Here is a 57,671-nt window from a genome sequence, read left to right on the forward strand (position 1 = left end):
ATCCTTAGGGAGAAGCTCTTGATCGAAGCCCCGGTAAACGGCGGCCGTAACTATAACGGTCCTAAGGTAGCGAAATTCCTTGTCGGGTAAGTTCCGACCTGCACGAATGGTGTAACCATGGCCACGCTGTCTCCACCCGAGACTCAGTGAAATTGAAATCGCAGTGAAGATGCTGTGTACCCGCGGCTAGACGGAAAGACCCCGTGAACCTTTACTACAGCTTGGCACTGAACATTGAACCTACATGTGTAGGATAGGTGGGAGACTTTGAAGATGAGACGCTAGTTTTGTTGGAGTCAACCTTGAAATACCACCCTTGTAGTTTTGATGTTCTAACGTTGGTCCCTGAATCGGGATTACGGACAGTGTCTGGTGGGTAGTTTGACTGGGGCGGTCTCCTCCTAAAGAGTAACGGAGGAGCACGAAGGTTGGCTAAGTACGGTCGGACATCGTACGGTTAGTGTAATGGTAGAAGCCAGCTTAACTGCGAGACAGACACGTCGAGCAGGTACGAAAGTAGGTCATAGTGATCCGGTGGTTCTGAATGGAAGGGCCATCGCTCAACGGATAAAAGGTACTCCGGGGATAACAGGCTGATACCGCCCAAGAGTTCATATCGACGGCGGTGTTTGGCACCTCGATGTCGGCTCATCACATCCTGGGGCTGAAGTCGGTCCCAAGGGTATGGCTGTTCGCCATTTAAAGTGGTACGCGAGCTGGGTTTAGAACGTCGTGAGACAGTTCGGTCCCTATCTGCCGTGGGCGTTTGAGAATTGAGAGGGGTTGCTCCTAGTACGAGAGGACCGGAGTGAACGAACCGCTGGTGTTCGGGTTGTCATGCCAATGGCATTGCCCGGTAGCTACGTTCGGAACTGATAAGCGCTGAAAGCATCTAAGCGCGAAGCAGGCCTCGAGATGATTTCTCACTAGACTTTTAAAGTCTCTGAAGGGCCGTTGAAGACTACAACGTTGATAGGCAAGATGTGGAAGCATGGTGACATGTTAAGCTAACTTGTACTAATTACCCGTGAGGCTTAACCATACAACGCCAAACGCGTTTTATGCGACAGTTTATACAGAAGTTAATATGACTAAAGTAGATAATTACTGAAAGACTTAAAAAATATTATTAGCTATTTCCAAATTTAGTTAGTTTGTAGCGATACGAATTAACGCCCAAATTTGCTTGGTGACAATAGCGTTTTGGACCCACCTGACTCCATGCCGAACTCAGTAGTGAAACGAAACAGCGCCGATGATAGTGTAGCATTTGTTATGCGAAAGTAGGACATTACCAGGCTTCAAATTGTAGAAAGCCCGGCTCATTGAGTCGGGCTTTTTTACGTCTGGAATAAAGCCAATACCCCAAGCCAATACCCCAAGCCAATACCCCAAGCCAATACCCCGTAGCGAACTCAGTAGTGAAACACAGCCGCTCTGGGCCAAGCCTCATGGAATGTCCATTATTATTTGTTCACAAGCCTTGCAGACATTCTATCCGCGGCTAAAGAGTGCTCCTAAGCTGCATTATATATTTTTGTGGAGGTGCTTTAACACCGAATGTATATAAAGTAATTTAACCCTCTTGAAAATAACTATTTAATCCTTGATGCTAGAGCTACTTTCTATTTTATTAAGCTAGATTATGTCTGAAAAAGAAAAGCCTTTAAAAATTGAACAGTTACTTTTCACTGCTGATCAAGTACGTACTTATGAAGCCGATGCGGCAAAAGAAAATGGATGTGACTTATTTATCTTAATGGAGCGTGCGGGGCAATCGATTTACAGACACTGGCAAAATTTTGATGCAGAAAACACTTTAGTACTAGTAGGCAATGGTAATAATGCGGGGGATGGCTATATTACCGCAAGGTTGATCAAAGAGGCCGGTTTCAAAGTTAATGTTTGTGCCGTCGAACCTAGTAAAGAGCTCAAGGGTGACGCTGCAAAAGCGCAGAGATTGTGGATTGATGCAGGTGGTGAGGTTATAGAATTCAGCGAAGAATATATTATCCAAGCAGATGTCATTGTAGATGCTTTACTTGGAACTGGCTTAAATGGCTCTGTGCGCGATAATTATGGCGCTATTATTCATAAAGTGAATCACTGCACTAAACCTGTATTAAGTATTGATATACCTTCAGGTGTCGATGCGGATACTGGTGTGCCTCTAGGTGACGCTATACAAGCTACAAAAACTATTACATTTGTTGGTATCAAACAAGGTTTAGTTACGGGTATTGGTAAGCACTATAGTGGACAATTGCTACTTGATGATCTCGGTATTTCTAAGGCTTTCATAGCATTGGTGAGTCCGGCTGCTGAGCTAATTAATCTTCATAGCTTCGGTAACTTAAAAGCTCGCAAGATTAATAGTCATAAAGGGACACATGGAAAACTACTTTGTGTTGGTGGCAATCAGGGTACTGCTGGCGCCATTAGGCTAACTAGCGAAGCCGCTCTCAGGACGGGGGCCGGTATGGTTAGAGTTTACACCCATAGCGGCTCTATTGTTCCCATTAGTATGGGACGACCTGAAATTATGGTCAGTAGTGAAAACTTAAGCTCAGCACTTGAATGGGCAAGCAGTGTCGTTATAGGGCCTGGACTTGGTCAAGATAAGTGGGCTGAACAAACCTTTATTAAAGTAATCAACTATTGTTTAGCACATAAAAAGCCACTAGTGATTGATGCTGACGGGCTTAATTTACTAGCAAAAAATGCCTCTGTTTATCGTCTTAATAATTGCATTATTACTCCACATTCAGGCGAAGCTGCGCGGCTTATGAGCCGTGATGCTATGGCTATTGAGGCAAACCGCTATTATTACGCCCACGAGTGTGCAAAAAGCTATACTGCTACCTGTGTATTAAAAGGCGCGGGGACGATAATTGATAATACTCAGAAAGCGTGGGTGTGTGAAAATGGTAACCCCGCACTTGCTGTTGGTGGTAGTGGAGATGTATTAACGGGTATAATTGGCGCATTACTGGCACAAGGTTTAAGCTTGGCTGATGCCGCAGGTTTCGGTGTGGTGCTCCATGCAAAAGCGGGTGATATTGCCGCAGAGCGAGATGGTGAGCGGGGCATGTTACCTAGCGATCTATTCACGATCGTAAGAGAGCTAATAAACAAAAATAGTTAGTCTTTATCATAGTTAACCTGCGCGTAGTTGCAATAAATCCAATTTATTGCCATACAGATCCGACGGAACCGTGCTTTTCTTCAAGAGGTTGCTTATTGAAGGTAACGTCATTTTTGCGCATTGTTTCATAGTCACGCCAAAGTTATTCGTGTGTAGAAATAAAAATACTCTGCCACCAGTTTACTTCCCTAAGGACTCTAATTGCTCAGGAGTATTTGCTTTTGCGAGTAATAAGTTTTGCGATTATAGTTTGAGGGCGATAATAAAACCAAGCGCTTGCCATTAACTTTATTAGTATCTTCAATTAAGTCAAAACCCAGCTTAGTCTGGGTTTTCAATACTACTAAATACTATCGATGTAGCTCACCAGTTCTTTCTGGTTGGTAGATTATTTCTTTTATTTTTACTTTTATCATACCGCCGTTTGGTTTTGGCCACTCAATTTCATCACCTTGAGATAAGCCAAGTAATGCACTACCTACCGGGGCTAAAATTGATATTTTATCGCCACTATCATCAACATTTTTGGGATACACTAGCGTTAAAGTGAATTCCTCCTGTGTTGATTCAACAATAAAGTTGACGGCTGAGTTCATAGTCACCACAGTCGGGGGGATGTCTTTTGGCTCGACTATCGTTGCGCGACCAAGTTCGGCCTCAAGTGCTTTTTCGCCAGCGAAGCTACCTGTGGGTAATGATTCCATTAATTCATACACTCTATCAGCATCGAGTGTTGAGATGATTAATTCAGGCTTTTTATTCAATTCAATATCCTTAATAATATTGTTTAGGTAATACTTACTCTAAGTATAGTTTGATACCTGTTTAATGGTATTGAAATACATATTAAAGTAACTTGATTACCTAGCTTTAATTAGCACATGTTTATTTCTTTAGCCCTATAGCTAAAAACCCAGCCTAAGCTGGGTTTTTATTTGAGCTAAATGTTTAGGAGGATGATTACATCATGCCGCCCATTCCACCCATTCCGCCCATACCACCCATATCAGGGGCGCCAGCTTCATCATCTTTAGGAAGTTCAGCGACCATGGCTTCAGTGGTAATCATAAGACCCGCAATAGAGCCTGCAAACTGCAGTGCAGAGCGCGTTACTTTTGTTGGATCTAAGATACCCATTTCAATCATATCGTTGTATTCGCCAGTGGCTGCGTTGTAACCGTAGTTACCGCTGCCTTCTTTAACTTTACTAATAACAACAGATGCTTCGTCGCCAGCGTTAGTTACGATTTGACGAAATGGTGATTCCATCGCGCGAAGAGCCACTTTAATACCATGGCTTTGATCTTCGTTGTCGCCCGTTAATGTTGCAAGCTTGCTTGCAGCACGCACTAGTGCAACACCACCACCGGGTACTACGCCTTCTTCAACTGCGGCGCGAGTTGCGTGTAGAGCATCTTCAACACGGTCTTTTTTCTCTTTCATTTCGATTTCAGTCGCTGCGCCAACTTTGATTACTGCAACACCGCCGGCAAGCTTTGCCATACGCTCTTGTAGTTTTTCTTTATCGTAGTCTGACGTTGCTTCTTCGATTTGTGCTTTAATTTGTGAAACGCGACCAGTAATGCCGTCTTCTTCACCAACACCATCGATAATTGTGGTGTCATCTTTAGTAATAACAACGCGTTTTGCTGTACCTAAGTCTTCGATTGTGGCTTTTTCAAGCTCAAGACCAATTTCTTCAGAGATAACTGTAGCACCGGTTAATACTGCGATATCTTGTAGCATTGCTTTACGGCGATCACCAAAGCCTGGAGCCTTAACAGCTGATACTTTAACGATACCGCGCATGTTATTTACTACTAATGTAGCTAATGCTTCGCCTTCAAGGTCTTCAGCAATAATAAGTAGTGGCTTACTTGCTTTTGCGACAGCTTCTAACGTAGGAAGTAACTCACGAATGTTAGATACTTTTTTGTCTATTAGTAAAATGAATGGGTTATCTAGTTCAACGACACCCTTTTCGGCGTTGTTGATGAAATACGGTGATAAGTAACCACGGTCGAACTGCATACCTTCTACAACGTCTAATTCGTTTTGTAGAGATTGACCTTCCTCAACTGTGATAACACCTGAATTACGGCCTACTTTTTCCATTGCTTCTGCGATGATGTCGCCAATTTCTTTATCAGAGTTAGCTGAAATAGTTCCCACTTGAGCAATCGCTTTGTTATCAGCACATGTAACTGATAACGTTTTAAGTTCTTCAACTGCGGCGATAACTGCTTTATCGATACCACGTTTAAGATCCATTGGGTTCATACCTGCAGCAACCGCTTTTAAGCCTTCGTTTACGATAGACTGTGCTAAAACAGTCGCGGTAGTTGTACCGTCACCTGCTGCATCATTTGCTTTAGAGGCAACCTCTTTAACCATTTGTGCGCCCATGTTTTCAAACTTGTCTTCAAGCTCGATTTCTTTAGCTACTGATACACCATCTTTAGTGATAACTGGCGCGCCAAATGATTTGTCTAATATTACGTTACGACCTTTAGGGCCAAGTGTTACACGAACTGCGTTTGCTAAGATATTTACGCCTGATAGCATTTTGCTACGAGCGTCACTTGCAAAAAGTACTTCTTTTGCTGCCATGATTAGTTTCCTTTAAATTCTAAAATGTTTGATAAACGAAAAGTAGGTTTAGCCTACAATGCCTAAAATGTTGTCTTCACGCATGATCAGGTACTCTTGACCTTCGATCTTTTCTGCTTTTTCAACATAAGAGCCGAATAACACAGTGTCATCGACTTTTACTTCTAATGCTCTTACTTCACCGTTTTCTAAGATACGGCCATTACCAACAGCAACAACTTTACCGCGGGTTGACTTTTCAGCCGCAGAGCCAGTTAATACAATACCGCCAGCAGATTTAGTTTCTTCTTCTAGGCGCTCAACGATCACACGATCATGTAAAGGGCGAATGTTCATTTATTTAGTTCTCCTAACAGTTTCTGCTTTTGCAGAAATAAGCTTCTTTGGTTGCATTCAATAATGGGGGTCGGTGGCAAAAATCCAAGTCAAAAAGTTAAATAAATTTAATCTTTTCGTTCGTATTCGCCATCAATCGTATTTGGTTGTTCAACATGGTGTTGTTGTGACTGCTTTGGTTGCTCATATGTGTCGCCGGTATTGTGCATCTGCGCATTCATTTTTACAGTTGCTTGGCTAGCAAGCCCTGCTGCAAGTTTGTTACGAATGGCTGGCGTTAATAGTAAAAAACCAAATACATCGGTCATAATGCCTGGAGTCATTAATAGCACCCCTGCGATGATCACGCATAAGCCCGTGAATAGTTCTTGGGCTGGCATTTGCCCTTGTGCCATTTGGGTTTGTACATTATGTAAGGCGCCCATACCTTGTTTTCGCACTAATCTAGTGCCAGCAATCGCTGTAATGATCACTAAAGCGATGGTTGCAAAACCACCAATAACCTCAGCAACTTGAATTAGTAGTGCTATTTCAACAATTGGCACTAGGATGAATAACAAAAATAAAAATCTAAACATAAGGCTCTCTAAAAAGTAATGGCTCCACTGGAGTCGTGAAATAATAATGGGGGTTAGCTGGTCTTATTTCAAGGTGGTGCAGTTTTTGTATCAGTACACTTTGCTGATGCTATCAGTTACTATGTATCTTGACTCCAGCAAACAAGTAAAGGTTCATTATGACAACGCATTTTCGACTTATTTTTACGACCTGCAAAGATGAACACGAAGCACGCTATTTAGCTGAGCAACTTATTAAACGTAAATTAGCGGCTTGTGTGAGTATTTTGCCGAGTACTCAATCTGTCTATATGTGGGAAGGTGAAATAACCTGCACCACAGAGAGTAAGTTACTGATCAAAACCAAATCTGAAAAAATGAACGATGTGATCCAAACTATTAAAACGTTACATAGTTATGAGGTTCCGGAAATTCAGGTGGTTGATGTGGCAACGGGCAATTTAGCCTATTTTAATTGGATGGATGAGGTACTTAATTAATGCGGTATGTTTTTTTATTAATTTGCGCGTTGTGGATGCAAAGTGCAAGTGCAGTTAATAACAACGTGTTTAGTGACTTATTAGAACCCAAACAAGAAACTTTTTTACAGGTTGACCAAGCGTTTGTTTTTGATTTTGATCAGCAAGGCAATAAGTTATTGATCGATTGGGACATAACTCCCGGTTACTACCTATATAAGAAAAAAATAGAAATCATTGCCAAAAGTGCAGAAGTCACGGTACCAGATCTTGGTAAAGGCGAAATTATTGAAGATGAATTCTTTGGCAAAACCGAAGTATTCTTTGATTCATTAAGCATTGTAAGCCAGCTTAATAATGTAACAGAAGGCGCAGTAGTTAAAGTGCGCTACCAAGGCTGCGCCGAAGCGGGACTTTGTTATCCGCCAGAAGTAATTACGATTCCTTTGTCTGTTGTGGCAGAAGGTACTGCTGCGACTAATTCAAATAGCCCTGCTAATTACACCGATAGTAATACAGCTAATACAACAGGTAACGCCTCAGCAAGCAATGCTGTGGCTGCTTTATCTGCGGATGATACTAATGGTGAAGGTACTAAAAGCGATTCAAAAACAACGAACTCTAGCAGTGTTGATCAGTCATACACCGATAAATTGGCTTCTCAAGGATTATTAACTAATTTAGTTATCTTCTTTTTAATAGGGATTGGTCTTGCTTTTACGCCTTGCGTTTTCCCAATGTTCCCTATTTTATCAAGTTTGATTGCTGGTCAGAAGAACCTATCAACTAAAAAAGCATTCGCGCTGTCGTTTGTTTATATTCAAGGTATGGCAGTTACTTATGCGTTACTGGGCTTGGTTGTCGCATCTTTAGGCGGTCAAGTGCAGGGTTACTTACAGCATCCATATGTATTGATAAGCTTTAGTATTTTATTTGTATTGTTAGCTATGTCGATGTTTGGTTGGTATGAAATAAAGCTACCTAGCGGCATGATGAGCAAGCTGACTCAAGTCAGCAATAACCAAAAAGGCGGCAATTATTTTGGCGTGTTTATGATGGGGGTATTGTCAGGCTTAATTGCTTCGCCTTGTACAACTGCACCGCTATCAGCTGCTTTATTATATGTGGCGCAAAGTGGTGATTACTTGGTCGGTGGGTTAACGTTATACGTACTTAGCTTAGGGATGGGCTTACCATTATTGCTATTAGGCACATCGGGCGGCAAGCTACTGCCTAAAGCTGGCGGTTGGATGGAGCAAGTAAAAACGCTATTTGGCTTTATTATGTTAGTGGTGCCATTAATACTGCTTGAACGGATCGTTGATATTGAGCTTATTTGGTTAATGGCTGGGTTATTAGCATTGGCAACCGCGTTGTATTTACATCACTGGCAAAGTGCACAAAGCCAAAGTAAGCTAAAAACAGGGTTATGGTTTGCAGCTACTTTACTCGTAATAACGGGTGTAAGCTTAACTAAAAACTACTATTGGCCAAGTTCGGTTGTTACAAATGAACAATCTACTAGTGAGCAAACCTTTAAACAGGTTGCTAACTTAGCAGAACTTAAACAAGCTATTAGTGATGCAAGCGCTAATGACCGTTTAGTTATGGTTGATTTATACGCTGACTGGTGTGTGGCGTGTAAAGAGTTTGAACATTACACATTTCCAGATGCCAAAGTACAAAGTGAATTTAGTCACTTTGAACTTATTCAAGTAGATTTAACCGAGAGCGATGATAAAACCATTGAGCTAATGGAAGAATATACGGTGTTTGGTTTACCGAGTATCTTGTTTTTTGACACTCAAGGTAAAGAATTATCTGCTCAAAGAGTAACCGGCTTTTTAAATGCACAAGACTTTGCTAACCATTTAGCCTCGGTGCGAGACAGCGCTAAATAAGACTTTGCGCTTTTTTTTGAAACGCCACTGACTTCAGTGGCGTTTTTGTTTATTGTTCCTACTATAGTGATTAGACCAGTATTTTGCTGTTATTTACATCGAACTGGCTATAATAGGTGGTTAACGTGAGAAATAGTTGCTATTTTAGATTTCCTCTTCAACTTTAAAGAGTGATTCTAGTCAAAATGGCTTAACTCATTACTTATAGGATATATCGCGGATTATGGCAGCAAGATTTAAACTTTTAGTTATAAATGGTCCAAACTTAAATATGCTTGGCAAGCGTGAGCCTGAAAAATATGGCAAACAAACTCTAAGCGAAATTATGGCTGAACTAACAGCGCATGCTGATGATCTAGATATTGAGCTAACGCATTATCAAAGTAATAGTGAGCAGGCCTTAATTGAGCGCATTCATAGCGCATGGCAGGCTATTGATTACATTATTATCAACCCAGCGGCATTTACGCATACCAGCGTGGCTTTACGTGATGCCTTACTGAGTGTTGATATCCCGTTTTATGAAGTGCATTTAACCAATGTGCATGCGCGGGAAGCGTTTCGTCATCATTCGTATTTTTCGGATGTCGCACAAGGCGTGATATGTGGATTAGGCGCAATGGGTTATCGCGCAGCGTTCGACGCTGCGGTTAAGCGGTTGCAATACTCGAATTAATTTTTAAACTAACAAATAAACAGGCGGGCCGTTCATGGATATTCGCAAGATCAAAAAACTTATCGAACTAGTAGAAGAGTCAGGTATTGCTGAGCTAGAGATCACAGAAGGTGAAGAATCAGTACGTATTAACCGTAATAACATGAGTGCAGGTCCTGCTTATGCTCCACAATATGCACCGCAGTACGCACCAACACCATCTCCTGCAGCACCAGCCGCGGCTCCAGCGACTGTTGAATCTGCAGAGCCTGCAGCACCAGCAGGGCATCAAGTTAAATCACCAATGGTAGGTTCTTTTTATGCAGCTGCCTCTCCAGAAGCGCCTTCATATGTTGAAGTCGGTTCACAAGTTAAAGTGGGCGACACGCTTTGTATTATCGAGGCGATGAAAATGATGAACCAAATTGAGTCAGACAAAGCCGGTACTGTAAAAGCAATCTTAGTTGAAAATGGCGAACCAGTAGAATTTGATCAACCTTTATTCATCATTGAATAATAGTGCAACCTAAGAGGCCAACTCTCATGTTAGATAAAGTAGTCATTGCAAACCGAGGTGAAATTGCACTTCGTATATTGCGCGCCTGCAAAGAGCTTGGGATCAAAACGGTTGCTGTACATTCAACGGCAGATCGCGATCTTAAACACGTATTACTTGCAGATGAAACGATTTGTATTGGTAAACCAGCGGCAACAGAAAGTTATTTGGATATTCCACGTATCATTGCAGCAGCTGAAGTTACTGATGCAGTAGCGATTCACCCCGGTTATGGTTTTCTTGCAGAAAATGCTGACTTTGCTGACCAAGTTGAGCAAAGTGGCTTTGTATTTATCGGCCCTACCGGCGACACTATTCGTTTAATGGGCGATAAAGTATCGGCAATTAATGCGATGCGTAAAGCGGGTGTTCCATGCGTACCAGGCTCTGATGGCCCTGTATCAGATGACAAAGAGCGCAATATGCAAATTGCTAAGCGCATCGGTTATCCGGTTATCATCAAAGCTGCCGGTGGCGGTGGTGGTCGTGGTATGCGTGTGGTACGTAGCGAAGCAGACCTTATTGACTCAATTGCACTTACTCAGCAAGAAGCTAAACAGTTCTTCGGTAATAGCGTGGTTTACATGGAAAAGTTCCTTGAAAACCCGCGTCATATTGAAGTTCAAGTATTAGCTGATGGTCAAGGTAATGCTGTTCATTTAGGTGAGCGCGATTGTTCTATGCAACGCCGCCATCAAAAAGTGGTTGAAGAAGCGCCTGCACCAGGTATTACCGCAGAAGTGCGTAAGTTTATTGGTGAACGTTGTACGCGTGCATGTATCGAAATTGGTTATCGCGGTGCGGGTACTTTTGAGTTCTTGTACGAAAACGGTGAGTTCTACTTCATTGAAATGAACACGCGTATTCAGGTTGAGCACCCAGTAACAGAAATGGTAAGTGGCGTTGATTTAATCAAAGAGCAGTTAAAAATTGCTGCGGGTCAGCCGTTATCATTTACCCAAGACGATGTCGTTATTCGTGGTCATGCCATTGAATGTCGTATCAATGCGGAAGATCCTGAAACGTTTATCCCTTCACCGGGTAAAATAACTCGTTTTCATCCAGCCGGTGGTTTAGGTATTCGTTGGGACAGCCATATTTATGCTGACTACAGTGTTCCACCGCATTACGACTCAATGATTGGCAAGTTAATTACTTACGGTGAAAACCGTGATGTGGCTATTGCTCGAGCGCGTAACGCTTTAAATGAGTTAGTGATCGACGGTATTAAAACAAATACCCCGTTACATAAACGAATTTTAGCTGACGAGAACTTCCAGAGCGGTGGCACCAACATTCATTACCTAGAGAAAAAGCTAGGTTTATAAAGGTTGTAGAGCAGGTTGACCTTTCAGGGTTGAAGTTTGCTTAACCAAAGGACCTAGAATCGCTTCAAATGCCGGCTACTGAGCCGGCATTTTTGTTTGCCCAGCGAAGCTGGCAAACCCGATAGGCTGAAAGATGCCTTATCACCCTGACTAAGGGGAAGATAATCTGAATGGCAAGGGCGTCACTGGCCAACGGTGGGGTCTGAAGGAAGCCATAAGAAGTTAGAGGTACACAACTAACCGTAACCTGTTTCGGCAGTATTGGTGGGTCAGCGTGCAAAATAGCGCAACGCCCTATACTTAGTCAGACCAATACTGTGCTTGAGGGTGGGATTTCTAACAGGGAGCCAGTGCAGTAACTGGGGAAGCCTGGCATCTAAACTTAATGAGAGTAAGTGGCCTAAATTCAAGGTGAAAGCCAAGATTTAGTGTCGGTGTGAGGTGGCAGATGAACCCGTAGTAGTGAGTAAGGCTAGGCCGATGAAAGCCAGTAATGGTGTGGAGGGGAAAACCAAGCCGACCATCAACATTATGTTTGATGGGGTCAACTTTAGCCAAAAGCTTTAATTGATTGCGAAGGGGGGAAGTATTCTTTAAGCGTATGAAAGACGGGAACTTTTGTTTATCGGCTCACAAGTATTTCGACGGAAATAGCCAAAATATGACGGCCAAACAGGAATGTAGACGCTGAGAATTGAAGGGCGAGCAATGGAGTAATGACTGACCACTTAGGCAGATTGCCAAAAAAGGCTAGCACACCTAATGTCATCATGAAGAATCAGCGATAAGTAGAGTGACACGAGCAGACATACCGCAAGCAAAGGCAGAAAATGACAGTTTACTACAGCTTGTACGGACAATTATTAGACATTAATAACCTGTACAAGGGATTCAAAAAAGTGAAAGCAGCTAAAGGAGCGGCCGGAATAGATAGGCAGACCGTAGGCGCATTCGCCCTGAATTTAGAAGCAAACTTAAAACAACTGCAACTTGAGCTGCAAACCAAGCAATATAGGGCACAACCTGTCAAACGGGTGGAAATACCCAAAGATGATGGCGGTGTCAGAATGCTAGGTATCCCCGCAGTTCGAGACCGAATAGTGCAACAAACACTATTGAACATACTCCAACCGATATTCGACATCGACTTTCACCCATCGAGTTATGGGTATAGGCCGAAACGAAGCTGTCATGACGCTATCAGTAAAGCAAGTGTATTTATCCGTAAATACCATCGCGACTGGGTCGTAGACATGGATTTGTCGAAGTGTTTTGACCTGCTTGATCATGCTTTGATAATTAGGAGTGTTAGACGCAAAGTGACGGACGGTAGTATTTTAAAACTGATTAATCAGTTCTTAAAAAGCGGAGTAATGATAGGTGAACACTGGGAGGCTAGTACGATAGGAAGCCCACAAGGTGGCGTAATTAGCCCGTTATTGGCCAATATCTACCTAGATGCTTTCGATCAAGAAATGAAAAAGCGTAATCACCGAATAGTGAGGTATGCAGATGATATCTTGATTTTGTGCAGCACAGAAAAAGCAGCGCAAGAAGCACTTAAGGCATCCACCCAGATACTAGAGCGAGACTTGAAATTAACCGTGAACCAAAATAAAACCCATATTGCTCATAGCAGCAAAGGAGTGAAGTTTTTGGGAGTAGAGATAGGTAGCCAGTGGACACGGATACAAGCATCAAAACTCATCGGGTTTAAACAAAAAGTGAAGCAATTAACAAAACGTAACGGCGGCATAAATTTAGCAGAAGTAATAAAACGGCTAAATCCAGTTGTGCGCGGTTTTGTAAATTATTTTAGTATAGCCAATTGTAAACGAGAGCTAAAAGCCTTGGCAGGTTGGATCAGACGAAGACTAAGGGCAATACAGCTGAGGTTGTGGAAGAAGCCATCAAGGCTACATCGACGACTAAAGCAGTTAGGAAAAAAGCCACCGTTTAAGTTCATTAAGATGAACTCGTGGCGTAACTCACTAAGCCCTTTATCTTGTGTATCGATGCCAAACCAATGGTTTGAGGAGCTTGGTTTATATCCAATAGAAAAAGTGAATACGGGATGGCTTGCTTTATCGGCGTTTAGGAAATAAGTTGATAAAATGTGAAGGGTACAGGAGCCGTATACGAGGTCCGTACGTACGGTTCTGTGAGAGGGATGAGGCATAAGCCTCACCCTACTCGATGTCTTTGAAATACCTGCTATCGCCATGTGAAAATAATCTGGTATGATTAGAGGCTGTTGACCTTTAGAGGTTACTTTTGCTGTAGTGTGTTTGGGTTTTAGGCAAAACAGAGCACATGTAGTATGAACTAATTGTTTTATTGAGGTAGAAATGACGCATAGCGTTACTTTTCAACTAGCTGATGAAGCTGAAACCGTGGCAATGGGGTGTCAACTTGCTGAACTAATCGACAGTGGTGCGGTAATTTATTTACATGGTGACTTAGGTGCCGGTAAAACAACGTTAACCCGAGGAATAGTGCAAGGGTTTGGGCATAAAGGGAAGGTTAAGAGTCCAACTTATACATTAGTTGAGCCTTATGAATTGGCACGAGCAAATGTGTACCATTTTGATTTATATCGATTAGGTGACCCAGAAGAACTTGAATATATGGGCATTCGCGATTACTTTTCTAATCAAGCAGTTTGTGTGGTCGAGTGGCCAGAAAAAGGTGGCGAGTTTATTCCTACACCAGATTTAGATATCACTTTGACGTATGTAGGTGATTCCCGTGAAGTGCTTATTAATAGCCTAAGTGAACGCGGTACGATGATTGTTAAAAGATTATACAGTTAAAATAATAAAGGCAGAGATGGTGAATATGGCTCGAAGTAAGTACAAACTTTTGTCTTTTATATTGTTATTGGTACTAAGCCAGTGTGCAGTAGCGCAGAATAATATCAATAGTGTACGCATATGGCCGTCTCCAGACAGCACACGGGTGGTATTTGACCTGACTGAAAAGCCAGATTTTAGTTATTTTATGTTAAAAAAACCAGCTCGATTGGTTATTGATATAACAAAAACTAATAAAATTGATAACTTACCTAGTATTCCTAGTAAACACCAAATATTAAGTAAAATACGTTATTCAAAACCTAAGAGTAGCAACAGTGTTCGCTTTGTATTTGAGCTATTAGGCGCAACCAAACCGGTCGTTTTTGCACTTGCACCAGCGGGGCCTTATAAACATCGTTTAGTGGTTGATTTATATGATAAGAGCATACCTAAAGACCCCGTTGAACCCAGCCAGGCACATATACAAAAGCGTGAAATAAGCCAAGAGCGCGATATTGTAATTGCTATAGATGCGGGCCACGGCGGTGAAGATCCAGGTTCAATTGGTCCCTCGGGCACCTATGAAAAAACCATTACTCTACAAATTGCAAAACGTCTTGAGCGGATGATCGATGCAGAGCGTGGTATGATTTCAAGAATGATCAGACGTACTGATTACTTTGTTAACCTGAATGCGCGAACAAGTCGTGCGAGAGAGAAAAAAGCAGATTTTTTTGTATCAATTCATGCTGATGCGTTTACAAGTCCTGAACCTAATGGGGCGTCAGTTTGGGTGTTATCGTTGCGTCGTGCTAATTCAGAAATAGGTAAATGGCTAGAAGATAAAGAAAAACACTCTGAACTACTAGGCGGGGCCGCAGGTGTTATTAAAGATACCGCTAATGAGAAGTATTTGGCTCAAGCGTTGTTAGATATGTCGATGGATCACTCCATGAAAACCGGCTTTAATGTTGCTGATAAAATGGTAAGTGAGCTTAAAAAAGTGGTTAGACTACATAAAAAAGTACCACAAGCGGCGAGCTTTGCAGTGTTAAAATCACCTGACATTCCATCAATCTTGGTTGAAACGGGGTTCATCTCAAATCCTCGTGAAGAGCGCTTACTAAAAACAGCGAATTACCAAGAAAGCTTAGCAAAAGCTATGTTTACCTCGATTAAAAGCTACTATTTACAGAACCCACCAGATGATTCATTATTTGCTAAATTAAAGTCAAAGTACCCTACAAAGCACAAAGTGCGTCCAGGTGAGTCACTTAGCTTATTGGCGAGTCGCTATGGGGTGTCTGTTAATCAGCTTAAAAAAATCAATAAATTAAGGTCAAATACCTTATTTATCGGCCAAGAGCTCGATATTCCACAAAGCTAAACTTTGCGCTTTAGAGCCTGTTAGGAAAAGTATGAGCATTGAGATATTACCCGCGCGACTAGCTAACCAAATTGCCGCAGGTGAAGTAGTTGAACGGCCTGCATCAGTCGTTAAAGAGTTAGTCGAAAACAGCCTTGATGCCGGTGCTACTCGTATTCAAGTTGATATTGAACGCGGCGGGCACAAACTTATTCGTATTCGCGACAATGGTAGTGGCATTGGTAAAGATGAGCTAACACTGGCGCTATCTCGCCATGCTACCAGTAAATTAAAATCTCTTGATGATTTAGAAAGCATTTGCTCTTTAGGGTTTCGCGGCGAAGCACTTGCCTCAATTAGCTCTGTGTCACGGCTTACTTTAAGCTCTAAGCCAAAAGAGCAAGAAGCGGCATGGCAAGCATTTGCTGAAGGCCGCGATATGGCGGTACAAGTTAAACCGACCGCTCACCCTGATGGCACGACAATTGAAGTTAAAGATTTATTTTTTAACACTCCAGCACGGCGCAAGTTTCTACGCACAGAAAAAACCGAGTTTAATCATATTGATGAGCTATTAAAGCGCATTGCTCTGAGTCGTTTTGATGTCTCTCTTACTTTGACTCATAACGATAAAGTGCTGCGTCAGTACCGCGCCAAAACAGATCCTAATCAAGCTATTACGCGAGTGGCTCAAGTTGCGGGTAAAGCGTTTGCTGAGCAAGGCGCGTATATAGAATCAGGTGAAGCAGGGCTAATGCTTCGCGGCTGGGTGTTACCGGTTGGTTCTGCCAATACGACACAATATACTTATGTAAATAATCGGATGATGCGCGATAAGCTGATTTTACATGCTATTCGTCAAGCCTTTGAAGAAGTGGCAGGGCCTGAAGAATTACCGGGGTTTGTAATCTATATCGATATTGACCCACGCCAAGTGGATGTAAATGTACATCCGGCTAAACACGAAGTGCGTTTTCATCAAGGGCGTTTAGTGCATGACTTTATTTTACAAGCAATTAAGCAAGTCGTACTGCCATTGCAAGGAGATGTATTTTCATCGCAGCCTCACGAACAAGCTGATATGAACAATCAGTCTTATGAGTCGCAAAATAAACCCATTTCTCATGATGCATTTGATTACCCTCAATCATCACTACAAAGCTCTGAGGGGAATTATACTTCAGGCGGTGTAAGTTACAGCGCTCAAAAAGGTGGCGAGCAAGGTAGTGGTGGTTATACTCATCAGCGATCACCTGCAACGGCTTCACATCACGATGTTAATGCTTTTTATCAAGGTGTGAGTGAGCACCATGCTGCACACTTTGATGCTGCTAATGTTAAGCCTATTCCCGCAGCTGATTTTTCAGAACAAACAAACCGAGTTGCACAGAACTTATTAATTAATGACGATGGCAGTTGTGTGTTTATCGCTGAGCAGCAATGGTATTGCTCGCATATGAAGTATTTACTAGCTGAAGATTGGTTAGCGCAAACACAAAGTGAAGGCCACCTTGAAGGTAAAGCTTTACTGCTGCCGGTGCGTGTTAATTTATCTAAGGAAGACTGTCAGCATTTAACGCAGCAACAGTCTTGGTTTACTCTGCTTGGGTTTGAGCTGGTAATTGATAAGCAATTTGTGATGGTAAAAAAACTGCCTTATAGTTTATATCTCCTTGATGTAAGCCAAGCAGTCGATGCGTTAGTAAAAGCCAGTCATACAGAGCTTAATAGTCTAGCAGATTGGCTAAACTGGCAGCAAAGCCAAGTGCCAGCACGCTATTTTACTAGCCAAATATTTAGCGAACAGCAAACGCGAATACAAAATAACCCACAAACAATTCAGCGTTTATTGGAAAAAGCAGTTAAAATAGATTTAACGAATCACTTATCGCAATTAAACCAAGGTAACTGAGTTTGAGTAACTTACCGGTCATTTTTATAATGGGACCCACGGCTGCGGGTAAAACCGATCTGGCTATTTCACTGTGTGAGCATTTAAATACAGAGATTATCAGCGTCGATTCAGCATTAGTATATAAAGATATGAACATTGGTACTGCAAAGCCAAATGCTGATGAACTAACGCGAGCTGCGCATCATTTAATTGATATTATTGATCCCGCTCAAAGTTATTCAGTTGCTGACTTTCGTCGAGATGCAATTGAAAAGATTGATCTATTTCATCAACAAGGTAAAGTGCCTGTACTTGTTGGTGGTACAATGATGTATTTTAAATCATTATTAGACGGGTTATCGCCACTCCCTGAAGGGTGTCCTGTGGTGCGTGCTGAGCTAGAGCTTCAAGCGCAGCAGCATGGTTGGCCACACCTATACAAACAGCTAGTAGAGATTGACCCTGTAGCCGCCAGTAAAATGAGTAAAAATGATTCTCAGCGAATAAACCGCGCGTTGGAAGTGCATAGATTAACAGGTAAAACCATGTCTGAGCTGCAACAGCAAAAGCCAGCGAGATTACCCTATACGTTTCATCAATTCGCAATTGCGCCGGACGATCGAAGCCAATTACATCAACGTATTGAGCAAAGGTTTAAAATAATGCTTACACAGGGGTTTGAAAACGAAGTTTCGTCCTTATATCAACGTAAGGATTTACATCCGAACTTACCTTCTATTCGTTGTGTAGGTTATAGGCAAATGTGGGATTACATTGCGGGCGAAATTGATTATGATGAAATGGTATTTCGCAGTATTGCAGCCACACGACAGCTTGCTAAGCGTCAATTGACGTGGTTACGAGGATGGCCTGAGGTTACTTGGTTAACTACAGGTGATGAAGAAAACTTGCAACGTGTAGTAAGTTCGCTAAGCTAGTAGTAGTTGAAATTTTTAGCTTTGTTAAATCAGTTCGGCTACTTAAATTATAATAACACCTAGAACGAAGGAAAATAACATGGCAAAAGGCCAATCGTTACAAGACCCATTTTTGAATGCGTTACGTCGTGAGCGTATTCCCGTATCAATATTTTTGGTAAACGGCATTAAATTACAGGGTAAAGTTCAGTCATTTGACCAGTTTGTAATTTTACTTGAAAACACCGTAAATCAAATGGTGTATAAGCACGCCATTTCAACAGTAGTACCAGCTCGCGCGGTTAACTTCCAAGGTGTTCAAGGAAGTGATGACGTGGAAGAAGAGCCTGAAGCTGGAAATTTTTAAATTAGGAGCGTAATGCTTGTTTGACCGTTATGAAGCCGGCGAACAGGCAGTCTTAGTTCATATCGACTTACCCAAAGAGGGCGATCGCGAAGATCTGCACGAATTGGAATTGTTGGTATCTTCTGCTGGTGTTAGCAGTTTGGCGGTTGTGCAAGGCAGCCGTCAAGCACCACATCCGAAACTATTCGTCGGTACCGGAAAAGCAGAAGAAATAGCTGAGATTGTCAAAATCCACAACGCAGATGTCGTTATTTTTAATCATCAACTCAGTCCTTCACAAGAACGCAATTTAGAGCGCGTTTGTCAGTGTCGTGTGCTCGATAGAACGGCTTTAATTCTTGATATATTTGCTCAGCGTGCACGTACCCATGAAGGTAAGTTGCAGGTTGAGCTTGCGCAGTTGCGTCATATGTCCACTCGCTTGATTCGCGGCTGGACTCACCTTGAACGCCAAAAAGGTGGTATAGGTTTACGTGGCCCGGGTGAAACCCAGCTTGAAACCGATAGGCGTTTGCTACGGGCACGAATTAAAAATATTCGTGCAAGATTAGCCAAAGTTGGTGTGCAGCGAGAGCAAGGTAGGCGTGCGCGTAATCGTAGCGAAATCCCAACGGTTTCGTTAGTCGGCTATACCAATGCGGGTAAGTCGACGTTATTTAATCGTATTACGGACTCTGACGTGTATGCCGCCGATCAACTGTTTGCGACTTTAGACCCCACATTACGTAAATTAGATATTGGCGATGTAGGGTCAGTGATTTTAGCTGATACCGTTGGATTTATTCGTCACTTACCGCATGATTTAGTGGCTGCCTTTAAAGCTACCTTAATTGAAACTCGTGAAGCCGATTTACAGCTTCACGTTATTGATGCTGCCGATCCTCGTAGTAAAGAGAATATAGAGCAGGTACAATCAGTACTCAAAGAAATTGACGCAGATGAAGTGCCACAGTTATTGGTTCATAACAAAATTGATATGCTTGAAGGTATTACACCGCGTATTGATCGTGATGAGCAAGGTCAGCCAATCCGAGTTTGGTTGTCGGCGCAGGCGGGTTTTGGATGTGAACTACTATCTGAAGCGATCAGTGAGCTGATTGCCAAGAAAATGTTGGCAGAAAAGCTTAAATTACCGCCTGAATGGGGTAAACTACGGGCTGCATTATATAATTTAAGTGCGGTTCATAACGAAGCGTTTGATGAGCAGGGCAGTTGGCTGCTCGATATACGATTACCACAGGTTGAATGGAATCGCTTACGAAAAGAAATGGGTCATGAGATTGATGCTTTCATCGAAGCGGTATAAAAAACTCTTCTGTAATGACGTTTTTAGTATGAGAACGTCACTATATTTGATAGATTTAACCTAATTCATTTAGATAACAATGGAGTATAGCTATGGCCTGGAATGAACCGGGTAATAATGGCAATGATAAAGATCCGTGGAAAAGCAAAGGCGGAAAAGATCAGGGGCCACCGGATTTAGACGAGGTATTTCGTAAATTCAGCAATAAGTTTGGCGGCTTGTTTGGCGGTAAGAAATCCGGCAATAACAGCGGCGGCGGACTTGGTGGAGCCGGTCTTTCATTTATTTTAATTATTGCGGTAGTAGTGTGGGCATTGAGCGGTATTTATACTGTTAAAGAGGCCGAGCGCGGTATCGTATTACAGTTTGGTCAATATGACCGTATTTCACAGCCGGGCTTACGCTGGAAAATGACTTTTATTGAAACAGTTATCCCTGTTGATGTTGAAGCCGTGCGTTCATTTTCTTCATCAGGTTTTATGCTCACAGAAGATGAAAACGTTGTGAGTGTAGACTTTCAGGTGCAATACCGTGTTATTGACCCGTATCTTTACAAGTTTAGTGTCACTAATGCTGATGGTAGTTTAGCTGAATCACTAGACAGTGCCCTGCGTTATGTTGTTGGTCATTCAAAAATGGATCAAGTACTGACTGACGGCCGTGAAGAAGTACGTCAAAATACTTGGGATGAGCTAAATAAAATAGTTGAACCTTATAAATTAGGTTTAATTGTCACTGATGTGAACTTTAAAGATTCTCGCCCGCCTACCGAAGTTAAAGATGCTTTTGATGATGCGATTGCAGCACAAGAAGATGAAGAGCGTTTTATTCGTGAAGCTGAAGCTTATGCGCGTGAAATTGAACCACGTGCTCGTGGTCAAGTAACACGTATGACGCAAGAAGCTGAAGGTTATGGTGAGCGTGTTGTTTTAGAAGCACAAGGTGAAGTTGCACGATTTGAAAAACTATTACCTGAGTATACAGCAGCTCAACGTGTAACACGTGAGCGTTTATATATTGATACCATGCAAGAAGTATTGGGCAACAGTTCTAAAGTGTTAGTTGATGTGGAAGGAGGTAATAACATGATGTATTTACCACTTGATAAAATCATGGAAAAACATGGTTCAACACCTAAGCTAGCGCTACCAAGCTCGAGCGATATTAAAGATTTACGTAACAAAGCTAATACCTCAAGCAACAGCACTGTCAATTCAGGTTCAGACCGTTTTTCGTCTGATCGCTTTAACGATAGCGGGAGATAAGCATAATGAAAAACTTTAGTTTAGTTGTATTGTTAGCTGCTGTTGTACTATGTTTTTCATCGGTATTTGTAGTACCTGAAGGGCAAAAAGCAATTGTAATGCTATTTAGTAAAGTACAAAAAGATGACAGTGGCGAAGCTATTGTCTATAACCCTGGCTTACAATTTAAAGTGCCTTTCTTTAGTCAAGTACGTCGCATTGATGCGCGTATTCAAACTTTAGATGGCGCGCCAGATCGCTTTGTAACCAGTGAGAAAAAAGACTTAATTGTTGATTCGTTTGTAAAATGGCGAGTGAGTAACTTTAGTGCTTTTTACTTACGTGCTCGTGGCGACAAGCAATATGCTGAAACGCTACTAGAACAAAAAGTAAATAATGGTCTGCGTACTAACTTTGGTACTCGTACTATTCGTGAAATTGTATCAGGTGAGCGTAGTGAGCTGATGGAAGAAGCGCTTGTACAAGCTTCTGAAAGTGCGCAAGAACTAGGTATTGAAGTACTTGATGTACGTGTTAAGCAAATTAACTTACCTTCAGAGGTGAGTAATTCAATTTATCAACGTATGCGCGCAGAACGTGCTGCAGTTGCTAAAGAACATCGCTCTGAGGGTCAAGAAAAAGCCGAAACGATTCGTGCTGAAATTGATCGCCGTGTAACAGTAATGCTTGCTAACGCAGAGCGTAATGCTCGTTCTGTACGTGGTCAAGGCGATGCAGAAGCCGCTGGAATTTATGCTGGGGCTTACAATAAAGACCCAGAGTTCTTTAGTTTTGTACGTAGCCTTGAAGCATACAAACAGACCTTTAACGATAAGCAAGACGTTATGGTGTTATCGCCTGACAGCGACTTCTTTAAATACATGAAAGGAGCTGCATCGCAATAGCAGTTGCTTTAATGTAGACCAAATCCAAACCCTGCTTTTGCAGGGTTTTTCTTTTACTGTGACGATAGTTTTATTTATAAATTGATGTTATTCAGTTAGTTGTTTTTTTTTATTGATATTTATTATTAGCAATGCAGAAAAAATAAGCTAAACGGGGTGATCTTTCACCTTGTTTTCTGATAAAATCTCGTCCTAATTTTTTCTAAGTGAAGTTACAATGGGTAAAAACGTTGTTGTATTAGGCACCCAATGGGGTGACGAAGGTAAGGGTAAGGTAGTAGACCTCCTTACAGACAAGGCATCTTTAGTAGTTCGTTACCAAGGTGGTCATAACGCTGGCCATACTTTGGTGATCGACGGAGAAAAGACGGTTTTACACCTTATTCCATCGGGTGTATTACGTGACAATGTTAAGTGTGTGATCGGTAATGGTGTCGTTGTTTCACCAGAAGCACTAATGAACGAAATCGGCATGCTTGAAGAACGAGGCGTACCTGTACGCGAGCGTTTATTAATTAGTGAAGCATGTCCACTAATTCTACCTTTCCATATTGCATTAGATGTAGCCCGTGAAAAAGCACGCGGCGATAAGCCAATCGGTACTACAGGTCGTGGTATTGGTCCAGCTTATGAAGATAAAGTAGCCCGTCGCGGTTTACGTGTCGGTGATTTATTTCAGCCAGAACAATTTGCAGCTAAACTAAAAGAAATATTGGAATACCATAACTTTACTTTAGAAAACTATTATAAAGTAGAGCCTGTTGATTTCCAAAAAACGTACGATGATGCAATGGCGGTTGCGGATATCCTTAAAGCAATGGCTATTGATGTAACTGAGCTGCTTGATCAAGCGCGTTTAGCTGGCGATAATATTTTATTTGAAGGTGCTCAAGGTACATTACTTGATATCGATCACGGAACATATCCGTATGTAACGTCTTCAAATACTACTGCTGGTGGTGTAGCAACAGGCGCTGGCTTTGGTCCTTTAAACCTTGATTACGTGTTAGGTATTATTAAAGCGTACACTACACGTGTAGGTTCAGGCCCATTCCCTACAGAGCTTTATGACGGCCTTGAAAAACAAGACCCAATAGGCAAGCACTTAGGTGATAAAGGTCATGAGTTTGGTGCGACTACAGGCCGTTTACGCCGTACCGGATGGTTGGATGCCGTTGCAATGCGCCGCGCTGTACAAATCAACTCAATTTCAGGTTTTTGCTTAACTAAACTAGATGTTTTAGACGGTCTAGAAACATTGAAAATCTGTACTGGCTACCAGCTTGAAGATGGCACTGTAACTAATGTTACACCACTTGCAGCTGAAGGTTATGATAAAGTAACTCCAGTATACGAAGAGATGCCTGGTTGGTCTGAAAATACCGTAGGTGTTACTTCTCTTGACGGCTTACCTAAGGCGGCAATTGATTACATCAAGCGTATTGAAGAAATTACCGGCGTTCCAGTTGATATTATCTCAACGGGTCCAGATCGTGTAGAAACAATGGTATTAAGTAACCCGTTTGCTTAATCACTTATTTGTTAAAAAAAAGCTGCTGAATGCAGCTTTTTTTGTGCCATAAATTCAATATTGAACAACCTATGTTCACTATCGAGTGAGATTTTTTGCTAAGTGATCAGCATGCGTACTTTACTGCCACTCTCATTGATATTTTCAAGCTTGGTTTATGCCCAAGAGCCCGTTACAGCTGTACCTTTGTATACTGAAAGTGAGCAGGTAACATTAATTAATAAAAATACTCATTTAGTGCAAGTAAAGGCAGATGATTGCCAGTTAGTACAAGATATAGAAGCGCGAGCCAATAAAATGGCGTTGCCATCGTATCAATTTTTATATGACAATCAAGTATCTATGTGAAGCGTCAGCGCAAGGAAATTTAAAAGCGCAGCTCCGCTTGGGGAATTTATTTAATCAAGGGGACGGTAGTCCTAGAGACTTTGAAGCTGGCTACCGCTGGTTGTTCCACTCTATGGTGGCTGATAAAGCCTCTCACAAAAAAGCGGAACAAGCACTGAGTAAGCTTGCCAAAAAGATGCCAGATAGCGTTGTGGCTCGTGCGCGAATGCCTATGTAGCTGAGGTAAAGTTGGCTAGGGTAACTTTTAGTTAAAGAAAATGGGCCAGGTATCAAACCTGGCCCATTTTTTTAATCTTTCTTCTGACTTAAAGCGTCATCACTTTTAGGTAACTTATCTTCTTTGGCGTTTTTAGACTTACCATTAGAAGGGTCTTTTAACACTGATATTTTGGGAGGTTGTAAAGCAATAATTCGTTCACCTTCTTGAGGTGGCTTTTCCATATTAATGGTAAATGGACGCAATTTAACGGGCGAGTCCTCATCATTGTCTTTTTCACCTTGAAGTATAAATAGCGGAATAGCTTCATTATTTACTTCTTGGTACTTTTCCCATGAAAACTCTTCTGAAATACGGGTTGCACTGACCTTACCACCTTTAGCAATTAAGCTACTAAGGCGTGCATATGAACCACTATCACCAAATAAAATCTGGCGAGATAAAAACATCGCACTGTCTTTATTAGCTCTTGCTTGGCTATTAGAAGAGCGGAGTGAAAACACATTTTTTTCTTTTAATAAGTGCGAAAAGTATTGCACCCCCAAGGCATTATGATGGCGATTTGGCGAAAGCGCCATTACGCTGCGAACTGTGGTAAGTGGTAAATAACGTTCTGCATGTTCTGACTGCGGATTGCCATAATAACAAGGTAGTCCATCCATACGCGCCATTTTGCAGTTTTCCCAAGCAGGATCAGATAGGTGTACTTGAACATTTTGCTCTTTGAGGCCTCGTCCAATGGCCCGTGCTACGTGGTTTGCACCGATAATTAAAATGGTATTCGGTGCTGGCTGGCGCACCCCAAGTAACTTAGCTAACGGTGTAGCAGTTAAGCTTTGCAAAACCACAGTGATAATAATGACTGTAAATATAAGCGGTACTATTTTTTCAGCATCGGCAATTTCAGCTTCAATCATACTTAATGCAAATACGGAGCCGACCGCTGCGGCAACAATGCCTCGAGGAGCAATCCAAGCGAGCACTAAGCGTGACCTGATAGGTAAATCGGTACCAAAGGTCGAAATGGCAATACACAGTGGGCGCGCTATAAACAGTACAACGGCTAAAAATATAAATATATCACTGTCGAGCATCATTAAATCAGAGAGCTGCAAACGGGCAGCTAATAGAATAAATAAGGTCGAGATCAAGATCATCGACAAGTCTTCTTTAAACTCAAGTACGGAGTCTATTTCAAGGTCGTCTTGATTAGCTAACCAAATACCAAATACGGTAACTGCTAATAGTCCTGATTCATGACTTAAGTGGTTTGAAACGGTAAAACTAATAAGTACCAGTGCTAAAATACCAAACTTATGTAGTTCAAAAGGTAGCCACTCTCGGCGAATTAATTGGGTGGTAAGCCAGCCTCCGGCAACACCAATAGAGAGTCCAACAGCTAGGGTTTTGACAAGAGCAATAATCGTGTGGCTCAGTACCTCGCCTTGACCAACCAGCATAACCGCTTCAAATACTAATACCGCGAATAATGCGCCAATAGGGTCAATGATAATGCCTTCCCAGCGCAGTATACGGTCAATATCTTGATTTGGGCGCATGGAGTTAAGTAGTGGTGCAATAACGGTTGGACCTGTTACCACGAGTACAGCCCCTAACACCGCTGCCACTCGCCAATTTAGCTCTAAAATCCAATAAGCACTTAAACTTACAATGATACAGGTTACCAACATACCAATAGAGCAAAGGTTCCTGACTACTTTGCTTATTCCTTTGAGCTCCCTAAAATGTAGTGTAAGTGAACCTTCAAATAAAATCACCGCAACACTTAACGACACGACTGGGAACAATAAGTCGCCTAATAATGCATCTGGGTCTAAGGTGCCGGTAAATGGCCCCAGTAATAGCCCGGTAAGTAATAAGAATAAGATAGCTGGAACGCGAAAGGCCCATGCTACCCATTGAGCTAAAACCGAGCATAGCGCGATCCCGGCGATATAAATTGCTGACATAGATTAACTCTTCCTTATTGGTTACTGCGAGCGAGGCATGAAAAACAGCGAATTGGTTTATGTAAAGGCAAAGCATTCAATATAACGTGTACTCTCTATTGGTTGATAATTTTGTTCAACGGATTATACATAACTACTCTAGCTGAAACTTGTATCATGAAATAGCGGCGAGTATAAGTATGCTATTAAAGCGTACTCTTGGTAAATTACACAAGAAAACATTAATAATGTTTATAATATTTTAGTCGTTTATCATACTTTTTGAGCTGTTATTTCACTTTACAGTCTAATTAGAGTAGTAAAAAATCATTAAATATTTTTTTGTTTTAGTTAAGCTTTTGAAATTTAAGCTCTATTCACTGGGTGTATAGCAAGAATACGGCGCATGATTAAAATACAGCCTTGATCTTAGGACGCTAAAACCGTATTATATTTCGTGTTCAAACAATTTGTTATCTAAATAGTTTTTAAGTGGTTAGCATTTTTTTAAAACTTAACCAAAAAAATACGGTTTATTACATAGATTTGAACAACAATTGCACTTTGTTTTCTAATTAAATAGGAATGAGCAATACATATTCAGCGGATATTTAGTAAGAGTTGAATACAATAATAGTTCATTACCTGGTCAATGTTTGGTGCCCATCGTGGTAACTAAATCTCGGTCCTACAATCTACGCCCTATCTGTTGGTGTACCTGATTGTAGAGGCTCTATGTATGTTGTTAATAAAAAAGCCACACACAGCTTTTTACAGCGATGCATAAACAACACTTATCTTATTTTAAGCAACTGACGGTTTTAATCCGATAATCTACAAGTAGGTTAAAAGTTGTGCTATATATTTAACGTACTCTGTACGCGGTATCAGCGCGTGTGTGGATAAGTGAATCTATGACAAAGTGATGAAGAATTTATTCGTCTACACAATAAGTGAGACGTTACCTTTTAATTCGGTGCTATATAAAGCACTGAACAAATAGTAAAATGGGAAGTTGAACAGTTATGCAAAAGTTTAAATGGCGCCGTATAGTTTTAAAAGTTGGTAGTGCACTAATAGCTCCAGAGCAAGATGGTTGTCGTTCTCGTTACTTATTAACTATCGCTCAATTTATTGTTAGTTGTAGAGCTCAAGGTATTGAAGTAATACTTGTTTCTTCTGGCTCAGTAGCCGCTGGCTCACACTTGTTTCCTATTGATACACCACGAACTGTACCTATGAAAAAAGCGATGGCTGCTGCAGGTCAAACTGAAATGATGGCTATGTGGGACCGCTTTTTTGACTTTCCTTCAGCGCAAATTCTATTAACTCATGGTGACTTACGTGACCGTGAACGTTATGAAAGTATTCGTGAAACAGTATTTACATTATTAGATCATGGCGTGCTACCTATCATGAACGAAAATGATACGGTAACCACAGATGACTTAAAAGTAGGCGACAATGATAACTTATCAGCAATGGTGGCTTCGGCTGCAGACGCTGACGCATTAATGATTTTCTCAGATGTTGATGGGTTGTATGATAAAAACCCTAACCTACATGATGATGCCGTGTTATTGCCAGAAATTAAGTCTATAGATGACTCTATTTATGAGATGGCAGGGTGTGCAACTAGCGCCGTAGGTACTGGTGGCATGAAAACCAAAATTGAAGCAGCAGAAAAAGCAACTTCGCATGGTATAACTACTTTTATTATTAATGGCTTTAAAGGGCAAACGTTTAGTCGTTTACTTGCGGGTGAGAATCCAGGTACTATCTTCTTACCATACGAAAAGCCAATGCAAGAAAATGTCCATTGGATGACGCATACCGCTAATGAGCAAGGTGAAGTGGTTGTCGATGGGTCGTTTGATGATTCTCTTGAAGGTGAGTCTGGTTGTATTCGTGGCGATGAAATTGTTGCTGTACATGGTGAGTTTGCCGTAGGTGATACCATCTTAGTACGAAGTGGAGATGGCACACGTTTAGCCAAAGCTACTGCAAATTATAGTAGCTGCCTGTTAAGTTTTATTGCAGATAACGACCAAAGTGATTTTAGTGAAAAAATGCAAGACTCAATTGGTCCTGTTATCTCAGAAAAAGATATCGCATTATTGGAGAAGTTATGAGTTTAATTACAGATATTTCAAGTCAAGCAGCAAAAGCAGCCAACCAGTTAGCCTTACTCGATACCGAGACAAAGAATCAAGTGCTACGGGATATGGCGAATGCTTTACGTGCACAAAAAGACTTTATTATTAAAGAAAATGAGAGTGATTTAGCTGCTGCTCGTGAAAACGACTTAGCCAGCTCAATGGTTGACCGTTTAACGTTAAATGACGAACGTATTGAAGCGATGGCCGAAGGCATTGAAGTTATCGTTAGTCTTGAAGACCCAGTTGGTCAGCTACGTGACATTACAGATCGTCCAAATGGTATTAAAATTCGTAAAATGCGCGTACCACTTGGCGTAGTATGTATGATTTATGAAGCACGCCCAAATGTAACCGCTGATGCGGGTGCATTGTGCTTTAAATCAGGTAATGGCGTAATTTTACGTGGTGGTAAAGAAGCACTTAAAAGCTCGCAAGCAATTGCAAGTGTAATGCATCAAGTACTTGAGCAGCATAATTTACCTACGTCACTAATTTCGGTTATTCCAGATCCAGACCGTGGTTTATTAATGGAGTTAATGCAACAACGTGACACCATTGATTTAATCATTCCACGTGGTGGTGAAGGTTTAATTAACTACGTAACTGAAAACAGCACGATTCCTGTTATTCAGCATTTTAAAGGTGTTTGCCACTTATACGTAGATAAAGACGCCGATTTAGAAGTTGCTGTAAACTTACTGCTAAATGGTAAAACTCAGCGTACTGGTGTATGTAACGCCCTTGAAGGCTTAGTTGTACATCAAGCTATTGCTGATGAGTTTTTAAATTTATGTGCCGTAGTTTTACGCCAAGAAGGTGTTAAAATCAACGCAGATAAACAAGCCGCTAAGTACTTTGATAACGCAACGGTTTTAGCCGATGACGAGTTTGGTGAAGAATACCTAGATTTAGAAATCGCTATTCGCGTAGTGCCTGACTTTGCCGGTGCAATTGACCATATTGATAAATTTGGCTCAAACCACACAGAAGTTATCTGTACTAAAGATAAAGCTGCTGCTGAGTTATTTCAACGTAGTGTTGATGCTTCAGTAGTTATGGTTAACACATCATCGCGTTTCTCAGATGGTTCGCAGCTTGGTTTAGGGGCTGAAATTGGTATCGCAACAAGTAAGCTACATGCTTATGGACCAATGGGCCTAGAGTCACTGACAACTGAAAAATATTTAGTAAACGGCGAAGGCCAAACTCGTGACTAATTAAACACGAGTTATAAGTACTAACTATAAATGCCGAGCCTTGCTCGGCATTTTTGATCGTATAAATAAAATCGCAAGATCTAGCAGATAGAAAACGGGTAGCTTTTATATTATCAAGGTAGATGATGTTTAATTAATAAATACTAAATAAGAGAATAGAAAAGAGTTAAGAAAATGGTGGAGCTAAGCAGGATCGAACTGCTGACCTCCTGCGTGCAAGGCAGGCGCTCTCCCAGCTGAGCTATAGCCCCAAATTTCTTATACTTGAGTTTGGCTCTCAAGTGGGCGAACTTTAAATATTTTTATGATTTTGGTCAAGCATTTTTTAATTATCTTTGCAAATTTTCACTACTGAAAAGAATTTTTGATAGACTAGCTCCTATAAACCACTAAAACGAAACCCGTTATGAAAAAATACGCATGGCTATTTATAGTTTTATTGAGTGCTTGTAGCAGTTCAAATGACGAACCGCCTTATGAAATTAATACCAAACAGTTTCATCAAAAACTTGATGAGCAAGGGAATAAAGTTTTTGCTTATGTGGTTTCAGTTAAGGCAAATAGCCGCAAAAGTTTAAATTCAAACCGGCCGCTTACCCGTAGTGAGTTTAAAAGCTTTGCTGAGCACGAATATTTTGAAGAGTCGAGCAGTTTAAAATTGCAGTTAGAAGATGAAGCTGTACGTCTTTTACAATCTGAACTTGAAGAGCGTGATTATTGTGGTAATAATTACGAAATTAACGAAGTGTTGTGGCGTGAATTAAGCGTACAGTTAAGAGGTGAGTGTTTATAGTATGTCGGCTGATAAAAGTAAATTAGCAGCCTTATTGAGCCATTTAGCGGTTCAATATGATGTTATTGAGCATCCTGCTTTACATGGTAGCTTGGATGCAGATGACCTTATGGTGACACGCCCTGGAACACGCTTAAAAAATTTGTTTTTACGCGACAACGCAGGTAAAAAACATTTTTTAGTGGTCACGGCACATGACAAGCAACTTGATGTAAAAACATTGGCGAAGTATCAAGGATTGTCTCGCTTAGGGTTTGCCTCGGATGAACGTTTGGCTCGTTATTTAAAGGTCGTACCGGGTTGTGTATCGATGCTTGCTTTAATGAATGATAAGCAAAATGACGTGACTCTATGGATTGATCAGGAAGTATGGTTTAACGACTTGTTTCATTGTCATCCCTTTGAAAACACCGCAACTTGGCTGATGAAAAAAGCAGATCTTGAATTGTTTTTTGATAATACAGGACATCAACCTAAAGTGGTGTTTTTACCGGCAAAGTAACCTTGCGTAACTAATGCTAAGCCACTTAGGCAAACACAGAGTAAAGTAATAATAAAAGCGCTAAAGCCATAGTGCTGATATATAACACCGGGTAAAAATGAGCCCAGTGCACCGCCGCTATAATAAAATGATACATAACCGCCGTTAGTAACACTTGGTGGCGCTTGGCTTAACTTATTAACCAGTGGCGCCGCGCAGGAATGAATAATAAACATGGCACCACAAAAGCAGGTAAAGGCAATTAAAAATATTATCAATTGTGGACTCAGTAGTAATACAGTACTTAAGCAATAAAAAGCAAATACGCTTACTAATAACTGCCAAGGTGAGTGACTTTTTTTGAGCAACCAAGGGCTAGCAACCGACGCTAGTGCACCAATTAAGTAGCCTGTGTATACCCAACCAATATGCCGTGTATTAGTAATTGAAAAGTTATCTTTAAGTATAAACGGTAAGTAATTAAGCAGTGCCGCAAAACAAAAGAACATACAAAAAATGGCGCCGTATAAAGTCAATACTGGGCGTGTTGCTAACTGCTTTAAGAACCCCAGTGGTGAATTAACCGTGACAGTTATGCGACTAAGACGATGTTTCTTATTAATAGCTAATGCTAATAACAATAGCATGACGGCCATAAAATAATAAAAACTTTGCCAGCTCCACCAGTCATTAAAACTTGCGGCCAGTACACGCCCTAAATATCCCCCAACGATAGTACTACCAATATAAAGTGTCATGTTTTTTTGTAATGTATCGGCTTGGTAGTTGTTACCAATATGACTGGTCATGGCAATAAGCGCTGCGGGTAGGGTAAGTCCTTGTATGAAACGAATGACTAACAGCAGTTCAAAACGGGTTGCCCAGGTAAATAAAATACAGCTAAATGCTAATATCAGCATGGCGATGCGTAGAACTTGCAGCGGGTTACGCTTGGCAAGTAGTAGGCCATACAGTAATGGTGCAACGGCTAATGGCAACATGGTAGCCGTCATTAAGCTGCCAGCAGCTGCAGGGGTGACAGAAAATTGCTTAGAAAATAAATCTAAAAGCGGTTGGGGTGCGTATAAAACAAAGAAAATAAAGACCGAGCAGCCAAGTAATTGAATCAGTTGCATAACTACGCCCAGAGCTAAAAGTAACAAGCTTAACGAGGTTATAATTATTTACAAGTAATACCCGTTAAGTAGCAAAATTTTCGGTAAATTAACAGTGTTTACTTAATTGTGGATTAATATTTGATGTACATAAAATTCATACTTATAAATTTAGCTGTTGTTAATTTACGTTTTTAACTAAGTGACACTGTTATTTGTGCCAAGAGCTGATTAAAATAGCGTTAATATCAGTTTTAATGGGACAAGGTTATGGGTTCACTACAAGACCAATTGTTGCAAGCAGGGTTATCAACATCACATAAAGCGAAAGTTGCTAAGTCTGAAAAACGTAAGCAACAGAAAAAACCAAAGAAAGGGGCGACAAGTAATCCTAATGATTTGCAAAAGCACATTGCGCAGACCAAGCAAGAGCAGCAAAAAAAGGCTGAAGAGCTTAATAAAACACGTCAGCAAGAGTTAAATCAACGTGAAAACGCTGCTCGTGTTAAACAAATACTTGAACACCATAACCAGGATGCTATTCGTGGTGAGCGTACTTTTAACTTTACTTATAACAATAAAGTTAAAGAGCTTGAGGTAAACGAAAAAACGCAAAAAGCATTATCAGGTGGTCGTTTGGCTATTTGTGTACTAGATGGGCAATTTTTTGTTTTAGAAGATGAGCCTGCACGTAAAGTAGCTGCTGTTAGTGAGAGCTATATCGTGTTTCATGTTGAACCTGAAAATAAGCCAAAAGATGAAGACGATCCTTATGCTGACTTTGAAGTTCCTGATGATTTGATCTGGTAAGTTGTTGCTGCATAAAATATAGTCTAAATAGTGTGTGATATTGGTCTACACTTAACAAAGAGATTTCTAACCGTCAAAAGGAAATACATTATGAGCAAGATAACAAAAATTTTACTAGGGGCTGGTTTAAGTTTAACCGCGACTTTATCGTTAAATACACAAGCTGCTGATGGTGCAGCGCTCTATACTGCAAAAAGCTGCCAAACTTGCCATGGTGCAGAGGGTAAAGAGCCTATTATGGCGATGTATCCAAAACTAAATGGTCAAAACAAAGAATACCTACTTGCCCAAATGAAAGATATTAAATCTGGTGCGCGTAATAATGGTATGTCTATGGCTATGAAAGCTATGGTTGCAAGTGTAACTGAAGAAGAAATGACTGCCATTGCAGAATACTTGTCACAAGTTAAGTAATTCTCAGACTAAATCCCTAAGCCACATCAATTGATGTGGCTTTTTAGTTTGAGCCCTATCTATTGATCAAAAACTCAGACTGCTTTAGACTTCTATCCATCTGTTTGTATTGTTGCATATTCCAAGGCCCATTATGTTTGACTTACCTCAACTTGATTTAAAAAATAAAGTGTCAGCACAAGAGTGGCAACTTCGTGTTGATCTTGCTGCATGTTATCGCTTAGTTGAGCACTTTCGCTGGGGCGATTTAATTTATACTCACTTATCGGCTCGTTTACCGGGTACTGATCATTATTTAGTGAATGCATTTGGGTTAAGTTTTGACGAAGTAACCGCATCTAATTTAGTGAAAGTCGATTTAGATGGCAAAATCTTGGATGACACGCCATTTGAAATCAATCCTGCGGGTTTTACTATTCATAGTGCAATTCATGAAGTACGTGACGACGCCCATTGTGTTATCCATTTGCACACTAAAGAAACCATAGGTGTAGCCACACAAAAAAATGGCTTGTTAGCACTTAGTCAATATTCGATGTTTTCTTTAGCGTCGCTTTCGTATCATGGCTATGAAGGCTTAGCTGTAAACAATGATGAGAAAAAACGTCTGCAAGATGACTTAGCAAACACTAATCATATGCTACTGGTTAATCATGGAGGCTTAACGGTCGGCGCTACGGTCGGTGATGCTTTTATGCGTTTTTATGACTTGCAGCGCGCCTGTGAGATTCAACTTGCGCTTCAAGCCAGTGGCCAAGATGTTACTCCTGTGCCGCAGGCTATTATCGATAATATTTATAATCAAGCGAATGTAGTACACAGCGGTAGTACTGGCGGACAACTTGCTTGGCCTGCTATGTTACGTAAAGCCTATCGTCTTGACCCTAGCTTTGCTCAATAAGGAATTATAATGAAAGTAAATCGCGTTGAAGTTTTTGATATTCACTGCCCAGAACGTCCAGCTTGGACACCTGTATTTGTACGTATTCATACAAATGAAGGTATTAGTGGCGTAGGTGAAGCTGGGCTTGCCTATGACTTAGGGCACAGTGCTGCTGCTGCGATGATCAAAGAAATGGCCGATGCTTTTTTAATTGGACATGACCCCTTTCAAACCGAAAAGCTATGGTCGCGCATGCTGCGTGAAAGCTTTTGGGGATTAGGTGGTGGCCCTGTAGTTTATGCGGCTATGAGTGCCATTGATACCGCGCTTTGGGATATTAAAGGTAAGGCCCTTGGTTTGCCTGTTTATCAGCTGCTTGGTGGGAAGGTTAACGATAAGCTACGTACGTATGCATCACAACTACAGTTTGACTGGGACAGTGAATTTAAAGCCCTTGTGCAACCACAAGAATATGCAGAAGCGGCGTTAAAAGCGGTTGCAGATGGTTATGATACGGTTAAAGTTGATCCAATTCAGTATGACAAGCACGGCAATACCTACTATGACCGTACGAATATAATTTCACGTGGTGAAATGAAGTTGTATCGCGCACGTATGCAGGCTATTCGTGAGGCCGTAGGTGATGAAGTGGATATTATCTTTGAGTGCCACAGTTTACCGGGCGCAACATCTGCGATTCAAATTGGTGAAATAGCCGAAGAGTTTGGCTGCATGTTTTATGAAGAGCCAGTAAACTATTTAAACCACTCTTTACATGCAAAAGTAGCAGATAAAGTAGCTGTACCTATTTCTGGTGGGGAGCGTTTATATAATCGCTGGGGTGTGCGCCCATATTTAGAAGATCAAAGTATTGACGTGCTACAGCCTGATATCGGCTTATGCGGTGGTTTTACTGAAACTAAAAAAGTCTGTGATTACGCTGATATTTTTGATGTGCGTATTCAGGCACACGTTTGCGGCGGCCCTGTTGCAACGGCTGCGTCACTGCATTTAGAAACTGCTATTCCTAACTTTTTAATTCATGAGCATCATACTTACGCGATTAAAAAATGGAACCGTGAGCTATGCTTGCAAGATCCACAGCCTAAAAACGGCTTCTTTGAAGTATCAGAAGAGCCCGGTTTAGGTATCGAACTTAATGATGAAGTTGTTATGCGTTCTCAGCGCGTTGAAGTAAAGTAATAACTAAAGCAGCAAAAATTGGGTAATTGCCATTTAAAAGAGCGATGATGACGAACGTGAAAAGAGTGAAATTTGCTTTAAATGGGATAAACTTAGCCATAATAATCAGTATTATGGCTAATAAAATGCAAACTAAATATAGCTGCTTTTAATTAAATTTGATAGCAACGTTGCGCGTTTTTATAACTAAGCTGTTGCCATAAATTGTGACTTTTACATAGCGCAAAATGACTTTGCCAACACTGCTGATAGCTTGCGTTTATTTGGCACACAGGGAAGTTGCTAGCAAACATAATATGCTGATGGCTAAAGTGCTTAGTAATAAAGTCAAAACAGTATTGGCGCTTCGTTTGAAGTGATTCGCATAATAGCTCAAATCCTGAGAACTTAATAAAGCAGTTGGGTAATTTTGCAAGCTGGCAAATATTAGCTTGCCACAGGGCTAAGTTATTGGGTAAGCCTGCGTGATTTATTACAATTTTTAAATCCGGAAGTTGCTGACAATAGTTAATCACTTGCTGGCTAATAGCGCTATTTTCAATATTAAATTGTGCTTCAAACACCAGTTTTTGCTGGCTTAAATGATCAAGGTTTGCAAGGCAATTTGAGCTTAGTAAACGTATAGCATCATCACCTTCAGTTATATCTCTAATGCCAACTAGACTGGGGTGGCATTGAACACCGAGTGCGTGTGAAAAGTCGTTGAAGGGTTTATCAATTTGAGCATAGCTGACGGCTTTGTATTTATGCCCTGCTAAGTGTTTTGCAAGCCAAGTCAGCTCGTTAACTGGCTGGCGATTATCAAAGCCAGCCTCTATGTGTACAAGAGCCGTTAACTCAAATGGACAAGCTTGCTGAAGCTGTGAAAACGAGCTGGGTGTTTTAATGATTTCAAGGTTTGGCCAAGCGGGTGGGGTTTCGCCTTGTAACCATGAGTATTGACCCTCATTAAGGTTAAAAAAATGCACATGAGGATCAATTATTTTTTCACTCATTGGGTGGTGTAACCACCGTCTATAGTTTGTAAGCTGCCGGTGATAAAGCTTGCCTCGTCACTGATTAAAAAATTAACTAATGCGGCAACATCTTCAGGTTGACCTAAACGTCCAATAGGTTGCTGCGCGGCTTCCTCGGCAACGATATCGGCTTTATTAGCGCCACTTTTGGCGCAGTAAGCATCAATAGCGTTATGAAATAACGGTGTTTCAACTGTGCCCGGACACACTGCATTGGTACGAATATTAAATGTAGCGTAATCAAGCGCGGTGGTTTTTGCTAAAGAAGCTAGCGCATGTTTTGTTAAGTTATAAGCAAATGAATTTGGTTTGGCTATAATTGCTTGATCTGATGCGACTAAAATAATTACGCCGCCTTGCTGGGCTTTCATTGTCGGTAGTACGGTGCGAATGGCGCTGTATGCGCCTTTCACATTGAGGGCAAATAATGAGTCAAAAGTTGCCTCGTCAGTTTGCTCTATGGTGGCACTTAAATGGCGGCCTGCGTTTGATATAAGTGCATCAATTCGGCCTGTTTTAGCAATAACATGTTCAATAGCTTGCTGGACCTGTTTAACATCACTGACATCACACTTTAGCCAATTCCCCTCAACTTCATTAATATCGAGGTTAAACACTTGATAATTTTCTTTTGTTAAGCGCTCTACAATAGCGCGGCCAATGCCTTTACTACCACCAGTAACGATTGCAACTTTATTCATTTAATTTTCCTCAGCTTTTTAGTGGTTTTGGCCACAGCCACCTTCGCCGTGAACATGGCCATGAGAAAGCTCTTCATTGGTTGCTTCACGAACATTGATAACTTCTACATCAAAAGTCAGTGTTTTGCCGGCAAATGGGTGGTTTAAATCACAATCAGCATTAAAACGACCGACCTTGACGAGTGTAACTTGGTGGCGACCTTGATTTGAATTAACAATGGCAGTCATCCCGGCTTTCCATACTTTGGTATCGCCTTGTAAGTGCTTAAGTGGAATACGCTGAATTAAATCATCAGCACGCTCGCCGTACGATTCAGTTGGTTTAAGAGTAACACTAAAGGTGTCACCTGTGGCTTTACCTGTAAATGCTTTTTCAAGTCCAGGTAGCATGCCTTGGCTGCCGTGAATATATGACAGTGGCTCAGCATCTTTACTGGTTTCTACCTGTTCGCCTGCTTCACTTAAAGTGTAATGAAACTCAACCACAGAATCTTTATTAATTTGCATAATATTCTTTTGTTATACTACTTGTTAATGCGTAATTTTACGCTAAATAATAAGCTTTATAAACTAGGGCATGTTTATCTTTCTTTAATCCTGAAAATAGACTTTTATTGTTGGTAGGCTGATGCTTTGGGGTAGTTTGCTATAGTAAGCAATACGTTTTTTTAAAGTGCCATTAAGATAAAAAACCGTCATTGCTAATTTATTGGCTATGTATTTTTGTCGAAGTTTGCTTGCGAACACTTCATTTTTATTTTAAGCCGTGCTTTGACAGCCCAATAAAAGCATTAAAATAGCTAATAAGGCACTCAATGCAATCTTTAAAAAAGCTTAGTAAAACTATTTGCACAATAACAAACCTATCCATATTCCTATTTTAATTAAATTAATAATCAGTTAATGCATTCTAATGTTCGACGTTTTAGCGCGCTTAAGTCCAGCTTGAAGGAATATCGGATATATTTTTTTGGATATTTCGTCGCGTTCATAGGTGGTTGCAAAATGGCTTGGAAAAGTCAATTGCAGCTGCTCAAGTGATTGCTCAGGTGTTTTTTGAGCTGTATCTAATAGAGCCTGTAAAAAGCTAATTGGTTGGGTTAGTTGAGCTTTTTGTAGTGCTGGTCCGTGGCCAGGTAGTAATTTTTTTATGTTTTTATTTTGTTTTATTTTCTTAAGTGCCTCAAGCCAAGAGGCTAAATTACCCTGCCCAGGATACGGTAGGTAGTCAATAATATCGCCGCCTAATAACACGCCTTCTTGCGAGGCAAATAAAGTTAAGTCGGCATTAGTTTGGGCTTGGTAAGCTTTAAGTTCTACTGGGTAATTACCTAAATCAAGTGTAAGGCTTTGGTCCACCGTTATTGCTGGTGGTTGTAATGAGTATTTTCGAAAGCGCAGTAAGCGTTTTTTAGCTTTATTAAGTTTAGTGCGCCAAGCTGCTTGTTGTTCTTTTGGCTGTTCGGCTAAACGCTGGTAGCTTAACTCTATACTTTGCTCATAACTGTCTAGCTTGTCAGTGAATGCAGTTTTCACGCTATTGAATTCTGCATTAATTGCAGAGTGCACAATTAATTTTGCATCTTTAAAGTAGTGTTGTAATACAGCCATTCCAAGTAAATGATCATCATGATAATGACTGGCAACTAAATAGCACAGTGGCGTTTTGAGGCGTTTTTTTAGTTTAACTACCATCCGTTCTACGTTGCTAAAATCACCACTGGCATCAAATACCAGCGCGCACTCATCGCCTTCAATAACTATTTGGTTAGAATCATAAAAGCGCAGCGGTTCAGGCTGTTGTAAAAAGTTTATGTGTGGGGTTATTTGCTGCCAAGTTACTGCATTTATGGGTAAGCTTATGAAGATAACAGCACTTACTATGAGTTGTTTTTTTAGCATGATAAAAAAAGGCGATGACACGACGCTTAGCCAATCGCCATTAGCGGTGCAAGCATGTTATTTATCACCTAAATAATCGGTGAGTTTATCAATAAGTAGATCTTGCTGGTGCTCGGCTGAAATTTGCTGATTTTTAGTCTCAAGTAATTCGTGGCTAATATTAAGCGCAGCCATGAGTAGTGCTTTTTGGTCGTTACGGACAGCGGAGCGTTGCTTCATTTGGTCAACTAAGTCATTAAGATGTTTTGCTGCTGCGATCAATGCGTCTTCTTGCCCTTTAGGGCAAGCAAATTGCTGCTCTTTACCGAGCAGCTTTACCATAACTCGCTGATTTTCCAAATCAGACATTAGCTTGCCTGGTTAGCGCTTTGCAACTTGTCTAGTAAACCTGCTAATGCTGTATTGGTTTCTTTTTGCTTTTCGTCGCTATCAAGTACTTCAAGCTGTAATGTTTCATTTTCATCAACCAATTTTGAATGCTGAGCTTTTAGCTCATTAAACTGGCTTTCAAGTTGATTGTTACGACTAATTAATTGGTCGATCAGTTGTTCGAGTTGAGGAAGAGTGTCGTTGTTCATTAATGCGCTCATATAACTGTGATTAAAGTCTTGCAAATGTAAAACAAAGTTACTTGATATGCCAGCATTTACGCTTGTTTTAGCTGATTTTTATTTATAATTAAGGAATAATTCAGCTATTATGCTTTTTCATTCAGAAATGGTTCACCTTCAGTTGCCAATGCACAGTGCTTATGGTTCACTACTTTTATCAACTAGTTCATAGCGAAAATAAAATATGCTCAGTTACCGACATTCATTTCATGCGGGAAACCCTGCTGATGTCCTCAAGCATTTAGTACTGGCCGAAGTGTTAAATTACCAAACAATTAAAGATAAGCCTCTTGATTATATAGACACTCATTCAGGAGCTGGCTTTTTTGAGCTTGCCAGTAGTGATGCCCAAAAAACACAAGAGTACCAAGAAGGAATTGCTAAGCTGTGGCAACATACTAGCGATAATGAAGGGTTGAATGACTACATTTCGTTGATTAAGTCTTTTAATCATGGGCAGCTTGAGTTTTATCCGGGGTCACCTAAAGTTGCAGAGCGTTTTTTACGTCGTCAAGATAAAGGGTGGTTTTTTGAGCTTCACCCACGAGATTTAACCTTGCTTGAAGATAATATGCAAGGTAGGCGCTCTATTCGAATGCGTGGTGAAAACGGCTTTGCTGGTTTAATTGGTTTATTGCCACCGGCTTCACGGCGAGCTTGCGTGCTAATTGACCCTCCTTATGAAGTGAAAGACGATTACGACACGGTGATTAAAACAATCGTTCAAGCATACCAACGATTCGCTACGGGTACATATATGATTTGGTATCCAGTGGTTGACCGAGAGCGCATTGAGCGTATGGAGACGGGGTTAGTTGAGTCGGGAATTCGTAATATTCAGTTATTTGAACTAGCAACCGAGGCAGACACGGATGTACATGGTATGACTGCGTCAGGAATGATTGTAATTAATCCGCCCTGGAAGCTAAAGCAAACTATGGATAAGGTGTTGCCTGAGCTCGTTGAGTTACTGAGCCAACCAAGTGGTTTTTATCGCAGTGAGCTGCTGGTAGACGAGTAAAGTACCTCTGTTAAAACAAAACGCCCAGCAAATTAGCTGGGCGTTTTTAGTTAATAGATATTAATTAGTTTAGGTGGTTTAGTTAAAGTACGTGGCTTTAAAAGTAGCTAACTGCTCACCTTCTTTATCTTTTAAAATCAACGATTCACCACTAATGTGCCACTGTGTGGCATTATTTAATACACTAGACATTGCCGCTTCTTGATCCATGTTTTCATGACACATTTTTTTAGTTGCAGCTATGTGATCAAAGGTTACTGTCTGTTCGCTCACTTTATAACTACCGCTAAAGTTATTACAACCTAAAAAGCCATGTGCCTTATCGTCATTACTAAATTGAATGAATGGTTCTTTTGTAGTAACAGTGACATCATCACCCGCTAGAGTGATTGCTTTCCAGTAGGTATTTGCTAAATCTACATCTGGTTTTTGATTTACTTTTGTTACCACAATTTTGTATGGATTAGTTTGTGCATCTGCTGCAAAAGGATCGTTATTGCTGGTTGTGGTGTAGAGAAGCTCACCATTATTTTCAATACGCGCGCTAATACTATAGCTTAGTGATTTATTAATTTTATTGGTATCGTATACTAGATCTACCGTGTAAGGAGGAGCACCATTTAAATCAATAACTTGCTGGCTAATAGTGGTTGCTTTAGTGTCCATTTTAGATACGTCTACAAGCGTTACTTTTAGCTGCGAATTAGGTGCAACCATGCTGCGATCTAGATAACTGACTTCTGCTGTTATTGTCGCTGTTGATTCTACTTGCGTTGATTCTGCAGTGTTTTTAGTATCATTACATCCAGATAATAGTAATGCACCCGTAGCTAAAAAGCTGAGCCCTGCTACCGACTTTAACATTGAACTTGGCTTACGCTTAAACATTGTTGTTCCTTTAATAATAACTGGATAATTTTGTAGAATGATAGTAACTAGTTACTTAATCAATACTTAATTAAGTAATAGAAATCAGCTAATTGTTGTTAAAATGCATAAAAAAGGGTGCTTATACACCCTAAATAAATGTTCATTTTTTAACATATTTAGTTAGGATAACAATTCGCTGGCCGTCAACGCGCCCTTCAATATGCTCGGGGTTACTGGTTAAGCCGATATTACGCACTGCGGTGCCGCGTTTTGCTGTAAGGCTACTGCCCTTAACATCAAGGTCTTTAATTAGGGTTACCGAATCACCCGCTTGTAAAGCAACTCCATTGCTGTCTACGTGTTTAATATCATCTTCTTCTGCTAGTGCAATTTTGGCCCAAGTAAGCGTTTCTTCTTCTAAGTAAATCATATCGAGTGCATCTTGCGCCCAGCCGTTATCAGCTGCTAAACGTGCAAGCATTCTGTAAGCCACTACTTGCACCGCAGGTACTTGGCTCCACATACTGTCGTTTAAGCAGTGCCAGTGATTTGGGGTCAGCTTTGCGTCATTTTCGATTTGGCTTTTACAGGTTTGGCAAGTATAAATACATTTATCTGAGTGTGCTTCTGTAACAGGCGGTACTTCATATACACTAAGGTTGTCTGTTGAACTACAAAGCTCACACTGATTATTACTACGTTCGATTAAGGCTTGTTCAATGCTCATATTGGGGTTCTATAAGTTTAAGGAGTATTTTTCGCTATTATAGCAATCATCAGTAAAATGCGAAATAACCTTATTTGCAGTGAGGGTATTTTCATCATGTTATTTTTGTCTAGGTAATGATTATAAACTTAACTATACTCAGATAAAGCAAGTTATTTGATTGCTAACATTAATAAATCCATTGGACTTTACTTAAAGTAGTACGTTAACGGGAACCTAAATGGCTAAAGAGGGTGTTTTGGAGCCAATTCCAAAGGTAGTAACGCAGTACATAGCAAGGCAGCCTATCTTTGATGCTGAGCAAAATCTTTATGCGTACGAACTGTTGTATCGAGACTCTACCGATAATGCTTTTCCTATGGGCACCACCGATGGACAAGCTACTGGACGACTATTTTTTAATGCGTTGATGCTGATTGGTCTTGAAAAGCTGGTGGCTAATTACCCTGCATTTATTAATTTTTCGTCGGATGCTTTACTTGAAGGTTTTCCAAAGCTTTTACAGCCTAGTAACACCGTTATCGAGATAGTTGAGCGCGCTGATAAAATCGCAGAAGTGGCGAAGCGAGTTAAAGCATTAAAAAAAGAAGGTTATTTGTTTGCACTTGATGACTACGATGGTGATGAAAAATGGCAACCATTACTGCCTCTAGTTAATTATATAAAGCTGGAAGTTGTTGAGCCGGTTATAAAAACGAATATGGAAATCAGAAAGCTCAAGCAGCTTTATCCTGATGTAAAAATAGTTGTTGAGCGGATTGAAACGCATCAACAATTTTTACAGTTAAAAGCAGCAGGATGTGACCTATTTCAAGGTTTTTTCTTTTCTCGCCCTGAAATGCTTTCTTATTCTAATATTGAGCCCTCAAAATTAGCTGTGTTCGAACTGTTACGATGTACCTCTAATACCAATATTAACTTTGACCAAGTCCAGCAAAAGGTATCTCGAGATGTAGGGCTTACAGCAAGGGTATTAAAGTTAGCTAATGCTCGTTCTGGTAATAAAAACTTGGTTATTAAGTCTATTTCGCAAGCCGTTACTTATTTAGGCGAAGATGCTATGCGGCAATTTATTCGAGTGCTGGCATTAGGTGAGCTAGGTGTTGATAAACCCTCTGAACTTACTAAAACTGGATTAATTAGAGCATACTTTATTGCATCTATTTTAAGCCTTGGCAGTAAAGAAATAGCTGAGCAAGGTTATTTAGTCGGATTAATGTCGGTACTCGATGCCATATTAGATATAGAACTTGATGCCATAGCCAAAGAGTTTACTTTAGGAGCAGATCTTTCTAGCGCATTACTTAGTTTTGATGGCGTGTTAGGCGGCGCACTTCAATTAGTTAAAGCTGTTGAAGAAGAAAATTGGCCGTTAGCTACTAAATTGCTTGAAACCATCCGTCCTGCATCTGGTATCGATGAAGTGCATAACACTATGCTAAGTGCGCGGAAATACGCTGACGAAGTGCTAGCTTCTATGATTGCGTCTGGCTGAATTCACTGTGGCTATGTCTTTCGCTATAATGAGATTCAATTATTGTTTATGAGTTAAAGTTATGCGTTCGTTATTTAGTGTGTTATCGGTGATTATTGCATTAGGGTTATTACTTCCAGGGGTAACTCAGCCCGTACTTACGCTTGAGGGGAAAATTGATAAATCAAAGCTAGCGCAAACCGGCATTAATATGTTGGCCGACGAAGGTAACCACAATACTCGTAATATGTTGTCGATGGCCTCAAGTATGCTTGGCCTTGATAAACTTGAAGGTGAAGTGAGCGCTTATAAAAAAACGCGTAGTATTTGGGGAACAGTAAACGAGTTGGCCAAAAATAATAATTACTTAGTTGCCGTCTTGATTGGGCTGTTTTCAATTGTGATCCCGACGCTAAAATTACTGATGCAATTACTGCATTGCTTTTTACCCGTGAGTAGATTTAAGCAAGTGCTCGGTCAAGTTATACAAGGCTTAAGTAAGTGGAGTATGGTGGACGTATTTGTAATTGCCTTAATTGTGGCGTATTTAGCGGGTAATGCGGATGGCCAGATGGGGGAATTAATTAATGTGGATGCTGAGCTTGGTGTTGGCTTTTGGTATTTTACTGGCTATTGTTTATTTGCTGTTGCTGCGAGTCACTTGATTAGTGTTGAAGAAAAATAGTTAAACATTTGTATTAACCAGCAAGTTACCATAAACTTCGCTGAATATTGAGTCTGCCTTATAAAAGGTGTTTTTTGCAGCGCATTTACCTTAGTTTACTGACACTTTGCTTGTTACTCACTTTAGTGGGTCAAGCTGTTACGTCTGTATCTATGGTGTGTGAAATGCCGCATATGAGCCACAGCCAGAAAAATAATAACAGTGAAAACCAACATAATATAATGTCTGCGGGCATGATGAATATAGACTGTTGTGATGATGACACCATTGTAAAAAAAGAGTGTGGTTGTCCTGCAAGTGCGTGTAATGCGCATTCAATACTTAATATCGAAGCTTCATTTTTACTTGCTTTATCAGCATCTGAAAAAGTACAGCTTTACCTTCCCCAACATCAACACCTTATAACACGATCTTTATATCGCCCCCCTATGTCTGCGTAATTGCAGGATAGGTGTGTTCAAAATTTATAATATATCGATTTAACACTTCTTTTCTGCCTCTGAATTAATCATTTTTTAATTTTAGTGGAGTAAGTGATGAATCACTTCAGCGCAGTAAAAGTCAGTTTCTTTGCTTTAATGCTTGGAACTGCAATTTCCGTACATAGTAATCAAAAACAAAGTAATGGGCTTAGCCTTGACAAAGCGCTTACCTATGCGCTCAGTAACGAGCCTTGGCTGAGCGCCAGTAAGCATCGCCAAGCAGCCGTCATTGCACAAAGCCTAGTTGCTGGCACCTTACCCGATCCTGTACTCAGCGTGGGATTAATGAACTTACCTACCGGTGGTTTTTCTTTAGAACAAGAAGGCATGACCCAGCTAAAAGTAAGGCTTAGCCAGAAGTTTAGCCGCGGCAATAGCCTAGAATTGCAGCAGCAAGTATTAGCTCAATCAGCACAGCAATACTCCTGGCTACGCGCCGATCGCGTTGCTCAAGTAAAAGTGATTGTGATTGAGTCATGGCTAAATGCCTTTCGAGCTCAGCAAAGCATTAAGTTAATTGAGCAAGATAAAAGCTTATTTACTCAGCTTATTGATATTACTGAATCAAGTTATGCCAGCTCAGTGGGTAATACTCGCCAGCAAGATATTATTCGTGTTCAATTAGAGTTAACCCGATTGGAAGACAAACTTATCGTGCTTGAGCAGCAGTTCGAAAGTGCTAAAAAACGCTTAACGCAATGGCTTCCAATATCTATGTTAACGCAGCCTGTCAGTGCTAAGCGTCAAGATATCGCAGCGCTTGTTGATTTTGAAAACCTTGATCTTTCACAGTTAATGTCACTATTAATGGCGCATCCGGCAATTGTTGCGATTGATAAAACGGTATCTGCAAAGCAAACCGAAATTACACTAGCTGAGCAAAGTTACAAGCCACAATTTGACGTGAATATGGATTATGGCTATCGCGATGATACCCAAATGGGCGACTCCCGAGCTGATTTATTCTCTGTTGGCGTGAGTATTGATTTGCCCCTGTTTACCGATAAGCGTCAAGATCAGCAAGTCAATGCTGCTATCGCTAGTGCTGAGGCGGTAAAGACCGATAAATTAATTGCGTTACAAAAGTTAAAAGGTATGTATTTTAAAGAGTTTAGTCAGTTGGCTAGATTAAAAAAGCGTGGCGCGCTTTATCAAACTTCATTACTGCCACAAATGGCAGAGCAAACACAAGTCACTTTAAATGCGTATACCCGTGATTACGGTGAATTTTCCGAGGTTATGCGTGCACGTATCAGCGAACTAAACGCTAAAATTGATGCGTTAAATATCAATATTGATCAACAAATTATTATTGCCCGCCTGAATTATTATGCCAGTAGTAAAGATGCTGCAGTAATGCGTGAGCAAAGAGCGGAGCAAAACCATGAACTCTAATATTAAACTATTAATTGCAGCCTTAGTCGGTGCGGGGCTTGCTGGTCTTATGCTTAACTTTATGCATGCGACACCCCCTATGAGCGAAAACCACGCTGATAAAAAGCCGCTTTACTGGGTTGCGCCAATGGACAGTAATTATCGTCGTGATGAGCCAGGCCAGTCTCCTATGGGAATGGATTTAATTCCAGTTTATGAAAAAAGTAGCAGCTCAGCACAAAATGACCCTGGTGCCGTCACAATTTCCCCTGCCGTGGTTAATAACTTAGGTGTTAGAACTGCAAAGGTGCAGCTACAAGCTTTGCAAAGCGAAGTGAAAACTGTGGGGTATGTGCAATATAACCAAGATCAGCTTGTGCATATTCACCCGCGCGTAGAAGGCTGGTTAGAAACGTTATTTGTTAAAGCTGCTGGTGAGCAAGTAGCGCAAGGTGAGCCGTTGTATACGTTGTACTCTCCGCAATTAGTGAGTGCTCAAGAAGAGTTTATGTTAGCGGTTAATCGTAATAACACAGTACTTATTCGCGCCGCTAAAGCTCGCTTAAAATCATTGAATGTATCAGACGGCTTCATTGAGCGTTTACAACGTAATAAAAACATTATGCAAAATATTACTTTCTATGCACGTCAAAGTGGTGTCGTTGAAGAGCTCAATATACGCGAAGGCTTTTATGTTAAACCTGACACATCGATGATGAGTATTGGCAAGTTGGATGAGGTGTGGGTTGAAGCTGAAGTATTTGAACGCCAAGCCGAGCTTATTAGCGTGGGTTTACCTGTCACTATGCGTCTTGATTACTTAGCCGGACAAAGCTGGCAAGGGAAAGTGGATTATATTTATCCGACGCTTGATGCTAATAACCGTACCCTACGAGTAAGGCTGCGGTTTATTAATAAAGATCACCAATTAAAGCCCAATATGTTTGCTCAAGTAACTATTCATGCCAAATCTGATGCCAAGCAGATGATTGTGCCTAGAGAAGCTGTGATCCGCACCGGGAGTCAAAATAGAGTTGTAGTGGCGTTAGGCGAAGGGCGCTTTAAATCGGTGGCAGTAAAACTTGGCCGCAGTGATAGCAATAATACTGTTATTTTAGCTGGTCTTAAACATGATGATGAAGTGGTGATCTCTGCGCAATTTTTAATTGATTCTGAGTCGAGTAAAAGCTCCGACTTTAAACGCATGCAAGCTCCTATGAAAGATAAAGCAATGACAGATATGAAAAGTAATAGTCGCAGTATGAAAATGGCCAACTCAGCCACTGTAAATGGCACCATTAATAGTATTAATAAAGCCCAGCGCACAGCTACCATTAACCGTGATGCTATACCAAAATGGCAGCGCGATTCTGCCATCATGGAATTTGTATTTGCTGGCAATATTGATTTAGAAAACCTCAGTGCAGCGCAGCAAGTAAGTTTTACCTTTAGTTTGCAAAACAGCGAGTTTGTTATTAGTGATATTAACCCTTTAATGATCATGCAACCGCATGATGCGCACTAGGAGGTAATATGATAGCTGCAGTAATACGTTGGTCTGTTACTAATCGCTTTTTTGTACTGTTACTTACAGCCATAGTGATTGGTGGTGGGATTTTTTCAGTAAAAAATACCCCCGTTGATGCTTTGCCTGACTTATCAGATGTACAAGTCATTATAAAAACCTCATATCCAGGGCAAGCCCCGCAAGTAGTGCAAGATCAAGTCACATTTCCAGTCACTACTGCGATGTTGTCGGTACCGGGCGCTGAAACAGTGCGTGGCTTTTCATTTTTTGGTGACTCGTACGTCTATGTCATTTTTGACGAAGATACTGACTTATATTGGGCGCGTAGCCGGGTTCAAGAATATTTAGGTCAAGTGGCAAGTCGTTTACCACAAACAGCTAGTGCGGAGCTTGGCCCCGATGCAACCGGTGTAGGCTGGGTTTATTTATATGCGTTGGTGGATAAAACCGGTCAGCACGATATTAGTCAACTACGAAGCTTACAAGATTGGTTTTTAAAATTTGAATTACAAACCGTACCGGGAGTATCAGAAGTTGCCTCAGTGGGCGGCATGGTTAAGCAGTATCAAGTAAGCGTTGAGCCAGATAAGCTGCGCGCTTATGGTATACCGCTGAGCTTAATTCAAACGGCTATTAAGCAAGGTAATCAAGAAATGGGCGCATCAGTACTCGAAATGGCTGAAGCTGAATATATGGTTACCAGTACAGGATATATTCAAAGTATTGCTGACTTAGAAGCGATACCGCTGGGCGTTAATGCCAATGGCACTGCACTGCAGCTGGGAGATGTAGCTGATATTCGCCTTGGGCCACAAATGCGTCGCGGCATTGCCGAGCTTAACGGCAAAGGCGAAGTAACTGGTGGCGTAGTGGTCATGCGCTTTGGCGAAAATGCGCAAAAAACCATAAAACGGGTTAAAGAAAAGCTTGAGACTCTAAAAAAAGGCTTACCGGATGGCGTTGAAATAGTTTCCGTTTACGATCGTTCAAATTTGATCAAAAATGCGGTAGATAACCTCACCAGTAAATTACTTGAAGAGCTTGTTGTTGTAGCGCTAGTGTGTGTGGTGTTTTTGTTTCATGTGCGCTCATCATTGGTGGCTATTATTACTTTGCCACTGGGTATTTTAACTGCATTTATTATTATGTATTGGCAAGGGATTAATGCCAATATTATGTCGCTTGGTGGTATTGCCATTGCTATGGGGGCCATGACCGATGGCGCTATTGTGATGATTGAAAATATGCACAAACACATGGAAAAAACGCCACTAACCGACGAAAACCGCTGGCAAGTTGTTACTGATGCTGCAAGCGAGGTGGGCCCAGCTTTATTTTTCAGTTTGTTGATCATTACTGTAAGTTTTATGCCGGTATTTATTTTACAGGCCCAAGAAGGGCGGATGTTTTCACCTCTGGCGTATACAAAAACCTATGCTATGGCCGCCTCTGCAGGGCTTGCTATTACTTTAGTGCCAGTATTAATGGGCTATTTTATTCGCGGTAAAGTGATTTCAGAGCATAAAAACCCAGTTAATCGCTTATTAATCGGCGCTTATAAACCATTATTGAGTATGGTGTTGAAGTTTCCAAAAATTACCTTGCTGGTCGCTCTGTTGGTCACGTTAATAGGTTTTTATCCGGTTAATAAAATAGGTAGTGAGTTTATTCCGCCGCTTGATGAGGGCGATTTAATGTATATGCCGACTACTTATCCTGGAGTTTCGATTGGTAAAGCGCGAGAAATACTGCAACAAACCGATAAATTGATTGCGACGGTGCCAGAGGTGCTCACTGTCTTTGGTAAGGTTGGACGTGCTGAAACCGCCACAGATCCAGCACCACTGACCATGATCGAAACTTTTATTCAACTTAAACCTAAAAGTGAGTGGCGAGAAGGTATGACACTCACTAAATTGAAAAAAGAGCTGGATGGCTTAGTTAAATTTCCGGGCTTAACTAATGCGTGGGTAATGCCAATAAAAACGCGAATTGATATGCTCGCAACAGGTATTAAAACTCCAGTGGGCATTAAAGTTGCGGGACCAAAATTAAGTGAAATTCAAAAAATTGGTCAACAAATTGAAATGTTACTTAAAAACGTACCCGGTACTGCCTCGATTTACTCAGAACGCGTTGCTGGTGGGCGTTATATTAAGGTTGATATTAACCGTGATAAAGCAGCCCGCTATGGCTTAAATATTACTGATGTTCAACAGGTTATATCAACCGCGATTGGTGGTATTAATGTCAGCCAAACCATTGAAGGGCAAGAACGTTACCCTATTAATTTACGCTACCCGCAAGACTATCGAAACTCACCAGAAAAACTAATGCTATTGCCAATTGTTACTCCACTAGGACAGCGTATCGCCCTCGCTGATGTCGCCGATGTGTTTATTGAAGATGGACCGGCGGGAATAAAAAGCGAAAATGCTCGCTTAAATGGCTGGAGTTTTATTGATATTGAGCATACTGATATTGGTAGTTATATTCAAAATGCTCAACAAATACTACACGATGGGTTAGACCTGCCTACTGGTTATTCCATTACTTGGGCGGGGCAATATGAGTATATGGAGCGCGCCAAAGAAAAGCTCACTTACGTATTACCACTTACTTTAGCTATCATTACTGTACTGTTGTACCTCAGCTTTAGAAGCGCTGTAGAAGTCGCTATTATTATGGCAACTTTACCGTTTGCAATGATTGGTGGTATCTGGCTAATTTACTTTGAAAACTTTAATTTTTCAGTGGCAGTGGGGGTTGGGTTTATTGCCCTTGCTGGCGTAGCTGTTGAAATTGGCGTTATTATGCTGGTGTACTTAAATCAAGCTTATAAACAAAAGTGTAAAGCCGCCGCAGAGGCTGACCAAAACCTAAGTTGTATAGAGCTTAAGCAAGCTATTGTTGAAGGCGCCGGCATGCGCGTACGTCCAGTAATGATGACTGTGGCCACGATAACTATTGGTTTGCTACCTGTACTTTATGGTACTGGAACAGGCAGTGAAATAATGAGCCGCATAGCAGCTCCCATGGTTGGCGGCATGCTAAGCGCCATAGTGCTTACTTTAGTCGTTCTGCCTGCTGTGTATTTATTATGGCGCAAGCAGAGCTTAACAAAGTCGTTTTACTAAATGCCTAACTTAGCCTGAGCCTATAAAAATTACTCGTAGTGTGTAACTTATGCTAATTGAAAGATAAATTTATTTTTAAGTGGTTGTTTTTATGCGTTTATATTTTGGCTCGATTTTCGCTTTATAAATGTACGAATGCTTTTTTAAGTAAGGAATACGCATGCAAGTTAAAACTATTAATGAAGTTTACGATTGGACGGTACTATTTCATACTCAAATGGCGGCCAATTTTTATAGCATAAAAGACATGCTTAATGAGCACGACGCTATGCTCGCAGACTATCTTGTGGAGTATGAAAAAAAGCTCGCAGAAGATTTAGCGGCATTTAAAGTGATTACCGAAATAAATACGTTAGATACTTATTGTTATGAGTATTTCGCTGAACATCCTGATTTAATTACTTTTACAGATTTGGATAAGGACACGCGCCCTGATGAGCAAGAGATTCAGCGTTACTTAACAAGTCAGCATAAAAAAGTGGTTAATTTATACGAGTACTTGGTTGCTCGAGCTGAAACCGAAACTGGTAAAGAAAAGCTCGAGCAGTTATTAGAGCTTGAAAAGCAAAGCTTAAAGCAGATGATGCAAAGCGCTAACCGTCATATGGATATGTGATAGCCAATAGATAAGTTTAATAATTACCCAAGGCGCTAATAAGAGCATACAGTTCTTGTTAGCGCTATTTAGCGTTTAAACTATTAGCGTATAAATTGTGACTCCAAATTGAACCGGTACTTATTTCATTCTGATATACAGGTTTAGATAAATATAAAGGATTATAAAGTGACATTAATTAGCATGATAAACGTGCCACTGCTACAACAGACTTCGTTATATATCTAGCTGCCTAGTTGTTTTCTTCTACGTCTACAATCAAATCGGTGGTAATGGCTTCAAGTCCAGCAATAACATCTTCTTTGTTCATACCTTTGGGTAATTCAACCGTTGCTACAGCACTAAAAATAGGTAAGCCCCAATTAGGAGCACTTTGCTGTTTTGAACTTAAGTGGGTGATAGTTGCGCCTTTATGACGAATAACGCTGGCAAGCTCTTGTACTATACCTGGACGGTCATTACCGGTGATCACAAAATTAAGCTCCTCAGCTTGATTTTCAGTTAAGGTATCGTCACCAGCTTCAATACGTACCTCGAGGCTTTCTAGGCTATGCAATGCATCCTGTAGTTCCTGTAAGTGCTGCTCAGGCACCGCAACTTCGATAATCCCCGCAAAGTGCCCAGCTAAATGACTTAGGTTACTAGTTAGCCAGTTACCATGATGGTTTAAAATAGCCGATGAGATATCTTCGACAAGCCCTTGGCGGTCGAGTCCTAAAATAGTAATTACTAATTGCTTCATATAAAAATCTCTTTAAAAAGGCCTTAAAAATAAATGCTAAGACGTAGATGATTGAATAATTGTTGTTATTTTCATACCCAATTAATCAGAAACTAATGGATATACAGACCGAGTTGAGTATTGACTCAGTTCGCACATTTGTCCAATTTTTTACTGATAAGTTTACCGTAACAACAATCTAGTCGTTGTATGAATATCATCGCATTAAGCTAATCTTCTGTTTCTAATAAAAAAGTTCTTAGTTAAAAGTGCCTTCTTAATTTCTTTTAGTTATTAACTATATGAATTTTATATATTTACTCAGCCAAGTGGGCCACTTCAGTAACCTGCTAGGTGTAGAAGATTATGACGGCTGTAACAATAATGTCATCTTGATGCAATATACTGCCGATAACGTTAAGATCTAAAGGTGTGTTGATGACTTCTCATCCGAATAAAGCGACTTTTAATACGGATAAGAGCCGCTTATTTAAAGACCGGTTTGCCCAGTTTGGCATTACCGCCGGTGGGGGAATGGTATTAATAGCATTGCTGTTAATATTCTTTTATCTACTTTATGTAGTACAGCCTATTTTTGAGTCTGCAAAAATTGAAAAGCGTAACAGCGTTATGCTTAGTAATATTGAACAAGTAGTTGGACTTGGTGTTGAAGAACAAACTGAAATTGCGTACTTGTTAAATCAACAAGGTCATGTTGATTTTTACAGCGTTAAAGATGGTTCATTCGGTAAAAAAATACAAACTTTGCCTGTTAACCTGACGGCTGAAGTTAGCAGTTTTGCCAGTAGTGCTGCTTTTCAGGGGCAATATGCTTATGGTCTTGAAAATGGTTCGGTTGTCATTGTAAAACCGAAATTTCAGGTTACCTTTCCTAATAACGAACGCTTATTGACTCCTCGCTTAGGTTATCCTCTTAGTGAAAAAGCCCTTGAAGTTGATCCAGAAGGTAAAGCGATTAAAAAGTTCGCTTTTAGTCACTACGAAGATAAAACCGCCGTGGTCGCATTGACTGCTGACGAGCGTTTATTGTTTAGTAGTTTTGTTGCCGAAGAAAACATGTTTACTGGCGAAGTCGATTGGGTGGTTGAGCGGACTGAACTCGCTGTTGATGGACGTGTCGATGAAGTATTAATATCCCCTAATAATACCCGTGTCTTTGTTCGCTCTGCTAATCAAGTTTATGTTTACGATACCCGTTACCCTTCAGAAGTCGAGCTAATTCAAATGCTTTCAGCGAATGAAGAAAACGCCAATATCGTTTCGGCTCAGCTTCTTGCTGGCGCTAATTCACTTATGCTCGCTAATGATAATGGCGAAGTTTCGCAGTGGTTTGAAGTGAACACCGATAATGGCCGCGAGTATCAAAAAGTTCGCGCTTTTGAAACGTCAAAACAGTCCAAGCTTAATATTTTTACTGAGTTCTATCGTCGTACATTTTTTACTACTAGCTCTAATGGTGAGCTAGGTGTTTATTACACCACCAGTGATGCAAAGTTATGGCAAGGTAAAGTCAGTGATGGCGCTATTCAAAACTTTGCTATTGCACCGCGCTCAAATGCTGCGTTGATTCTGGCTGATGGCAAACTTACGGTGCTGGAAATTCATAATGAACACCCTGAAGTTACGTGGTCCGCGTTATGGCAAGAGGTTTGGTATGAAGGTTATCCAGAGCCGGGTTATATTTGGCAGTCAACGTCGGCAAGTGATGACTTTGAATCGAAGTTTTCATTAGTGCCTATTTCGTTTGGTACTTTAAAAGCAGCTATGTATGCAATGTTATTTGCGGTACCAATTGCGCTTTCCTCTGCTATTTATACTGCTTACTTTATGTCGAGCAAACTACGTAAAGTAGTTAAGCCGACAGTCGAAATAATGGAAGCATTACCCACCGTTATTTTAGGGTTTTTAGCGGGTCTTTGGTTGGCGCCATTAATAGAAGAGCATTTACCCGCGATTGTCGGGTTACTTATTTTGCTACCTTTAGGTGTATTAGCAACAGCGCTGGTCTGGACTAAGTTACCCACTAAAATATTACATCGTATTCCCGATGGCTCACATTCAATTTTACTTATTCCGGTGGTGTTATTTATTGGTTGGTTGTCATTTGCTATGAGCGAAACCATCGAGCTTTGGATGTTTGATGGTAATGTTCGTCAATACTTAACCAATGAACTAGGTATGAATTTTGACCAACGTAACTCATTGGTTGTAGGCATTGCGATGGGCTTTGCAGTTATCCCAACTATATTTTCGATTGCTGAAGATGCGGTCTTTAGTGTGCCAAAGCACTTATCGAATGGGTCTCTCGCACTTGGCGCAACGCAGTGGCAAACACTAGTACGCGTAGTGTTATTAACGGCAAGTCCGGGGATTTTCTCGGCCATTATGATGGGGCTGGGTCGTGCTGTAGGTGAAACCATGATTGTATTAATGGCAACTGGTAATACTCCAATTATGGACTGGAGTATTTTCCAAGGTATGCGAACGTTGGCAGCAAATATCGCTGTTGAAATGCCAGAGTCAGAAGTAGGTAGTTCACATTATCGAATTCTATTTTTGGCGGCTTTTGTATTATTTATATTCACCTTTATTTTCAACACGGTAGCTGAGTTTGTTCGTCAGCAACTGCGTGATAAATACAGTTCAATGTAAGCGGAGAAACATGACATGATAAAGCAATGGTTTAAGTCTGGTTCTCCTTGGATATGGATGACCGGTGGTGCAGTTAGTATCAGTCTTATTTCAGTTTTAGGTTTATTAGCAATGATAGCCTGGAAAGGGTTAAGCTTCTTTTGGCCGTCAGAAGTAGTACAGTTTGAGCTGCAAGGTTCGGTAACACAACAAACTGTTATTGGCGAAATTTATGAACGAGAAATGGTGCCAAAGTCGCGTATTGAAGCAACCGGTATAGACTTATCTGATTACGATAAAGAGGAGTTAGAGCGCTTACTTATTAAAACTGGTAACCGTGAATATGTTGATCTTGATTTTCGCTGGATACTTGAAACGGATATCGAATCTAAAACAACGCCAACGGCACTTGCGGTTTTTGAGCGTAGTAAAAATGGTAATTTTTATGGTTATGTCGAGCAAGTAATTCAAGATGGCAAGGTGCTCAACGACAATAACATTGATACTTTATATGACTTAGTAGATCGTGCTGTTGAGCTGAACGAGCAAGCGCTAGATTTACAAAATGGTGATATTGGCCATATTAACTATGAGTTGGAGCGTTTACGCCTGCAAGAAAAGGCTTATGCCCTTGATGATGAGCTAACCGATGAACGAGTTGCTGAACTTGCCGCAGAGCGTGAAAAGTTACGCAGCGAATACGCAGTACTGGAAGATCAATTATTTGCGCTTCGTAAACAAGCTAAGCGTGACCAAGTAACTGTGCAAGATATGCGCGGTGAAGTGGTTACATTGCCACTATACCAGGTCTTAGATGTTTGGTTTCCAAATGATATGAGCTTTTTAAGTAAGCTAGGGCATTACTTTGTGCAGTTGGGTAAATTTGTTGCAGACGACCCACGTGAAGCTAATACTGAAGGTGGTGTGTTCCCGGCTATATTCGGTACTGTATTTATGGTGATGTTAATGGCTGTGATTGTTACTCCATTTGGTGTGGTCGCCGCTATATATTTACATGAATATGCTGCTAAAAATGCAGTGACAAAAATGATTCGTATCGCAGTGATTAACTTAGCTGGTGTCCCGTCGATTGTGTATGGTGTATTTGGCTTAGGCTTCTTTGTTTATGTACTAGGTGGCAGTCTTGATCAATTGTTTTACCCAGAAGCATCACCAAGTCCAGTCTTTGGTACTCCAGGGATTTTATGGTCTGCTTTAACGTTAGCTATTTTAACTTTACCGGTGGTGATTGTATCGACCGAAGAAGGGTTGTCGCGTATACCAAGTTCAGTTCGTCAAGGTTCACTGGCTCTAGGCGCGACCAAAGCTGAAACGTTATGGCGTATCGTAGTACCAATGGCAAGCCCGGCTATTATGACCGGTTTAATCTTAGCGGTGGCACGTGCCGCTGGTGAAGTAGCTCCACTGATGTTAGTGGGTGTGGTTAAAATGGCACCGACTTTACCCCTTGATGGCAACTTCCCGTATTTTCATTTAGATAGAAAGTTCATGCACTTAGGTTTTCATATATACGACGTTGGCTTTCAAAGCCCGAATGTCGAAGCGGCTCGACCGCTAGTTTATGCCACTGCGTTTTTATTGGTATCAGTGATTATAACGCTGAACATTACCGCTATTGGCATACGTAACCATTTGCGTGAAAAATTTAAATCGCTTGATTAATAATTAGTAAAGATTTTAAGGTAATAAAGATGATTAAAGTCGCTCCAAAAGTAACCCAATCAAACACGAGTTTGAAGTTGGACTTAGAAAATTTAAGCGCAGAGCAAACGACACTCGAGATCAAAGACTTAGATCTTTACTATGGTGATAAGCAAGCGCTTAGCTCAGTGAATATGAAAATACCTAAAGGTCAGGTAACCGCATTTATTGGGCCGTCAGGTTGTGGTAAATCAACGTTGTTACGCTGTATTAATCGCATGAATGACTTGGTTGATATTTGTCGTATTGATGGTGAAATTTTATTACATGGGCAAAATATTTATGACAAAAGTGTTGATGTAGCGGCTTTACGCCGTAACGTGGGCATGGTGTTTCAAAGTCCGAATCCATTTCCTAAATCAATCTACGAGAATGTGGTTTATGGCCTACGTTTACAAGGTATTAAAGACAAGCGCAAGCTTGACGAAGTGGTTGAACAATCACTGCGTGGTGCGGCACTTTGGGATGAAGTAAAAGATAGGCTACACGATAGCGCTTTTGGTTTATCGGGTGGTCAGCAGCAGCGTTTAGTTATTGCCCGCTCAATTGCTATAGAGCCTGAGGTGTTATTACTTGATGAGCCAACATCGGCACTTGATCCTATTTCAACATTGGTAATTGAAGAGCTGATCAACGATTTAAAAAGCAAATTTACCGTGGTTATAGTTACGCATAACATGCAACAAGCGGCGCGTGTTTCTGATCAAACGGCCTTTATGTATATGGGGGAATTGATTGAATATGCAGATACTAACACCTTATTTACCACACCTAATAAAAAGAAAACAGAAGATTATATTACGGGTCGTTACGGCTAAAGCCTGCGAGGAACAGTGTAAATATTTATAAGTAGGTAAACAATGGAGCACAATTTAAGCAAACATATTTCTGGTCGTTTTAATCAAGAGCTAGAGAACGTGCGAAATCATGTCTTAAGTATGGGAGGGTTGG

The 57,671-nt window shown here is 40.8% G+C and carries 51 protein-coding genes, 1 tRNA gene, 2 rRNA genes and 1 pseudogene (2 of these 55 cut by a window edge); 39 read left to right on the forward strand and 16 right to left on the reverse strand.

Going from position 1 to position 57,671, the window contains the following annotated elements:
• The 3 genes from ACT3S9_RS01240 to ACT3S9_RS01250 all read left to right on the forward strand — a co-directional run.
• Positions 1-1,042: ribosomal RNA gene (locus ACT3S9_RS01240) — 23S ribosomal RNA — on the forward strand (it extends 1,845 nt beyond the left edge of the window).
• 143 nt (positions 1,043-1,185) lie between these two features.
• Positions 1,186-1,300, forward strand: a 5S ribosomal RNA gene (gene rrf, locus ACT3S9_RS01245).
• A gap of 345 nt (positions 1,301-1,645) precedes the next feature.
• Entirely contained in the window at positions 1,646-3,145 is a 1,500-nt protein-coding gene (locus tag ACT3S9_RS01250) for an NAD(P)H-hydrate dehydratase (protein ID WP_444750662.1), read from the forward strand.
• A 350-nt stretch (positions 3,146-3,495) separates the two neighbouring features.
• On the opposite strand, the gene rnk is transcribed toward ACT3S9_RS01250, so the two are convergent.
• The 4 genes from rnk to ACT3S9_RS01270 form a co-directional block, all read right to left on the reverse strand.
• Complete coding sequence (rnk, locus tag ACT3S9_RS01255; RefSeq protein WP_441834970.1) at positions 3,496-3,909, reverse strand: nucleoside diphosphate kinase regulator; 414 nt, start codon at positions 3,907-3,909, stop codon at positions 3,496-3,498.
• Positions 3,910-4,105: 196 nt separating this feature from the next.
• Complete coding sequence (groL, locus tag ACT3S9_RS01260; RefSeq protein ID WP_441834971.1) at positions 4,106-5,755, reverse strand: chaperonin GroEL; 1,650 nt, start codon at positions 5,753-5,755, stop codon at positions 4,106-4,108.
• Positions 5,756-5,803: 48 nt separating this feature from the next.
• The gene (locus ACT3S9_RS01265) at positions 5,804-6,091 is read right to left on the reverse strand and encodes a co-chaperone GroES (RefSeq protein WP_441834972.1); all 288 of its coding nucleotides are present in this window, start codon (positions 6,089-6,091) and stop codon (positions 5,804-5,806) included.
• 107 nt (positions 6,092-6,198) lie between these two features.
• A complete protein-coding gene (locus ACT3S9_RS01270) occupies positions 6,199-6,669 on the reverse strand; it encodes an FxsA family protein (RefSeq protein ID WP_441834973.1) in 471 nt (156 codons plus the stop codon).
• A 158-nt stretch (positions 6,670-6,827) separates the two neighbouring features.
• Here ACT3S9_RS01270 and cutA point away from each other — a divergent pair, with 158 nt between their 5' ends.
• The 16 genes and pseudogenes from cutA to ACT3S9_RS01350 all read left to right on the forward strand — a co-directional run bounded on the left by cutA (position 6,828) and on the right by ACT3S9_RS01350 (position 24,457).
• Positions 6,828-7,148, forward strand: a complete 321-nt coding sequence (cutA, locus tag ACT3S9_RS01275) for a divalent-cation tolerance protein CutA (protein ID WP_441834974.1) — start codon at positions 6,828-6,830, stop codon at positions 7,146-7,148.
• Complete coding sequence (locus ACT3S9_RS01280; RefSeq protein ID WP_441834975.1) at positions 7,148-9,028, forward strand: protein-disulfide reductase DsbD; 1,881 nt, start codon at positions 7,148-7,150, stop codon at positions 9,026-9,028. The genes cutA and ACT3S9_RS01280 overlap by 1 nt, the downstream gene beginning before the upstream one ends.
• A 223-nt stretch (positions 9,029-9,251) precedes the next feature.
• The gene (aroQ, locus tag ACT3S9_RS01285) at positions 9,252-9,704 is read left to right on the forward strand and encodes a type II 3-dehydroquinate dehydratase (protein WP_441834976.1); all 453 of its coding nucleotides are present in this window, start codon (positions 9,252-9,254) and stop codon (positions 9,702-9,704) included.
• A gap of 34 nt (positions 9,705-9,738) precedes the next feature.
• Positions 9,739-10,200: an acetyl-CoA carboxylase biotin carboxyl carrier protein gene (accB, locus tag ACT3S9_RS01290; RefSeq protein WP_441834977.1), complete on the forward strand. Its 462-nt coding sequence runs from the start codon at positions 9,739-9,741 to the stop codon at positions 10,198-10,200.
• Positions 10,201-10,226: 26 nt separating this feature from the next.
• The gene (accC, locus tag ACT3S9_RS01295; RefSeq protein WP_441834978.1) at positions 10,227-11,567 is read left to right on the forward strand and encodes an acetyl-CoA carboxylase biotin carboxylase subunit; all 1,341 of its coding nucleotides are present in this window, start codon (positions 10,227-10,229) and stop codon (positions 11,565-11,567) included.
• An 830-nt stretch (positions 11,568-12,397) separates the two neighbouring features.
• On the forward strand, positions 12,398-13,672 hold the full coding sequence (ltrA, locus tag ACT3S9_RS01300) for a group II intron reverse transcriptase/maturase (protein WP_086960535.1): 1,275 nt from the start codon (positions 12,398-12,400) through the stop codon (positions 13,670-13,672).
• A 243-nt stretch (positions 13,673-13,915) separates the two neighbouring features.
• Positions 13,916-14,380: a tRNA (adenosine(37)-N6)-threonylcarbamoyltransferase complex ATPase subunit type 1 TsaE gene (gene tsaE / locus ACT3S9_RS01305; RefSeq protein WP_441993084.1), complete on the forward strand. Its 465-nt coding sequence runs from the start codon at positions 13,916-13,918 to the stop codon at positions 14,378-14,380.
• A gap of 25 nt (positions 14,381-14,405) precedes the next feature.
• Positions 14,406-15,749 (forward strand): N-acetylmuramoyl-L-alanine amidase, encoded by a 1,344-nt coding sequence (locus ACT3S9_RS01310; protein ID WP_441834980.1) that lies wholly within the window; start codon positions 14,406-14,408, stop codon positions 15,747-15,749.
• Positions 15,750-15,780: 31 nt separating this feature from the next.
• Positions 15,781-17,640 carry a DNA mismatch repair endonuclease MutL gene (gene mutL / locus ACT3S9_RS01315; RefSeq protein WP_441834981.1) on the forward strand — a complete coding sequence of 620 codons (1,860 nt, stop codon included), beginning with the start codon at positions 15,781-15,783 and terminating at the stop codon, positions 17,638-17,640.
• Positions 17,641-17,642: 2 nt separating this feature from the next.
• Positions 17,643-18,560, forward strand: coding sequence for a tRNA (adenosine(37)-N6)-dimethylallyltransferase MiaA (gene miaA / locus ACT3S9_RS01320; protein WP_441994555.1), 918 nt, complete (start codon positions 17,643-17,645; stop codon positions 18,558-18,560).
• A 79-nt stretch (positions 18,561-18,639) separates the two neighbouring features.
• Positions 18,640-18,906 carry an RNA chaperone Hfq gene (gene hfq, locus ACT3S9_RS01325; RefSeq protein WP_441834983.1) on the forward strand — a complete coding sequence of 89 codons (267 nt, stop codon included), beginning with the start codon at positions 18,640-18,642 and terminating at the stop codon, positions 18,904-18,906.
• A 16-nt stretch (positions 18,907-18,922) separates the two neighbouring features.
• A complete protein-coding gene (gene hflX / locus ACT3S9_RS01330) occupies positions 18,923-20,212 on the forward strand; it encodes a ribosome rescue GTPase HflX (protein WP_441834984.1) in 1,290 nt (429 codons plus the stop codon).
• A gap of 92 nt (positions 20,213-20,304) precedes the next feature.
• Positions 20,305-21,477, forward strand: coding sequence for an FtsH protease activity modulator HflK (gene hflK / locus ACT3S9_RS01335; RefSeq protein ID WP_441834985.1), 1,173 nt, complete (start codon positions 20,305-20,307; stop codon positions 21,475-21,477).
• Positions 21,478-21,482: 5 nt separating this feature from the next.
• Positions 21,483-22,361: a protease modulator HflC gene (gene hflC / locus ACT3S9_RS01340; protein WP_441834986.1), complete on the forward strand. Its 879-nt coding sequence runs from the start codon at positions 21,483-21,485 to the stop codon at positions 22,359-22,361.
• Between the two features lie 217 nt (positions 22,362-22,578).
• Positions 22,579-23,892, forward strand: a complete 1,314-nt coding sequence (locus ACT3S9_RS01345) for an adenylosuccinate synthase (protein ID WP_441996552.1) — start codon at positions 22,579-22,581, stop codon at positions 23,890-23,892.
• A 111-nt stretch (positions 23,893-24,003) separates the two neighbouring features.
• A pseudogene (locus tag ACT3S9_RS01350) lies at positions 24,004-24,457 on the forward strand (flagellar protein MotX).
• Between the two features lie 71 nt (positions 24,458-24,528).
• Here ACT3S9_RS01350 and ACT3S9_RS01355 read toward each other — a convergent pair.
• On the reverse strand, positions 24,529-26,427 hold the full coding sequence (locus ACT3S9_RS01355) for a cation:proton antiporter (RefSeq protein ID WP_441834988.1): 1,899 nt from the start codon (positions 26,425-26,427) through the stop codon (positions 24,529-24,531).
• A gap of 1,004 nt (positions 26,428-27,431) precedes the next feature.
• On the opposite strand from ACT3S9_RS01355, the gene proB reads away from it, so the two are divergent.
• Positions 27,432-28,538, forward strand: coding sequence for a glutamate 5-kinase (gene proB, locus ACT3S9_RS01360; protein WP_441834989.1), 1,107 nt, complete (start codon positions 27,432-27,434; stop codon positions 28,536-28,538).
• A complete protein-coding gene (locus ACT3S9_RS01365) occupies positions 28,535-29,782 on the forward strand; it encodes a glutamate-5-semialdehyde dehydrogenase (RefSeq protein ID WP_441834990.1) in 1,248 nt (415 codons plus the stop codon). Before proB ends, ACT3S9_RS01365 begins: the two co-directional genes overlap by 4 nt.
• 175 nt (positions 29,783-29,957) lie before the next feature.
• Here the strand turns inward: ACT3S9_RS01365 and ACT3S9_RS01370 are convergent.
• Positions 29,958-30,033: transfer RNA gene (locus tag ACT3S9_RS01370), tRNA-Ala, on the reverse strand.
• Between the two features lie 155 nt (positions 30,034-30,188).
• On the opposite strand from ACT3S9_RS01370, the gene ACT3S9_RS01375 reads away from it, so the two are divergent.
• Positions 30,189-30,575, forward strand: a complete 387-nt coding sequence (locus ACT3S9_RS01375; protein WP_441833908.1) for a hypothetical protein — start codon at positions 30,189-30,191, stop codon at positions 30,573-30,575.
• Between the two features lies 1 nt (position 30,576).
• On the forward strand, positions 30,577-31,077 hold the full coding sequence (locus tag ACT3S9_RS01380; RefSeq protein ID WP_441833909.1) for a prolyl-tRNA synthetase associated domain-containing protein: 501 nt from the start codon (positions 30,577-30,579) through the stop codon (positions 31,075-31,077).
• Here ACT3S9_RS01380 and ACT3S9_RS01385 read toward each other — a convergent pair.
• On the reverse strand, positions 31,044-32,192 hold the full coding sequence (locus tag ACT3S9_RS01385) for an MFS transporter (RefSeq protein WP_441833910.1): 1,149 nt from the start codon (positions 32,190-32,192) through the stop codon (positions 31,044-31,046). The genes ACT3S9_RS01380 and ACT3S9_RS01385 overlap by 34 nt on opposite strands.
• A 249-nt stretch (positions 32,193-32,441) precedes the next feature.
• Between ACT3S9_RS01385 and ACT3S9_RS01390 the strand changes: the two genes are divergently transcribed.
• From ACT3S9_RS01390 to ACT3S9_RS01405, 4 genes are all read left to right on the forward strand, one after another.
• Positions 32,442-32,981 (forward strand): DUF2058 domain-containing protein, encoded by a 540-nt coding sequence (locus tag ACT3S9_RS01390; RefSeq protein WP_441833911.1) that lies wholly within the window; start codon positions 32,442-32,444, stop codon positions 32,979-32,981.
• Between the two features lie 90 nt (positions 32,982-33,071).
• Positions 33,072-33,395, forward strand: coding sequence for a c-type cytochrome (locus ACT3S9_RS01395; RefSeq protein WP_441833912.1), 324 nt, complete (start codon positions 33,072-33,074; stop codon positions 33,393-33,395).
• 133 nt (positions 33,396-33,528) lie between these two features.
• On the forward strand, positions 33,529-34,296 hold the full coding sequence (locus ACT3S9_RS01400; RefSeq protein ID WP_441833913.1) for a class II aldolase/adducin family protein: 768 nt from the start codon (positions 33,529-33,531) through the stop codon (positions 34,294-34,296).
• A gap of 9 nt (positions 34,297-34,305) precedes the next feature.
• Positions 34,306-35,481: a mandelate racemase/muconate lactonizing enzyme family protein gene (locus tag ACT3S9_RS01405; RefSeq protein WP_444750663.1), complete on the forward strand. Its 1,176-nt coding sequence runs from the start codon at positions 34,306-34,308 to the stop codon at positions 35,479-35,481.
• 152 nt (positions 35,482-35,633) lie between these two features.
• Here ACT3S9_RS01405 and ACT3S9_RS01410 read toward each other — a convergent pair whose 3' ends face one another.
• The 6 genes from ACT3S9_RS01410 to ACT3S9_RS01435 form a co-directional block, all read right to left on the reverse strand.
• Positions 35,634-36,476, reverse strand: a complete 843-nt coding sequence (locus ACT3S9_RS01410; protein WP_444750664.1) for an amidohydrolase family protein — start codon at positions 36,474-36,476, stop codon at positions 35,634-35,636.
• Complete coding sequence (locus ACT3S9_RS01415; RefSeq protein WP_441833916.1) at positions 36,473-37,198, reverse strand: SDR family NAD(P)-dependent oxidoreductase; 726 nt, start codon at positions 37,196-37,198, stop codon at positions 36,473-36,475. Before ACT3S9_RS01415 ends, ACT3S9_RS01410 begins: the two co-directional genes overlap by 4 nt.
• Positions 37,199-37,216: 18 nt before the next feature.
• Positions 37,217-37,705, reverse strand: a complete 489-nt coding sequence (locus ACT3S9_RS01420; RefSeq protein WP_441833917.1) for an FKBP-type peptidyl-prolyl cis-trans isomerase — start codon at positions 37,703-37,705, stop codon at positions 37,217-37,219.
• A 393-nt stretch (positions 37,706-38,098) separates the two neighbouring features.
• On the reverse strand, positions 38,099-39,121 hold the full coding sequence (locus ACT3S9_RS01425) for an MBL fold metallo-hydrolase (protein ID WP_444750665.1): 1,023 nt from the start codon (positions 39,119-39,121) through the stop codon (positions 38,099-38,101).
• Between the two features lie 36 nt (positions 39,122-39,157).
• Positions 39,158-39,448, reverse strand: coding sequence for a cell division protein ZapA (locus ACT3S9_RS01430; RefSeq protein WP_441833919.1), 291 nt, complete (start codon positions 39,446-39,448; stop codon positions 39,158-39,160).
• Positions 39,448-39,678 (reverse strand): DUF904 domain-containing protein, encoded by a 231-nt coding sequence (locus tag ACT3S9_RS01435; RefSeq protein ID WP_441833920.1) that lies wholly within the window; start codon positions 39,676-39,678, stop codon positions 39,448-39,450. The genes ACT3S9_RS01430 and ACT3S9_RS01435 overlap by 1 nt, the downstream gene beginning before the upstream one ends.
• A gap of 217 nt (positions 39,679-39,895) precedes the next feature.
• On the opposite strand from ACT3S9_RS01435, the gene ACT3S9_RS01440 reads away from it, so the two are divergent.
• Complete coding sequence (locus ACT3S9_RS01440) at positions 39,896-40,732, forward strand: 23S rRNA (adenine(2030)-N(6))-methyltransferase RlmJ (protein WP_441993185.1); 837 nt, start codon at positions 39,896-39,898, stop codon at positions 40,730-40,732.
• A 78-nt stretch (positions 40,733-40,810) separates the two neighbouring features.
• Here ACT3S9_RS01440 and ACT3S9_RS01445 read toward each other — a convergent pair whose 3' ends face one another.
• Together ACT3S9_RS01445 and ACT3S9_RS01450 are read right to left on the reverse strand one after the other, a co-directional pair.
• Positions 40,811-41,620, reverse strand: coding sequence for an META domain-containing protein (locus ACT3S9_RS01445; RefSeq protein ID WP_441994563.1), 810 nt, complete (start codon positions 41,618-41,620; stop codon positions 40,811-40,813).
• Positions 41,621-41,762: 142 nt separating this feature from the next.
• Positions 41,763-42,329 carry a PhnA domain-containing protein gene (locus ACT3S9_RS01450; protein ID WP_441833923.1) on the reverse strand — a complete coding sequence of 189 codons (567 nt, stop codon included), beginning with the start codon at positions 42,327-42,329 and terminating at the stop codon, positions 41,763-41,765.
• Between the two features lie 220 nt (positions 42,330-42,549).
• On the opposite strand from ACT3S9_RS01450, the gene ACT3S9_RS01455 reads away from it, so the two are divergent.
• The 7 genes from ACT3S9_RS01455 to ACT3S9_RS01485 all read left to right on the forward strand — a co-directional run bounded on the left by ACT3S9_RS01455 (position 42,550) and on the right by ACT3S9_RS01485 (position 51,625).
• Complete coding sequence (locus ACT3S9_RS01455) at positions 42,550-43,824, forward strand: EAL and HDOD domain-containing protein (protein WP_441993697.1); 1,275 nt, start codon at positions 42,550-42,552, stop codon at positions 43,822-43,824.
• A gap of 61 nt (positions 43,825-43,885) precedes the next feature.
• On the forward strand, positions 43,886-44,488 hold the full coding sequence (locus tag ACT3S9_RS01460) for a paraquat-inducible protein A (RefSeq protein WP_441833925.1): 603 nt from the start codon (positions 43,886-43,888) through the stop codon (positions 44,486-44,488).
• A 74-nt stretch (positions 44,489-44,562) separates the two neighbouring features.
• The gene (locus ACT3S9_RS01465; protein WP_441996519.1) at positions 44,563-44,928 is read left to right on the forward strand and encodes a hypothetical protein; all 366 of its coding nucleotides are present in this window, start codon (positions 44,563-44,565) and stop codon (positions 44,926-44,928) included.
• Positions 44,929-45,024: 96 nt separating this feature from the next.
• Positions 45,025-46,365, forward strand: a complete 1,341-nt coding sequence (locus tag ACT3S9_RS01470) for a TolC family protein (protein ID WP_441992854.1) — start codon at positions 45,025-45,027, stop codon at positions 46,363-46,365.
• Positions 46,355-47,869, forward strand: a complete 1,515-nt coding sequence (locus tag ACT3S9_RS01475) for an efflux RND transporter periplasmic adaptor subunit (protein ID WP_441996518.1) — start codon at positions 46,355-46,357, stop codon at positions 47,867-47,869. Before ACT3S9_RS01470 ends, ACT3S9_RS01475 begins: the two co-directional genes overlap by 11 nt.
• Before the next feature lie 8 nt (positions 47,870-47,877).
• Positions 47,878-51,009, forward strand: coding sequence for an efflux RND transporter permease subunit (locus ACT3S9_RS01480; protein WP_444750666.1), 3,132 nt, complete (start codon positions 47,878-47,880; stop codon positions 51,007-51,009).
• Between the two features lie 160 nt (positions 51,010-51,169).
• Positions 51,170-51,625, forward strand: a complete 456-nt coding sequence (locus ACT3S9_RS01485) for a hypothetical protein (RefSeq protein WP_441833930.1) — start codon at positions 51,170-51,172, stop codon at positions 51,623-51,625.
• Between the two features lie 232 nt (positions 51,626-51,857).
• Here the strand turns inward: ACT3S9_RS01485 and ACT3S9_RS01490 are convergent, their stop codons facing one another.
• Positions 51,858-52,367, reverse strand: coding sequence for a glycine cleavage system protein R (locus ACT3S9_RS01490; protein WP_441833931.1), 510 nt, complete (start codon positions 52,365-52,367; stop codon positions 51,858-51,860).
• A gap of 417 nt (positions 52,368-52,784) precedes the next feature.
• On the opposite strand from ACT3S9_RS01490, the gene ACT3S9_RS01495 reads away from it, so the two are divergent.
• The 4 genes in view from ACT3S9_RS01495 to phoU are tightly spaced (at most 42 nt apart) and all read left to right on the forward strand, a layout consistent with a single transcriptional unit that may run on beyond the window.
• The gene (locus tag ACT3S9_RS01495) at positions 52,785-55,019 is read left to right on the forward strand and encodes an ABC transporter permease subunit (protein WP_441833932.1); all 2,235 of its coding nucleotides are present in this window, start codon (positions 52,785-52,787) and stop codon (positions 55,017-55,019) included.
• A 15-nt stretch (positions 55,020-55,034) separates the two neighbouring features.
• A complete protein-coding gene (pstA, locus tag ACT3S9_RS01500; RefSeq protein WP_441996512.1) occupies positions 55,035-56,681 on the forward strand; it encodes a phosphate ABC transporter permease PstA in 1,647 nt (548 codons plus the stop codon).
• A gap of 29 nt (positions 56,682-56,710) precedes the next feature.
• Positions 56,711-57,538, forward strand: coding sequence for a phosphate ABC transporter ATP-binding protein PstB (gene pstB / locus ACT3S9_RS01505; RefSeq protein ID WP_441833934.1), 828 nt, complete (start codon positions 56,711-56,713; stop codon positions 57,536-57,538).
• A gap of 42 nt (positions 57,539-57,580) precedes the next feature.
• Positions 57,581-57,671, forward strand: partial view of a phosphate signaling complex protein PhoU gene (gene phoU / locus ACT3S9_RS01510; protein ID WP_441996509.1) — the 5' portion only. It continues 611 nt past the right edge of the window; 91 of the gene's 702 nt are visible here — the first part of the coding sequence; the start codon lies at positions 57,581-57,583; its stop codon lies beyond the right edge, outside the window.

Origin of the sequence: Pseudoalteromonas sp. AOP31-A2-14 (assembly GCF_052378035.1) — a bacterium.
In the GTDB taxonomy this organism is placed as follows: Bacteria; Pseudomonadota; Gammaproteobacteria; order Enterobacterales; family Alteromonadaceae; genus Pseudoalteromonas.

Bases quoted from the DNA above. Each gene is read 5' to 3' on its own strand.
- ACT3S9_RS01430 (WP_441833919.1), bottom strand. From the start codon at position 39,448: ATGTCTGATTTGGAAAATCAGCGAGTTATGGTAAAGCTGCTCGGTAAA.
- ACT3S9_RS01435 (WP_441833920.1), bottom strand. From the start codon at position 39,678: ATGAACAACGACACTCTTCCTCAACTCGAACAACTGATCGACCAATTA.
- aroQ (WP_441834976.1), top strand. From the start codon at position 9,252: ATGGCAGCAAGATTTAAACTTTTAGTTATAAATGGTCCAAACTTAAAT.
- accB (WP_441834977.1), top strand. From the start codon at position 9,739: ATGGATATTCGCAAGATCAAAAAACTTATCGAACTAGTAGAAGAGTCA.
- ACT3S9_RS01480 (WP_444750666.1), top strand. From the start codon at position 47,878: ATGATAGCTGCAGTAATACGTTGGTCTGTTACTAATCGCTTTTTTGTA.
- ACT3S9_RS01380 (WP_441833909.1), top strand. From the start codon at position 30,577: ATGTCGGCTGATAAAAGTAAATTAGCAGCCTTATTGAGCCATTTAGCG.
- ACT3S9_RS01495 (WP_441833932.1), top strand. From the start codon at position 52,785: ATGACTTCTCATCCGAATAAAGCGACTTTTAATACGGATAAGAGCCGC.
- ACT3S9_RS01365 (WP_441834990.1), top strand. From the start codon at position 28,535: ATGAGTTTAATTACAGATATTTCAAGTCAAGCAGCAAAAGCAGCCAAC.
- ACT3S9_RS01250 (WP_444750662.1), top strand. From the start codon at position 1,646: ATGTCTGAAAAAGAAAAGCCTTTAAAAATTGAACAGTTACTTTTCACT.
- hflK (WP_441834985.1), top strand. From the start codon at position 20,305: ATGGCCTGGAATGAACCGGGTAATAATGGCAATGATAAAGATCCGTGG.
- accC (WP_441834978.1), top strand. From the start codon at position 10,227: ATGTTAGATAAAGTAGTCATTGCAAACCGAGGTGAAATTGCACTTCGT.
- ACT3S9_RS01280 (WP_441834975.1), top strand. From the start codon at position 7,148: ATGCGGTATGTTTTTTTATTAATTTGCGCGTTGTGGATGCAAAGTGCA.
- ACT3S9_RS01445 (WP_441994563.1), bottom strand. From the start codon at position 41,620: ATGTTTAAGCGTAAGCCAAGTTCAATGTTAAAGTCGGTAGCAGGGCTC.
- ACT3S9_RS01395 (WP_441833912.1), top strand. From the start codon at position 33,072: ATGAGCAAGATAACAAAAATTTTACTAGGGGCTGGTTTAAGTTTAACC.
- ACT3S9_RS01475 (WP_441996518.1), top strand. From the start codon at position 46,355: ATGAACTCTAATATTAAACTATTAATTGCAGCCTTAGTCGGTGCGGGG.
- ACT3S9_RS01345 (WP_441996552.1), top strand. From the start codon at position 22,579: ATGGGTAAAAACGTTGTTGTATTAGGCACCCAATGGGGTGACGAAGGT.
- ACT3S9_RS01490 (WP_441833931.1), bottom strand. From the start codon at position 52,367: ATGAAGCAATTAGTAATTACTATTTTAGGACTCGACCGCCAAGGGCTT.
- ACT3S9_RS01355 (WP_441834988.1), bottom strand. From the start codon at position 26,427: ATGTCAGCAATTTATATCGCCGGGATCGCGCTATGCTCGGTTTTAGCT.
- mutL (WP_441834981.1), top strand. From the start codon at position 15,781: ATGAGCATTGAGATATTACCCGCGCGACTAGCTAACCAAATTGCCGCA.
- hfq (WP_441834983.1), top strand. From the start codon at position 18,640: ATGGCAAAAGGCCAATCGTTACAAGACCCATTTTTGAATGCGTTACGT.
- ACT3S9_RS01455 (WP_441993697.1), top strand. From the start codon at position 42,550: ATGGCTAAAGAGGGTGTTTTGGAGCCAATTCCAAAGGTAGTAACGCAG.
- ACT3S9_RS01470 (WP_441992854.1), top strand. From the start codon at position 45,025: ATGAATCACTTCAGCGCAGTAAAAGTCAGTTTCTTTGCTTTAATGCTT.
- ACT3S9_RS01375 (WP_441833908.1), top strand. From the start codon at position 30,189: ATGAAAAAATACGCATGGCTATTTATAGTTTTATTGAGTGCTTGTAGC.
- ACT3S9_RS01385 (WP_441833910.1), bottom strand. From the start codon at position 32,192: ATGCAACTGATTCAATTACTTGGCTGCTCGGTCTTTATTTTCTTTGTT.
- ACT3S9_RS01270 (WP_441834973.1), bottom strand. From the start codon at position 6,669: ATGTTTAGATTTTTATTTTTGTTATTCATCCTAGTGCCAATTGTTGAA.
- cutA (WP_441834974.1), top strand. From the start codon at position 6,828: ATGACAACGCATTTTCGACTTATTTTTACGACCTGCAAAGATGAACAC.
- groL (WP_441834971.1), bottom strand. From the start codon at position 5,755: ATGGCAGCAAAAGAAGTACTTTTTGCAAGTGACGCTCGTAGCAAAATG.
- ACT3S9_RS01390 (WP_441833911.1), top strand. From the start codon at position 32,442: ATGGGTTCACTACAAGACCAATTGTTGCAAGCAGGGTTATCAACATCA.
- ACT3S9_RS01485 (WP_441833930.1), top strand. From the start codon at position 51,170: ATGCAAGTTAAAACTATTAATGAAGTTTACGATTGGACGGTACTATTT.
- ACT3S9_RS01440 (WP_441993185.1), top strand. From the start codon at position 39,896: ATGCTCAGTTACCGACATTCATTTCATGCGGGAAACCCTGCTGATGTC.
- pstA (WP_441996512.1), top strand. From the start codon at position 55,035: ATGATAAAGCAATGGTTTAAGTCTGGTTCTCCTTGGATATGGATGACC.
- ACT3S9_RS01410 (WP_444750664.1), bottom strand. From the start codon at position 36,476: ATGAGTGAAAAAATAATTGATCCTCATGTGCATTTTTTTAACCTTAAT.
- tsaE (WP_441993084.1), top strand. From the start codon at position 13,916: ATGACGCATAGCGTTACTTTTCAACTAGCTGATGAAGCTGAAACCGTG.
- ACT3S9_RS01460 (WP_441833925.1), top strand. From the start codon at position 43,886: ATGCGTTCGTTATTTAGTGTGTTATCGGTGATTATTGCATTAGGGTTA.
- ACT3S9_RS01310 (WP_441834980.1), top strand. From the start codon at position 14,406: ATGGCTCGAAGTAAGTACAAACTTTTGTCTTTTATATTGTTATTGGTA.
- ACT3S9_RS01400 (WP_441833913.1), top strand. From the start codon at position 33,529: ATGTTTGACTTACCTCAACTTGATTTAAAAAATAAAGTGTCAGCACAA.
- ltrA (WP_086960535.1), top strand. From the start codon at position 12,398: ATGACAGTTTACTACAGCTTGTACGGACAATTATTAGACATTAATAAC.
- pstB (WP_441833934.1), top strand. From the start codon at position 56,711: ATGATTAAAGTCGCTCCAAAAGTAACCCAATCAAACACGAGTTTGAAG.
- ACT3S9_RS01265 (WP_441834972.1), bottom strand. From the start codon at position 6,091: ATGAACATTCGCCCTTTACATGATCGTGTGATCGTTGAGCGCCTAGAA.
- ACT3S9_RS01420 (WP_441833917.1), bottom strand. From the start codon at position 37,705: ATGCAAATTAATAAAGATTCTGTGGTTGAGTTTCATTACACTTTAAGT.
- ACT3S9_RS01405 (WP_444750663.1), top strand. From the start codon at position 34,306: ATGAAAGTAAATCGCGTTGAAGTTTTTGATATTCACTGCCCAGAACGT.
- ACT3S9_RS01415 (WP_441833916.1), bottom strand. From the start codon at position 37,198: ATGAATAAAGTTGCAATCGTTACTGGTGGTAGTAAAGGCATTGGCCGC.
- ACT3S9_RS01450 (WP_441833923.1), bottom strand. From the start codon at position 42,329: ATGAGCATTGAACAAGCCTTAATCGAACGTAGTAATAATCAGTGTGAG.
- hflC (WP_441834986.1), top strand. From the start codon at position 21,483: ATGAAAAACTTTAGTTTAGTTGTATTGTTAGCTGCTGTTGTACTATGT.
- proB (WP_441834989.1), top strand. From the start codon at position 27,432: ATGCAAAAGTTTAAATGGCGCCGTATAGTTTTAAAAGTTGGTAGTGCA.